The following is a 56,494-nucleotide window of genomic DNA, read 5'->3' as shown; positions in this document are numbered from 1 at the left end:
CCTGGCGGCGGGCAGGGAGAGCGACGGCGTGCCCACCACGTTGTTCAGCGGGGTGAAGGCCACGTACGCGGTGATCCGCTCGATGAGCGTGTCGTACGGGACGGCGGGGCTGAGCCTGCCGAGCCGGGGCGTGGTGTGGGCGAGGACGGGGCTCAGGATGAGGTCGAGGCCGCGGAACGCCGCCGCGTAGCCCTCCCGGGACCGCTTGAGGCGTCGCAGCACGGCCGGCGTCCGGTGCATGGCCCGGAGGTAGTCGGCGCGCAGGCCCCGGCTGAGCCCGTCCATGCGGCGGTGGTCGAAGCCGGTGCCGAGCCTGCGCCCGGTGACGGCGATGAGGAAGGCCAGCATGCCCCAGTAGGTCAGGAAGTCCTGCGTGAACCGCGGGTCCACGGCGACGCGCACCGGTTCGACGGTGTGTCCCAGCCTCTCCAGCGCGGCGGCCGTCTCCGTCACGGCTGCCCCGGTGGGGGCGTCGATCGGGACGCCGGTCGGCGACTCGGCGAGCAGCCCGATGCGCAGCCGCCGCTCGGAGGGCCCTTCGACCAGGCCGAGCGGCGGCAGCTTGGGGTTGCGCCAGTGCGTCTCGGCGGCGGCGAGGAACGCGGCGGTGTCGCGTACGGAACGGCTCACGATGCCGTCGTTGACGACGTCGATCGGCAGCGGCCTGCTCTGCTCGTTCGCCACGAGGCGGCCGCGGGTGGCCTTGAGCCCGACCAGTCCGCAGCAGGCGGCCGGGATGCGGATGGATCCGCCGCCGTCGTTGGCGTGCGCGACCGGCACCGCGCCGGCCGCGACCAGCGCCGCACTGCCGCCGGACGAGCCGCCCGCGGAGTAGGCGGTGTGCCAGGGGTTGCGGACGGGTTCCTCGTCCTCGAACTCGGTGGTCGCGTTGAAGCCGAACTCCGGCAGCCTGGTCTTGCCCAGCACCGTGACACCGGTGCTCAGGAACTGCTCGCCGAACGGCGCGTGCCGCCGTGCGATCCGCGGCACGAACGCCCCGCTGCCGTGCCCGGTCGGCAGCCCCAGGTAGTCGATGTTGTCCTTGACGAGGCTGGGCACCCCGGCGAACGCGCCGCCACCGCCGGGCGAGCGGGCCGGGACGTCGAGGTTCGCCTGGACGGCGTTCAGGGCGCGGGCGTCCCCGACCCGCGCCGCCGCGTCCCGCGCCACCTCGGCCGCGCCGACCTCGCCGCGCCGTATCGCCTGGGCGAGCCCGACGGCGTCGTGCTCGCCGAGGGCGTCGTCCCGGAACGTGTGCACCGTGGTCCGCTTCTCCGGAGCCGTCACCGCCGTCTCCCCCCCTGCCGCGTCCGTCGTCGGCCGCCATCATGACTTACCAGCGGGTAATAAGCGAGGGGTTCCCCGCACCGTCCCAGGGTGGGGTCGCGCACACTCCGACCGGTAGGCTGCCCTCCCCGATTCCCCTCCGGCCACCTGGAGCCGCACGTGCCGATCCTCGTCGCCCGGTTCGTCCAGGCCCTGCGCTCCCGCGTGCACGGGTGGCGGGCGGCGCTCGTGGTCGGCCTGTTCGTGTTCGGCACCAGCTGGCTGGCGATGTGGCTGGCCGAGCCCGGGTCGAACGCGATCACCGAGCCGCAGAACTACTGGTGGTACTTCCTGGTCACCGGCTCGACGGTCGGATACGGCGACTTCTTCCCGGAGACGGGCGCCGGTCACGTGGTCGGGGGCTATGTCATCGTCGGCGGAATCGCCACTCTCACCATCCTCTTCACCGAGCTGGCGAGCCACATCCAGTCCGTCAGGGGGAAGCGCATGAAGGGCGTCGTCGCTCTCGACCTCGCAGACCACATCGTCATCCTCGGCTACCACCCGGGCCGCAGCGAGCGGATCGTCCAGGAGCTGCTGCTGGAGGAACGCGTCCGTGAACTCGTGCTGTGCGCCTGGGACGACGTGCCGCAGCATCCGATGCCGGAGCAGGACGGCGTCCTGTTCGTGCGCGGCGACCTGCGCGACGCGGACGTGCTGAAACGGGCCTGCGTGGACCGTGCCGCGACGGTGGTGATCGACGCCCGGGAGGACAACGAGGCGCTCGCCCTGGCCGTCGCCGTCGACCACCTGCGTCCGGAGGTGCACATGGTGGCGGCGCTGCACGACATGAACCGCGCCGCGCACCTGCGGTACGTGAGCCCGACGGTCCAGTGCGTGCAGTGGCACGTGCCGAACCTGCTGACCGAGGAGGCCCTCGATCCGGGTATCACCGAGGTGTACGCGGACCTGATGAGCAGCCGCGGTGAGGGCAACACCTACTCGGTGCGGCTGCCGGAGGCCCTGGGCGGGCAGCAGTTCGGCGCCTGCCAGCAGCGGTTCGGCCGCGACTTCGGCGCCACGGTGATCGCCGTGCGGCAGGACGGCTCCATGAAGGTCAGCCCGCCGTGGGACGCCCCGCTGCGCGCCGGAGCGGTGCTGTACTACCTCGCCAAAGAGCGCATCGACGAGAGCCGCCTGGCCGCCAGGACCCGCTGACCGCCCGCGCGCCCCCGTCAGAGCTGGGCGGGGGCCTCGGTGGCGATGCGGGCGAACACGTCCGGGTCGGCCTCGAAGCGGGTGCCGGGGATCGGCCAGTGCAGCACGACCTCGTCGATGCCCGCCGCCGCGTGCCGCCCGGCGAAGTCCACGAAGGCGTCGACGGAGTCGAGCAGCGGGTCGGGAGTGAAGCCGACGAGCATGATCCGGTGCAGGTCGGCCGGGTCGCGTCCCTCCTCGGCGCAGGTCTCCCCGAGGCGTGCGACCTGCCGTTCGACGGCGGCGAGCGACGCCTGAGGGGTGGCGTCGGGGGCGGAGGCGACCTTGGGATCCCCGGTCGTCACCCACGCCTGTCCGTAACGGGCGGTGAGCCGCAGGCCGCGGGGCCCGGTGGCGGCGACGGCGAACGGCAGCCGGGGGCGCTGTACGCAGCCGGGAATGTTCCGCGCCTCGTGCGCGGAGTAGTACGTGCCGCGGTACGTGGTCGCGTCACCGGTCAGCAATTGGTCGAGCAGGGTGACGAACTCCGCGAACCGGTCGGCCCGTTCGCGCGGCGTCCACGGCTCCTGGCCGAGCGCGGTGGCGTCGAAGCCGGTGCCGCCGGCGCCGACGCCCAGCGTCACGCGGCCGCCGCTGACGTCGTCGAGGGACAGCAGCTCCTTGGCGAGGGTGACGGGGTGGCGGAAGTTCGGCGAGGTCACCAAAGTGCCGAGGCGCAGCCGGGAGGTGACACCGGCCGCGGCGGTCAGGGTGGGCATCGCCCCGAACCAGGGGCCGTCCCGGAAGGGGACCCGCCAGGACAGGTGGTCGTAGGTGTAGGCCGCGTGGAAGCCGAGTTCCTCGGCGCGCGTCCACCGTTCCCGGCCTCCCTCGTGCCAGCGGTGGACCGGGAGGATGCACGTGCTCAGTCGCATGTCACGACCCTACGGTGCCGGGTTCCGGCACCCGTGCGGCACGGCGCGGCGCCAGGCCGGGACCGCCCGGCCGGGGGCGGAGGACGGCGGTCCTCCGCCCCCGGAGGGCTGGTGCGTCGTCAGCCCCGGAGACGGTCCAGAACGGTCTCCGCCCGCTTCAGCAGTTCCGCCGGCACCTTCGCGGACGCCGCCCGGGCGCCGGCGTCCTGCCTGTCGTCGTCCTGCCCGTCGCGCAGACGCTCCAGCTCGGCCGCGAAGGACTCGACGCGTGCCACGGCCTCCTCGCCCCGGCCCAGTTCGAACGCGGCCCACGCCGCCCCGGCGCACACCTGGAACCGCTCCTCCAGCGCCTCCCCGCCGAGATCCGCGTAACCGGCCTCCGCAGCGGTGTACAGACCGAGCACCTCCTCACGCAGCCCCCGCACCGGCGCGGACTCCGCCCGGTCGTCCCCGTCCGGCGCACTTTCGGCCTCGCCGTCCCCGTCCGGGTGCGTCGCGAGGACCTCGTCGGCGTACTGGTCGATCAGGCGGGCGAGCTGCTGCGCGGTCTGCGCACGCTCGAAGCGCAGGGGCGGCGCGTCCGGGTGCGCGTCGAGCACCGCGGACGCCTCGCCCATCCGGGCGCGTGCCCGCTCCAGTGCGGCGGCGGCCCGCGCCGCGTACACCCCTTCCTGCTCCCCGTCCTCGTCGTACCAGTCGTGCGTCGCCAGCCAGGCCAGCGAACGGAGCACCCGCACCTCGGCCACCGGCTCGTCGCCCGCCTGCCGCCACAGGTCCAGCGAGCGGACGTAGGCCGCCTCGGCCTGGTCATCGAGCCCGGCACGGGTGAGCGCCTCGGCGGCCCCGTGCGCCAGCTGCGCCTGCCCTCGCGGGTCGTCCCATCCCTTGGCGACGTCGGCGGCCAGCAGGAACTGCTCGGCGGCGGCGCGCGGGTCGTTCAGGGCCAGGAGCAGCCCGCCGAGGGTCTCGCGGACCGCAACCTCCCGGCCCTCGCCGTGCTGCACCAGATCGGGCAGCGCCGACTGGAGCACCTCGGCCGCCTCGGCGGTACGCCCTGCCGTCGCGTAGGCCCGCGCCAGCAGTTGCCGGGCCTGCGCGCCGCCGGCCTCGGCCAGTCCGGCCTGGTCGAACCAGTGCGCGGCGTCGAGGGCGTGCCGCGCCGCCTCTTCGGGATCCCCGCCCCGTCGCAGCAGGATGTCGGCCAGGGTGAGACGTACGGCGCCCTGCTCCTCCGGGTCGGTCAGCTCGGCGGCGTGGTCCAGCGCGGTACGTGCGCAGGTTTCGGCTCCTGCCGCGTCCCCGTGCGCGAAGAGCAGGCCGGCCCGGGAGGTCAGCGGCTCCGTGGCCTCCCACGGCCGACCCGCGGCGACGGCGCGTTCCGCCGCGGAGGCGAACAGCCGCTCGGCGGCGGGGTCGCCGCGGTCCAGGGCGAGCCGGCCGAGCGTCGTCTCGGCCTCGGCCAGCAGGTGGGCCACACCCTCCTCCGTCGCGCACGCCGTACGGTCCGCCACGAAGGCGGCCACCTCCTCGGCGTAGCGCGCGTCGGCGTCGTGGGGATGGCCGTCGATGTGGTCGGACTCCCGCACCCGCAGGTACGCCTCGACCCGGATGCGCAGCCACTGTGCGGTGGCGATGCGCCGCGCCCGGTCGGGGTCGTCCGCGGCGAGCCCCGCCGCGGCACGGTCGGCGGTCTCCAGCAGCGCCCGTATCTCGTCGGGTTCCGCCCCGGAGGAGGCCGCGGCGCTGACCGCGCGGATCGCGGCGAAAGCGGCGCGGCCGGGCTGGCCGGCCGCGTGATGGGCACGCGCGCTCTCCGCGATCAGGTCCCGGGCCTCGGCGGCGCCGGCCAGGGCCGCGCACCGCGCGCGATGCTCGAGCAGGTCGGCCGCCAGGACGACGTCCGGCTCGGTGCCGTCGGCGGCGACCCGGGCCGCGACCCGGTCCCAGGCGGCGTGCGTGCCCGGGTGTCCCTCGGCTCGCAGCTCCCGCGCACGCACCAGCAGGTCGTCGAGCGGATCGGCCGGTGCGCGCCGCGGGGCGTGAGGTGCCGGCATCGGTGGGCGTGCGGCCGCGGGCTCGGGCAGCCGCGCGCTGCGCACGCCGAGCGGCAGAGCGTCGACCAGTGGCTGCGCGGTGATCCGGGCGGTGAACCGGTCGGAGACGACGGTGTTGCCGTTGCGCGCGTCGAACCGCGCGGCGATGGCCGCGGCCTCGGCGTGCAGCAGTCGGTGCAGGTCGGCTGCCGTCCGCATCTCGCCCTGGTGGGTGACGGTCGGCTGCTCGCCGTGCCCGAGGTCCACGAGGCGCCGCAGCAGCACGAGGACGCCGCCGGTCAGGCGCAGCCGGGCCTCCACGTCGGCGAGCGGACCGAGATGGGCGGCGTGCGCGGCCAGGATCTCCAGGCCGCGCGCCTCGTTGCCGGTCAGCGCGCAGAACTCGATGTGCTCGCCGGTCTCGCGCAGCAGACTCTCGTTTCCACGGGTCAGGCGGTAGCCGCGCAGGTGGTGCGTGCGGGCGTCGTCGAGCCGGCCGAGCCGGAGCAGGGGGAGCAGCGAGTGGGCGAGGACCCGGTGCGGCTCTTCCATGCAGGTGTCACGCCCGGCGAGGACCGGTCCCCACACCCGCAGCGCCTCCGGGTCGTCGTCGCGGCGCACCCGGTAGGTGCCCTGCTCGTTGAGTTCGCAGGCGTGGCAGTCGCTCATCGCGTCGCGCTCGGCCGCGGTCCATGCGGCGAGGGCCCGGTCGGCGCGGTCGGTGTCCGCGACGGCCTCGGCGAGGTAGTACTCGGCCTGCCGTACCGCGCGGACGCTGTAACCCGCCAGGCGGTAGCGCCGCTCCATGTCCTCGAGCCACTTCTCCACCGACGCGAGGGGCACGTCGGGGGAATCGAGGATGCTGCCGGTCACCCACTTGAAGCGCCAGAACAGGCCGCGCACCTCGTGCCTGCCGAACGCCGCCGGGTCGCGGTCGTACTCCTGGAGTACGCGGGCGAAGGGCACCGTCATCCGGGTGCGTTCGGCGCTGTACTCGTAGGCGTCGATCAGGGAGAACAGCGCGTGCCGGAAGACCTCGCGGTCGCCGCAGCGTTCGGCGGCGGCGACCAGTTCCTCCGCGCGGGCGTTGCGCACGGGGCCGTTGGGGGAGGCGTCGTTCTCGTACAACGCCGAGCGGATCTCCTCGGGGGTGGTCGTACTCATGCGCGGTCCTCCGGGGAGTCGTCGGCCGGCGTGGCGGTCGCCGGGTGGGTGGCCCACTCCAGAAGGCCGAGGAAGGCCCGGTTGAGCAGGTGGGTGTCGGCGGGCCGCAGCGGACGCTGCGACATCAACAGCGCCTGCCCGTACAGCGACTCGACGGCGGTGCCGGTGAGTTCGGCGTCCGGCAGCCCGGCGACGCGGCGGATCAGCGGGTTGTTGTGGTTGAGGACCACCCGGGCGCGGGGTGCGGAGCCGCGCAGCGAGCCGAGGATCTCGCTCCACAGACTGTCGGCGTTCTCCTGCGCGGTGGCGCGGTCGCGTTCGTGGCGCGCCTGGCGGTCGTCGAGGAACAGAGCGGGAACGCCTACCGGCTGGAAGGCGCGCAGGGCGACGTCGCAGCCGTGCGGGTCGAGCCGGGTGCGGGCGGTGGCCAGGAAGGCGGCGAGGGCCAGTTCGGCGTCGGCATCGACCGGGTCCAGCCGGTCGGTCACGGCACCGGCGTCGAGTTCGGCGACCTTCACGGCGGGCCGGACGGCCGGGACCTGTGCCAGCAGGTCGGCGTCGTAGGTGTAGCCGGCGTTGACGACGCCGAGGCCGTGCGCGGCGGCGATCGGCGCGATCTGCCGGAACTCCTCGACGGTGCGCGTGAAGTGGATCTCGCTGTGGACGGCCGCGAACTCCTCGATGTTCATCTGCCCGTCGCTGGTCTCGAAGGGCAGCCAGGGCAGCATCAGGTCCAGCAGCTCGGTGTCGTGCCGTGCGAGCGACTTCACTCCGAGGTGGTGCACGCTCAGGAACGCGGCCAGCCGGTCCGGTTCGCCGGCAGCCAGCTCGGTCAGCCAGTCCCGTACCCGGACACCGAGCGCGTCCCGCACGGCGGCGAGGGTGTCGTCGTCGTACAGGTTCTCCCGCGATGCGGTGGGACGCAGGGTGTCGGTGTCCAGGACGACGCGCACGAAGAACGCCCAGTCCGGCAGCAGGTTGTCGGCCCGGTCGGTCAGCAGCATGCCCTTGAGGTGTACGCGGTGCCCGGCGCGGTGCGCGGGGCTGGTCGGCTCGGGCAGCACGTACGCCACACCGCGTATCCCGGCGAGCGGCAGGTCGAGGTCGATCGAGTCGAGCGGGCTGAATCCGAACAGCTCGGTGCAGTGCCGTGCCAGGGCCACGCGCCGGGCCGCGGGAGAGGGATGGCCGCGGTCCCAGACGGCGGGCAGGTCGGTGACCGGCCGGGACTTGCCGTCGTCGCCCGTGAAGGTGATGTCGTAGGGCAGCAGGGAGCCGTAGTCGCGGGCGAGCTCCTCGACGCGGGCGGGTGTCGTCCACTCCTCGGCGCCGGGGCGCGGCTCCAGGTGGACCGTGGTGCCCGGCTCGGGGCGGGCGTCGTCGGGAAGCGTGCGGACGGTGTACGAGCCGTCGTCGGCGGCCAGCCATTCCACCGGCGGTGCCTGGGGGTCGCGGGCGGACCGGGTCACGACGCGGATGCGGCCGGCCACCACGAAGCAGGCGAGCAGACCGATGCCGAACTGGCCGAGGAACTCGCGGCGGGCGCTCTCCAGCCCGTGCTCGCCGCCCCGCTTGGAGCTGCGGCCGATGGTGGCGAGCAGGGTGTGCACCTCGTCGGCGGTCAGGCCGATGCCGGTGTCCTCGATCCGGACCGCGCCGTCGGCGGCGACCAGCCGGATCCGGATGCGCGCTTCGCCGTCGTGCGCGCGGCGTGCGGTGACGGCGTCCACGGCGTTCTGCAGCAGCTCGCGGACGTAGACCCGCGGGCTGGAGTAGAGGTGGTGGGAGAGCAGGTCGACGAGGCCCCGCAGATCGACCTGGAAACTGTTCACCGCCGGGACGTGTTCGCCGTCGACGGTGTGCTCGTCGGGAACGGGTGACGGCATGCTGCATCTCCTCGCGCACGGAAGGAACCGATCGCGAGGACCCCCCTCATCGATCGCGGACTGGACACCACAGTAGGCCCGCCCGCCGACAACGGGCTGCGGATTTTCTTCGCGGCGCACGCACGGCGGGCCCATGTTCCGTGCACGCGTCCCCCACATGTGCACCACCGGGAGTGGCTCATCCGTGCGCCTTACCGCACGCCTGTGCGGCGAAATAGGCGAAGATGTGTGCGTGATGCATCCTGCCGCGCACCGCGCGCCCGCCGACACCCTCAGGTCACGGCCCCGGCTCATCGCCACCGACCTGGACGGGACCCTGCTGCACGACGACAAGTCCGTCTCCGACCGCACGGTCGAGGCACTCGCCGCCGCCGAGCAGGCCGGCGTCGAGGTCTTCTTCGTGACCGGCCGCCCGGCACGCTGGATGGGGGTGGTCAGCGACCACGTGCACGGCCACGGGCTGGCCATCTGCGCCAACGGGGCGGCCGTGGTGGACCTGCACCGCGGCCGCCGGATCGTGCAGGTCCGGGAACTGGCGGAGCACGACGCGCGGAGAGTCGTGCACGCGCTGCGGGAGGCCGCTCCGGGAGTGACCTTCGCCGTGGAGCGCACCGGCGGCTTCCACTACGAGCCGTCGTATCCGCCCGTGCACCTCGATCCCAGCGCCGTGGTGGCGCCGGTGGAGAAGCTGCTGGCCGAGTCCGGCACCGACGGCTCGGGGAAACCTTTCACCAGCCAGCCGGTGCTGAAGCTGCTGGCGCAGCACCCCCGGCTGGATCCGGACGCCTTCCTCACCCTGGCACGGCTGAGCGCGGGACGGTACGCCGAGATCACCCGTTCCAGCCCCACGGCGCTGCTGGAGATCAGCGGCCTCGGCGTGAGCAAGGCCAGCACGCTGGCGCTGTGCTGCGCCCAGCGCGGCATCTCCGCCGACGAGGTGGTGGCCTTCGGCGACATGCCCAACGACCTGGAGATGCTCGGCTGGGCCGGCACCTCGTACGCGATGGCCAACGCACACCCGGACGTGCTGGCCGCGACCACCCACCGGACGGCGTCCAACCAGGACGACGGCGTGGCCGCGGTCATCGAACAGCTGCTGGCGGACGGCCGCTGACCGTCCGCACCGGACCGCCCGGCGCGCACGCCGTTCGGGCCGCTCGGGAGCGGCCGCGACCCCGCTCCGCCTACGGCGTCCGTCCGGCGGCGAGTTCCGCCGTGGCCGCCTCGCGGTCCAGCATGGCGCGGAAGCGGCCACCCTCCCGGGCGGCGAGTGCGGCGTACGTGCCGCGCTCCGCCGTGCGGCCGCCGTCGAGGACGATCACCTCGTCGACGGCCTCCAGCCCGTGCAGGCGGTGGGTGATCAGCACCGTGGTGCGGTTCTCGGTGACGGCCAGCAGGTCGGCGGTCAGCGCGTCCGCGGTGGGCAGGTCGAGGTGTTCGGCGGGCTCGTCCAGCACCAGCACCGGGAATCCGGCGAGCAGCGCCCGGGCCAGGGCGAGGCGCTGACGCTGTCCGCCGGAGAGGCGGGCACCGTGTTCGCCGACGCGGGTGTCCAGGCCGTCCGGCAGGCTGCGCACCCAGGCGTCGAGGCGGACGGCGGCCAACGCCCGGTGCAGCACGGCGTCGGTGCCCGCGCCCTCCGCCGGAACGGCGCCCCTCGAACCGTCCTCCGCCGGGGCGCCGTCCGCGGTGCGGGGCAGGGCGAGGCGAAGGTTCTCCCGCAGGGTGCTGTCGAAGAGGTGGGCGTCCTGGGCGCACAGTCCCACGAGGCGCCGTACGGCGTCGCCGTCCACCGACGTGGCGTCCACCTCGGGTCCGCCGCCGCTCGGCACACCACCGTCCGGCGCGCCGCCGTGCAGCAGATACGCGCCGGACTCCGGGTCCAGGAAGCGGAGCAGCACCTGCGCCAGCGTCGTCTTGCCGGAGCCGGACGGGCCGACCACGGCTACCCGGTGACCGGGTGTCAGGTCGAGGTCGAAGCCGGCGAGGGCGGGCCGCTCCTGGCCGGGGTGGCGGGCGGTGACCCCGCGCAGCGTGAGGCGCGGACCGGTCGCATCCGGGGGACGGTGGCCGGACCGCTCGTCGGCACGCCATGCCGCGGTGAGGGCTGCCAGTCGTTCCCGCCCGGCGCCCGGGTGCTCCCGTACGGGCGCGGGTGCGTCGAGCACGTCGTGGACGCGTTCCGCCGCCCGTCGCGTGCGCTGCCGGTACTGCACGGCGAGGGGCAGGCCCACGACCGCCTCGAAGGCGGCGAGCGGGGTGAGCACCACGACGGCGAGGAGCACCCCGTCCAGCCGTCCGCCGCCGACCGCGACCGCACCGGCCCAGGCCGCCGCGGTCACCGTCCAGCCGGTGACCAGCGCGGTCAGCCCGGCGCCGGCACCGGTACGGGCGGCGCTGCGGGCCGCGATGCGCGTCAGCTCGGCGTCGGCGGCCCGCACGGCGTCGGTGCGGGCGGGCAGGGCTCCGGCGACGGTCAGTTCGCCGGTACCGCCGAGGAGGTCGACGGTCCGGACGGCCAGGGTGCCGCGGGCGGGGGCGAGGCGCCGTTCGGTGCGCCGGGACAGCGCCGCGGCGAGCAGGGGAACGGCGGCGCCCGCGGTGACCAGGCCGACGGCGAGCACGGCACCCGCCTCCGGGAGCAGCGCGGCGGTGAAGCCGACCGCGCCGAGGGACACGGCGACGGCCGTTCCGGCGGGGAGCAGCCAGCGCAGGAAGTGGTCCTGGAGGGCGTCGACGTCGGAGACCAGCCGGGAGAGCAGGTCGCCTCGCCGGGTCTCCCGGAGGCCTGCGGGGGCCAGACGCTCCAGGCGGGTGTAGACGGCGACCCGGAGCCCGGCGAGCAGCCGGAGCACCGCGTCGTGGGAGACGAGGCGCTCGGCGTAGCGGAAGAAGGCGCGCCCGATGCCGAAGGCGCGGGTCGCGGTGACCGCGACCATCAGGTACAGCACGGGCGGCTGCTGGGAGGCGCGGGAGATGAGCCATCCGGAGGTGGCCATGAGGCCGACCGCGCTGCCGAGCGCGAGCGTGCCGAGCAGCAGGGCGAGGGCGAGGCGGGCGCGCAGCGGACGGGCTGCGCGGCGCACCCGGGCGAGCGGGCTGCGGCCCGGTCGGCCCGGGTCGCCGGCTCCGGCGGTGTCGGGCGCGGCGGGCTCGGGTCCGACGGCCACCGCCCCGGCGGCCTCCGGGGTGTCGCCGTGGGCGACCGCCTCCGCCCAGTGCGGGTGGGCCTCCCCGGCCGTCACCGGCCGGTCGTCGGGAGCGGGGAGGACGACGACCCGGTCGGCGAGCGGGAGCAGCGCGGGCCGGTGGGCCACCAGCAGCGTGGTGCGGCCGCGGGCCAGGCGTCCGATGGCGGCGGCCACGGACTCCTCGGTGGCCAGGTCCAGGGCGGCGGTGGGTTCGTCGAGCAGGAGGATCGGCCGGTCGGCGAGGAAGGCACGGGCCAGGGCGACGCGTTGGCGCTGTCCCGCCGAGAGCCCTGCGCCCGTTTCGCCCAGCAGGGCGTCGGGGTCGAGGTCGGGGGCCCCGGCCGCATCCAGCGCGTCCCGCACTTCGGAGTCGTCGGCCTGCGGACGGGCCAGGCGTACGTTCTCGGCCAGAGTGCCGGCGAACAGGTGCGGGTGCTGCGGCACCCAGGCGATCCGGGCGTGCCAGCTCGTCGGGTCGGTGCCGGCGAGGTCCTGGCCGTCCAGCAGGACGCGTCCCTCGGTGGGGCGGGTCAGGCCGAGGAGGGTGTGCAGCAGGGTCGACTTGCCCGCCCCGGACGGTCCGACGAGCGCGACGGTCTCTCCGGGCGCGAGGGTGAGGGTGGTCGGGGGCAGCGAGTCACCCGAACGGCCCTCGTGGCGGACGCGCACGCCCTCCAGGGTGACGACGGGCTGGGCGGGGGCCGGGCCGGTGCCCGGGACCGGTGCGGGGGTCTCCAGGACGCGGAACACCTGGTCGGCGGCGGAGAGCCCCTCGGCGGCCGCGTGGTACTGGGTGCCGACCTGACGCAGCGGCAGGTAGGCCTCGGGCGCCAGGATCAGCACCACCAGGCCGGTGGCGAGGTCCAGGTCGCCGTGCACCAGACGCATGCCCACGCCGACGGCGACCAGCGCGACGGAGAGGGTGGCGAGCAGTTCCAGGGCGAAGGAGGAGAGGAAGGCCAGGCGCAGGGTGCGCAGAGTGGCCCGCCGATAGTCGCCGGTCAGCGCGCGGATACTCTCCGCCTGCGCCTTCGCACGGCCGAAGACCTTGAGGGTGGGGAGCCCTGCGACGACGTCCAGGAAGTGGTGCGCGAGCCGGGACAGCAGAGCCCACTGGCGGTCCATGCGGGCTTGGGTGGCCCAGCCGATGAGCACCATGAAGACCGGGATGAGCGGCAGGGTGACCGCGATGGTGAGGGCGGAGATCCAGTCGGAGACCACGATCCGGGCCAGCACGGCGGCGGGTACGACGACGGCGAGCCCGAGTTGCGGCAGGTAGCGGGCGAAGTAGTCGTCGAGGGCGTCGATGCCGCGGGTGGCGAGGGTGGCCAGCTCACCGGTGCTCTGCACCCGGTCCGGGCCAAGCGCGGTGGCGTGGACGAGCAGCCGCATCCGCAGTTCGGACTTGACCGCCGCACCGGCCCGGTGCGCGGCGAGTTCGGTCAGCCAGGCGACGGCGGCGCGCCCGACGGCGGTGGCCGCGAGCAACGTCAGGGCGTCGGCGGCCAGGCGGTCCCGCTGGAACGCCTCGACGATCACCTCGGCGAGCAGCACCGCCTGGGCGACGACCAGGCCCGCCCCGGCCAGCCCCAGGGCCACGCTCGCGAACAGGAAGACGCGGGTGGCGCGGGCGTACCGGAGCAGGCGGGGGTCGACGGGTTTCACGTGAAACCTTCCCTGCGGTCGGACGGACGGGCGAAGGTTCGGACGGGTGTGCGCATGGCGAACGGGGGGCGGGAGGTCAGTGCGAGGTCTGCTGGAGGTGCCGGGTTCCGATGCGCTTGCGGAAGACCCAGTATGTCCAGCCCTGGTAGAGCAGGACGACCGGCGTGGCGAGGGCGGCGAGCCAGGTCATGATCTCCAGCGTGTACGGGCTGGAGGCGGTCTGAGCGACGGTGAGGCTCCATTCCGGGTCGAGCGTCGAGGGCATCACCGCCGGGAACAGGCTGAGGAAGAGCATCGCCGTGGTGGCGATGACGGTCAGCCCGGAGCAGGCGAACGCCCAGCCCTCCCGCCCCCGGTGGTTGGCGACCAGCGCGGCGGCCAGGGTGGCGACCGCCACGGCCAGGGCGACCAGCGCGACGCCGTCGCCGTGCCGAAGCTGCGTCCAGCCCAGGAAGAGCGTGAGGACGGTCAGCGCACCGGCCCCGACCCCGGCGGCCAGCCGGCGGGCGCGGCGGCGGATGTCGCCGAGGGTCTTGAGCGCCGCGAAGACGGCGCCGTGGAAGGTGAACAACGCCAGGGTGGCCAGCCCGCCGAGCAGCGTGTACGGCGAGAACAGGTCGAGCAGCCCGCCGGTGTGCTCCTTGTCCGGGCCGATGGGCAGCCCGCGCACCATGGCGGCGAAGAGCAGCCCCCACAGCAGCGCGGGCAGCAGGCTGCACCAGAAGATCGCCCGCTCCCAGTTGCGCTGCCAGCCCTCCTCGTTCCGCTTGGCGCGGTACTCGAAGGCGACTCCGCGCAGGATCAGGCAGACCAGGATCAGCAGCACCGGCAGGTAGAAGCCGGAGAGCAGGGTGGCGTACCAGTCGGGGAAGGCGGCGAAGGTGGCGCCGACGGCGGTCAGCAGCCACACCTCGTTGCCGTCCCAGACCGGGCCGATGGTGTTGATCAGGACGCGCCGCTCCGCACGGTCCCGGGCGAGCAGCCGGGTGAGGACGCCGATGCCGAAGTCGAAGCCCTCGAGGAAGAAGTAGCCGGTCCACAGGACGGCGATGAGGACGAACCAGAGGTCGTGGAGTGCCATCGTCTTCTCTCCTCGCTTCTCAGTAGGAGAAGGCCATGGGACGGTCGGCGTCGGCGGGGTCGCCGCCGACCCGGTCGGGCGGGTTGCGGTCGGAGTCGGTGAGTTCGGGCGGCCCGGCCTTGACGTATGTGGCGAGCAGCCGGACCTCGATCACCGCGAGGACGGCGTAGAGCAGGGTGAAGACGGTCATGGAGACCAGCACTTCGGCCTGGGACACGCCGGGGGAGACGGCGTCGCGGGTGCGGAGCACGCCGTAGACGACCCAGGGCTGGCGGCCCGTCTCGGTGAAGATCCAGCCCCAGGAGTTCGCGGCCAGGGGGAAGCCCAGGGTGAGGAAGGCCAGTTTCCAGTACCAGTCGCCGAGGGCCGGCCCGAGGGTGCGGTCCCGGGTGAGGGCCAGCCGGGGCACCTCGTCGGGCCCGGTGCGCAGCCGGGGCGCCAGCCACAGCCTGCGCCGGGTGAGCCAGAGACCGGCGGCGCCGAGGGCTGCGGAGGCCATGCCGAAGCCGATCATCCAGCGGAAGCTCCAGTAGGCCACGGGGATGTTGGGCCGGTAGTCACCGGGGCCGAAGCGTTCCTGCGACGCCTCGTTGACGTCGTTGATGCCGGGCACGGTCGTGGTGAAGTCGCTGTGGGCCAGGAAGGAGAGGGCCGCCGGGATCTCGACCGCCACCTCGTTGTGTCCCTCGTCCACGTCGCCGTAGGCGAACAGGGAGAAGGGAGCGGGCGCCTCGGAGTCCCAGAGCGCCTCCGCGGCGGCCATCTTCATGGGCTGCTGCTCGAACATCACCTTGGCGAGCTGGTCGCCGCTGACGGCCGTGAGGGCGCCGCCGGCGACGAGGGTGACCAGGCCCAGACGCAGCGAGGTGCGCATCACCGGGACGTGCCGGCCCCGCCGCAGGTGCCAGGCGGCGATGCCGGCCACGAAGGCGCCGCCGGTCAGGAAGGCCGCGGTCAGGGTGTGGAAGACGACGACCACGGTGGTGTTCTGGGTGAGGACGGCGAGGAAGTCGGTCAGCTCGGCGCGTCCGCTCTCGGGGTCGATCCGGTAACCGACGGGGTGCTGCATCCAGGAGTTGGCGGCGAGGATGAAGTACGAGGAGAGGAGGGTGCCGGCGGAGACCGTCCACATGCAGGCGGCGTGCAGCTTGGGCGGCAGCTTGTCCCACCCGAAGATCCACAGGCCGATGAAGGTCGACTCGAAGAAGAAGGCGATGAGCGCCTCGAACGCGAGCGGGGCGCCGAAGACGTCGCCGACGAAGCGCGAGTAGTCGGACCAGTTCATGCCGAACTGGAACTCCTGGACGATGCCGGTGACCACGCCCATGGCGATGTTGATCAGGAAGAGCTTGCCCCAGAACTTGGTCGCTCGCAGGTACTTCTCGTTCCGGGTGCGGACCCAGGCGGTCTCCAGGCCGGCGGTGAGGGCGGCGAGCGAGATCGTCAGCGGGACGAAGAGGAAGTGGTAGACGGTGGTGATCCCGAACTGCCATCGGGCCAGCGTCTCCGGTGCCAGCGCGAGGTCCATCTCGCCGCCTCCTTCGGTCGCACGGCACGGCGGGGTGCCTGCCGGTGTGCGGGATGCGCACACGCAGCTTGTGAATGCGTTCACATTCACAAGTAATTATCACCCCATACCTCCGGCGCTCTCGCACCGGGGGTGGGTGAGGACGGACACATCCGCCACCAGGGCCTCGGCCCGCGCGGAAACGGGTGAGCCCCGGCCCTCGAAGGGGCCGGGGCTCACCCGGTGAGCGGCTCGGACGACATCGCGTGCGTGCCGTGCGGTGCCGTGCGGTGCCGTGCGGTGCCGTGCGGCTGCCTACAGCTCCTTGCGGAACGCGGCGGCCGCCTGGAGGAAGAGGTCGTTCGCCTCGGTCTCGCCGATCGTCACCCGCACGCCCTCGCCCGGGAAGGGCCGGACCACCACGCCGGCCTCCCCGCAGGCGGCCGCGAAGTCCGTCGTACGGTCCCCCAGCCGCAGCCACACGAAGTTGGCCTGCGACTCCGGCACCGTCCAGCCCTGGGTGACCAGCTCGCGGGAGACCCGGGCGCGCTCGGCCACCAGGCCCTCGACCCGCTCCAGCAGGGCGTCCTCGCTCTTCAGCGACTTCACCGCGGCGTCCTGGGCGAGCTGCGTGACGCCGAACGGGACGGCGGTCTTGCGCAGCGCCGCGGCCACCTCGGGGTGCGCCACCGCGAACCCGACCCGCAGGCCGGCCAGGCCGTACGCCTTGGAGAAGGTGCGCAGCACGCAGACGTTCGCGCGCTCCCGGTACAGCTCCAGGCCGTCCACCACGTTCTCGTCGCGGACGAACTCGCGGTACGCCTCGTCCAGCACCACCAGCACGTCGCCCGGCACGCGGTCCAGGAAGCGCTCCAGCTCGGCGCGGGGAATGGCGACACCGGTCGGGTTGTTCGGGTTGCAGACGAAGATCAGCCGGGTGCGCTCGGTGATCGCGTCCGCCATCGCGTCGAGGTCGTGCTCCTCGTCCGCGGTCAGCGGCACCTGCACCGGCTTCGCGCCGGAGATCTGCGTGATGATCGGGTACGCCTCGAAGGACCGCCAGGCGTAGATCACCTCGTCGCCCGGGTCGACGGTCGACTGGAGCAGCTGCTGGGCGACGCCGACCGAGCCGGTGCCCGTGGCCAGGTGGTCGACCGGGACGCCGAAGCGCTCGGAGAGCGTCTCCATGAGCTCGGTGCAGGCCATGTCCGGGTAGCGGTTGAACGAGGCCGCCGCCGAGGTCACCGACTCCATCACACCGGGCAGCGGCGAGTGCGGGTTCTCGTTGGAGGAGAGCTTGTAGCTCACCGTTCCGCCCCCGGCGCCGGGCTTGCCGGGCTTGTACGTCGGAACGCCGTCGAGCGCTGCGCGCAGCCTCGGGGTCTTCTCGGTCACCGCAGGTCCTCCTTGACCCTCGCAGGAAAAGCTCCGCCGCCGCCGGCGGCCGCGCAGGATCACTGGACGTCGGCCGGGGCGCGGCCCGGACCCCACCCTATGCGGCGCCCCCCGGAGGGTGCACGGGCCGTAGGTCACAGTCCGCCCGGTCCTTTCTCGCACACCCTCTCCGCACACCCCGCGCGCGTCCGCGACCCCACGCCCGCGCACACCCGTGTCCGCGCGCCCTGGCGTGCGCGGTGGCGCGCGTCACTCGTGAAGGTGAGTTGCAACCTCATCGCAACCTTGGGGATTGTGCGGGGACAACGCGGCCGGAAATGCACGATCCACTTGGCTACCCCGTCAACTACCGTCTATTCCAAGGCTGTTCACGAGTTTTCGTCGTGCAGAATCGTGCCTTCCGCCCCTTGTCCTCTCGTCCCCGCCCACACACCTTCGCGGGCCTACGATCGGGTCGCCATGACAGCAGCAGAGAAGCATCAGGTGAGCCGGAGCTCCACCTCCCACGCTGGACGCCGGCGCCAGGGCCGTGCAGGGATCCGTGATGTCGCGGCCGCCGCCGGTGTCTCCATCACGACTGTCTCCGACGCGCTCAACGGCAAGGGCCGCCTGCCGGACGCCACCCGCAGCCACGTGCGCGCCGTGGCCGACCGCCTCGGCTACCGCCCCTCGGCGGCCGCCCGGACGCTGCGCACCGGGAAGTCCGGCCTCATCGGGCTCACGGTCACCACCTACGGCGAAGAACCGTTCACCTTCACCGAGTTCGCCTACTTCGCCGAGATGGCGCGGGCCGCCACCTCCGCCGCGCTGGCCCGCGGCTACGCCCTGGTCATCCTGCCCGCGACCTCGCGCCACAGCGCCTTCGACATCTGGTCGAACGTCGCCCTCGACGGCACCGTGGTCATCGACCCGTCCGACCGCGACCCGCTGGTCACCGAACTCGTCCGCTCCGGCGTCCCCGTCGTCTCCGACGGCCGCCCGGCCGGCAACCTGCCCGTCACCGCCTGGGTCGACAACGACCACGAGGCCGCCGTACGCGGACTGCTCGACCACCTCGCGGAGTCCGGCGCCCGCCGCATCGGCCTGCTCACCGGCACCAGCACCGACACCTACACCCGCCTGTCCACCAGCGCCTACCTCGACTGGTGCGAGCGCGTGGGCCAGGAGCCGGTGGTGGAGGCCTACCCGGCGCACGACCCGGCCGCCGGGGCCGTCGCCGCCGACCGCCTGCTGGCCCGGCCCGACCGCCCCGACGCCGTCTACGGCCTCTTCGACCCCAACGGGACCGACCTGCTGGCCGCCGCGCGGCGCTACGGGCTGCGCGTACCCGAGGACCTGCTCCTGGTCTGCTGCAGCGAGTCGAGCGTGTACGCGGGCACCGAACCGCCCATCACCACCCTCTCGCTCAAGCCGGGCCGCATCGGCAACATGGTGATCCAGCTCCTCATCGACGCCATCGAAGGAGAGGGCTCGCCGCGCCCGGTGGAACAGGTCATGCCCACCGACCTGATCGTCCGCACCAGTTCACGCCGCCGCCCGCCCCGCACGACCGTCAGCGCCCCCCGGGGACCCTCGTCCGAGTGACGCCGGCACGACGGCGGACCGCGCGGCACGCAGCGTTCAGAGCTCCGGGACGGCGACGTCCGGGAGCAGCGAGCCGGGAACGCCCCGGGGCCGTACGGCGGGAAAACGGGAGGAAAGGACCCGCCGGAACGCACGCGTGACGATCCGCCGGGCAAATGCCGACCCAGGTATGTCACAAGGGGCGACCGTCGTTCCTATGATGGGCTCTCCACGCACCGGGACCGGCGCGCGACCTGGGGAGACCACTCCGGGACGTCGGCCAGGGCAGGAGTCCGGCAGGGGATGAGGCGCGCGAAGGTGGAGGGGTCGATGATCCAGGGGGCAGGGCACGTACCGGGCGGGTGGCCGGGCACGTCAGGATCCGTGCCGGGTGGCGCCGCGCCGCACGCGCACCCGCACTCCTCGCGCAGCGGACCGGTGACGCCGCAGGCTCCGCCCGCGACGCTCCCCGCCCAGCCCGCCGACTACACCCCGACCCAGCGCGATCTGCCCGTCATCGGCGCCGCCACGCACCAGCCCGGACACGAACCGACTGTGATCGACATGCCCTCCCCCGCACCCGCCCCCGAAGGCCCCTCGCCGCTCTACGTCGTCGGCGACGTGCACGGCTACCTCGACGAACTCCGCGACGAGCTGCGGAAAGCAGGGCTCGTGGACGCCGACGACCAGTGGACCGGCGGCAACGCCCGACTGTGGTTCCTCGGCGACTTCACCGACCGCGGCCCGGACGGCATCGGCGTCGTCGACCTCGTCATGCGGCTCTCCGCGGAGGCCGCAGCCGCGGGCGGCTACTGCAAGGCCCTGCTCGGCAACCACGAACTGCTGCTCATCGGCGCCAAGCGGTTCGGCGACACCCCCGTCGAGTCCGGGGCGGGCACCGCGTCCTTCCAGGCCGCCTGGCTGCTCAACGGCGGCCAGCAGGCCGACATGGAGCGGCTGGAGGACCACCACATCCAGTGGATGTCCCGGCTGCACGCCATGGCCGTCGAGGACGACCACCTGCTCCTGCACTCCGACGCCACCTGCTACCTCGAGTTCGGCGACACCGTGTCCGAGGTCAACGAGGCGGTCACGCAGGCCGTGCAACGCTCCGACGCCGACGAGACGTGGGACCTCTTCCGCCGCTTCACCAAGCGCTTCGCCTTCCGCGACGAGGGCTCCGGCACGGCCGCGGCCCGCGAACTCCTCGACGCCTTCGGCGGCAGCCGCGTCGTGCACGGCCACAGCCCCATCCCGTACCTGACGGGCGACACCGGCGACGACTCCGGCGAGACCCCGCCGGTCACCGGCCCGCACGTGTACGCCGACGGGCTGGCCGTCGCGATGGACGGCGGCGTCACCATGGACGGCAGGCTGCTCGTCACCCGCCTCCCGGTGACCGAGGCGTCCGTGAACGGCCGCCGGTAGCGGTGCCGTAGCGCGCCGCCGCGGCCCTCTCGACGGCCCCGCGGACGGGTCCGCAGCGGTCTCCCGGCCGGGTGCGCGGCGTCCCCGGGCGCAGGGGGCGCGCGTACGGATTCGGTGAACTCCCTGTCACCGGCCGCCATGAGCGCTCTACCATCTACTCCTGCCGTAGCAGCTCTCCTCCGTCGTCCGCGCCGAGAACCGACGCCGCGGAACCATCCGCGACGTCGCCGCGGCGACCCGCGGAACCACGGAGCATCGGGGGGATGCACATGAACAGCGCTCCGCAACTGCTCAGGGAGGACCGCCCCGAATTCGAGCGGCTCCTCGACGAGACGCTGCGCACCGCCGACCGCTACCCCGGCCTGTCCCGGGTCGGTGACCGGCTCGGCCGGGCGCAGCTGCACAGCATGGCCGTCAGCGCCGCCCTGCCGATAGCCGCGTGCGCCGACGCCGAGTACCGCCGGTTCGTCGCGCTGCGCCGGGAACTGCGCGAGCGCGCCAACGACGCGACGGCCACGGTGGCCGGCCGCGACGGCGCGGGCCTCCTCGCGATCGTCTCCGTCCTCGCCCCGCTGCTGGCCGGCACGGCCGCACTGATCTTCCTCCTGGTGGGCTACGGGCTGCACCTGCTCGACCCGGAGCCGTCCCTCGCCGCCCCGATGCGCAACGCCGGCTGGACGTTCGCCGTCCTGGCCGCCGGAACCGCCCTGCTCGGCATGGGCGGAGTGCTGCTGACCGCGCTGCGCAACGGTCCCAGCGCCGTCGCCGCCCCCGGCAGACCGCGCCGCAGACGCGGCCCGGCGCCCGAACCCGCCTCCGTGCCCGGAGACCTCGCCCAGGAGGTCGCCGCGGCCCGGTCCGCCTGGCAGACGGCGCTGCGGGACCGCGGCATCGTGCCGTTCCTGCGCGAGGCGCTGGCCGACCCGGCGGGGGCCGAGAAGTCGCCCGAGGCACTGGCCCGCGAACTGCCGCAACAGCCCCGCACGCCGCGGCTGGGGTACTCCCACCCCGGCTTCTCCAGCCCCGCGACGGGTTCCGGCAGCGACTCGGCGTCCACGCGCCCCCGGTTCTCCAGCCCGGAGTTCGCCGCACCCGACTACGACGGCCCGGCCTACGGCGGCCCCGAGACGCAGCCGGAGTGACGCTCCGGGCGCGGCACCGCCGGACAGGTCCTACCGCACCGAACCGGGGTCGTTCAGCCCGTCGGTGTCGTGGGTGGTCAGGTACTCCGTGACGCGGTCCTCCCGGATCGCCTCCCACAGCGGCGCGGCCCCCTTCCGGTCCAGCAGCACCACGGACTGTCCCCGGCGGGTGCCGAAGCCGTCCACGGGCGCGTTGAGGAACCGCACGTCGGAGGTACGCAGCCCGCGCATGCCCCACGCCAGGTCGTACAGGCCGCTGTTGGACAGGCCGTCGTCCACCCCGACCACGTCGCCGACCGAGTCCAGCAGGCCGCTGACCCGCGAAGGGCTGGACAGCGTCTCACCGCTGAGCACCCGGCCCATCAGCGCCCGCAGGAAGTTCTGCTGCCGCGCCGTACGGTCCAGGTCGCCGCGGGGCAGACCCTTGCGTTCGCGGACGTAGGCCAGCGCCTCCTCGCCGTTCATGCGGTGGGTGCCGGCCCGGTAAGCGGGGGCGTCGCCGCGGCCGGGTATGTCGCGCGGCACGGTGATGTCCACACCGCCCACGGCATCGGTCAGCTCTCGGAATCCGTTCCAGTCCACGACCGCCAGGTGGTCGACGCGGACACCGGTGAGGTCCTGCACGGTCCGCACGGCGAGGGCCGGACCGCCCCAGGAGTAGGCGGCGTTGAGCTTGGCCTCACCGTGCCCCGGTATCTCCACCCACGTGTCGCGGGCCAGTGAGACCACCGCAGCATCCTCGCGGTCCGCCGACAGGTGGAACAGCATCATCGTGTCGCTGCGCGAGGCCCCGGCCCTCCACGCGGGCGCCTGCGCGTCGTCACCGGTGGTCGGCACCCCGGACCTGGTGTCGAGCCCGACGAGCAGGAACGTCACGCCGTCCCCGGGCGGCGGCTGCCGCGGCTCGGGCACGTCCGGCAGAGCGTCCGGGATGCGTGGGATCGAGTCGGCGGCGCTCTCCGCCCGCCACCACCCGTACCCGGCGGGACCGCCGACCAGCAGCAGCACACCGGCGAGGCACCAGAGCAGCACCCTCCGCCCACGGCGGCGCTTCGGCCCTGACGGCGTCGCCGCACCGCCTTCTCCGCTGCCTCCGCCACCGCTCCCGTCCCTCCCGGGGCGGGCGGCGGGGACGTCCGCGCGCTCTTCGACAGTGCTTTCGGGGTGCGTCATGCGGGCATTCTTCCGCCGCTGACGCCCTTGCGCCGTCGAACAGCGATATCCACCGAAAGGCCCGACTCGTCAGCCCTGTTGCGCGGCCGCGTGCTCCACCGCGTGCCGGAGGTCGGCGACCAGGTCCTCCGGGTCCTCCACTCCGACGGACATCCGCACGAAACCCTCCGGCACGGCGTCGCCGCCCCAGCGGCCACGCCGCTCCGCGGTACTGCGCACGCCGCCGAAGCTGGTGGCGTCGTCGACCAGCCGCAGCGCGGCCAGGAAGCGTTCGGCGAAGCCCTTGTCCGGCAGCGTGAACGACACCACGCAGCCGTAGCGGCGCATCTGACGGGCCGCCACCGGGTGCGACGGGTCCTCGGGCAGCCCGGGGTGGCGTACGTCCGTCACCCCGGGCAGCGCACGCAGCGCCCGCGCGACGGCCAGAGCGCCGGCCGCCTGCTGCCGGGTGCGCAGCTCCAGAGTGGCCAGCGAACGGTGCGCCAGCCACGCCTCCATCGGACCGGGGACGGCGCCGACGGTCTTGCGCCACAGCCGCACCGCGTCGGCGAGGGCGGCGTCCCGGCAGGCGACGTAGCCGAGCAGCAGGTCGCCGTGGCCGGTGAGCGCCTTGGTGCCGGAGGCGACGGAGAAGTCCGCGCCGAGTTCCAGCGGGCGCTGCCCCAGCGGGGTGGCGAGGGTGTTGTCGACGGCCACCAGCGCGCCGCGTGCGTGGGCCTCGTCCGTCAGGGCCCGGATGTCGCACACGTCCAGCCCCGGGTTCGACGGCGACTCGATCCACAGCAGCCGGGCGCCGTCGAGGAGTTCGCGCTGCGCGTCGCCGCCGGTCGGCGCCGTGCGCACCTCGACGCCCAGCGACTCCAGGCGTTCCCGGGTCGGCACCAGCAGGTTGTATCCGTCGGACGGCAGCACCACCGCCTCGCCGGGCCGCACCTGGGAGAACAGCACGGCGGAGATCGCGGCCATGCCGGAGGCGAAGGCGAGCGCGTGCACCTGCTCGCCGGGCACCCCGGTCGGCGCCTCCAGTGCACCGACGGCGCGCTCCAGCGCCGTCCAGGTCGGGTTGGCGTCCCGGCCGTAGGCGTACGGGGCGTCGTGCGGGTCGCCGGGGAGGTGGTAATGCGCGGCGAACACCGGCCCGGGCAGCGGCGGCGCGTACGGCTCCTCCGGCGGCAGCCCCGCCCGCACCACCCGGGTCGCGTCGCGGTCGTCCCTGCTCATGTCGCTGCGCCTGCCTCTCACTCCGGTCACTCCGGCCACTCCGGCCACTCCGGTCACTCCGGCCAGGCCCGTTCGCCGCGGCCTCCGCAGGTCCGCCGGTGTCACCGGTCCCGCGGGTCACGCCAGGGCGGCGCGCGCCACCTGCCCGCAGCGGGCACCGTACCCGCCGCCGAAGAGCACCGCGTGCACGAGGAGGTGCTGCAGCTGATGCAGCCCCGTCCGCGCGGCGCGGCCGGGAACGGGCCGCACCTCCTCGTACGCGGCCAGCACGCGGTCCAGGTGCGGGCAGCCGAACAGCTCCAGCATCGCCAGGTCGGTCTCCGGATGACCGCCCTGCGCCGCGGGGTCGATGAGCGAGGCCCGGCCGGTCGCGGACCAGTGCACGTTGCCGGACCACAGGTCGCCGTGGATCACGGCCGGCCGCTGCGGCGGCCCGGCCACCTCGTCGAGACGTGCGCACAGCCGCTCCACGGCCCGTACGTCGCCGTCGGCCATCGCGCCGGCGTCGGCGGCCCGCCGCAGGAAGGGGAGCAGCCGGTACGCGGCGTGGACGGCGGGCCAGTCGTCCGGGTCGGTCAGGCGTGCTTCGGGCGAGGGCAGCGGCAGCGGCCCGAGGAAGGCGGGCCGGCCGGGCGTGCCCCACGCCCCGGCCGGGCTGTCGTGCAGCGCGGCCAGATCGCGGCCCAGCCGCTCCGCCGCCCCGGGCGACGGCCGGCCGGGCTCGATCCAGTCCAGCACCAGCACGTCCCGCGCCGCCGCCACGACCGCGGGCACCGCGACCACGCCCGTTCCGGCGAGCAGCGCCAGGCCGTCCGCCTCGGCGCGGAAGAAGCCCTCCGGAGCGTCGGCGAGGGTCTTGGCGAAGAGCGTCCGGCGGCCGGCGTCGAGCCGGTAGGCGGCGCAGACGTCGCCGCCGCCCACCGGCCGCGCCTCCCCGACCGGCACGCCGGTCACCTCGCGCACCCGGTCCGCGATCACGGTCCGCCGCTCCCCGCAGGGCCGCTCCCGGTGCGGCCCTCCCGGTTCTCCACCACCGCGGCGACCTCGGCGAGCAGACCGGGCATGGCCGCCTCGACGAGATCCAGGCACTCCCGGAAGCCCTCGTCACCGCCGTAGTACGGGTCGGGGACGTCCAGCTCGCCGCGCTCGGCCGACACCGGGTCGTAGGACCTCAGCAGCCGGACCTTCCCGGCCTCCGCGGCATCCGGCGCGAGCCGTCGCAGCTCGCTGCGGTGCCCCTCGTCCAGCGCGATCACCAGGTCGATGTCCTGGAACCAGTCCGGTTCGAACCGGCGCGCGGCGTGCAGCAGCGCGTAGTCGGCCGTCCCCAGCACCGCGGCGGTACGGGGGTCTGCGGGGTCGCCGACGTGCCAGCCGCCGGTACCGGCGCTGTCCGTACGGACCCGGTCGTCCAGCCCCGCATCCTCCAGCCGGGCCCGGAACACCGCCTCGGCCATGGGGGAGCGGCAGATGTTGCCCGTGCACACGAAGCACACCCGGTAGCGGCGGTCGGGGTCGTGCACCGGCATCAGTCGTCATCCGGAAGGATCATGTTCAGGGCCCAGGAGACGATCGAGATGATCAGGCCGCCGAGCAGTGCCGCCCAGAAGCCGTCGACGTGGAAGCTGAGGTCGACCACGTCCGCCAGCCACGACGTCAGCAGAAGCATCAGCGCGTTGATCACCAGGGTGAACAGGCCGAGCGTGAGGATGAGCACCGGCAGCGAGAGCAGCTTCACGACCGGCTTGACCACGAAGTTGACCAGGCCGAAGATCAGGGCGACGAGCACGAGCGTGAGCGCCTGCCGGCCGGTGTCCTCGCCGGTGAGCGTGATGCCGGCGATCAGCCACACGGCGACGAGCAGGGCCGCCGCGTTGGCGACGGTCTTGATGAGGAAGTTCGTCATACGCTGATGGTTCCATCCGTACCGGTGGATCGAACACAGAAGGTGGGGGGCCGGTGTGAAGGCGTTCCGGCTGGAAGAGCTGGAAGCGGAGCGCGCCGCGAACGACGGCGCCTATCTGCAGTTCCTGCGCGAGCGTCACATGTCGGTCGGCCTGTACGCCGTGGACCGGGGCGGGGCGGACCCGCAGCAGCCGCACACGCAGGACGAGGTGTACTTCGTGGTCAGCGGCCGTGCGGCGCTCACCGTGGGGGACGAGACGACGCCGGTGGCGCGCGGCAGCGTGGTGTACGTGCCGGCCGGGGTACCGCACCGATTCCACCACGTCAGCGAGGACCTGCGGGTCATGGTGGTGTTCTCTCCTCCGGAGAGCTGACGTGCGGCCGCCGGTGCCGTAGGGGTCGATTCAGGGTCGCGCCGGGGTCGGTGCCACTCCCGCAGCGCCGCCGCTCGCCTTAGCATCGAGGGCAGACGGTGCGTTCGTCCCGGGCGCACCGCCGTCCTCGAGTCCTTCACGGAGAGTTGTCATGGCTGTCAAGGAAGTGCTCGCCACCTTGCCGTGGTGGGTGAAGTGGGTCGCCATACCGGTGATCGCGCTCGTCGTGTTCGGCGGGCTGATCGCCAGCGTGGTCGGCTTCCTGGTCGGCCTGCTCTTCAAGGTGCTGCTCTTCGCGGCCCTGGTGGGCGGTCTGATCTACCTGGTGCGGCAGTTCACCTCTTCTTCCTCCTCCTCCCGCGACGACTGGTGACCGTCGCGCCGGGCGCCGCCCCGGCGGGCACCGGAGCGCCGGGGACCTCGGCGGTGCCGGGGGTCGTCCCCGGCCGGCGGTCCGCGGAGACCACCAGCGCCGCCAGGAGCGTGGTGACGGGCACGGACGCGACCAGCCCGATGGACCCGATGAGGGTCCGCACGATCTCCTCCGCCACCAGCTCCGAACCGGCGACCGTGGCCACGCTGCTCTCCGCGATGGAGAAGAGCAGGAGCAGCGGCAGGGCCGCGCCGGCGTAGGCGAGCACCAGGGTGTTGACCACGGACGCGATGTGGTCGCGGCCGATGCGCATCGCGGCGCTGTACAGCTGCCGCCAACCCGCCGACGGGTCGGCGTCCCTCAGCTCCCACACGGCCGAGGTCTGGGTGACCGTGACGTCGTCCAGCACGCCGAGCGAACCGATGAGCACACCGGCGAGCAGCAGGCCCTGGATCTTGATGTCGGGGTAGAGCCCGTGCACCAGCCCCGTCTGGTCGTCGGTGTTGCCCGTGAGTTCCGCCCAGCCGATGAACAGCGAGCCCAGCACGCCGATCAGCAGCAGCGACACCAGCGTGCCGAGCGCCGCGACGGAGGTGCGTGCGGACAGGCCGTGGCAGAGGTAGAGCGTGGCCAGCATGATCGCGCTGCCGCCCACCACGGCGACCAGCAGCGGGTTGGAGCCCTGGAGGATCGCCGGGAGGATGAACAGCGTCAGCACGGCGAAACTCACCCCCAGCCCGACCAGCGCCAGCATCCCGCGCAGCCGTCCCACCAGCACCACCACCACGGCGAAGATCGCGGCGAGCAGCGCCATCGGCAGGTCGCGGTCCACGTCGATCACCGCGTACTGGAGGTCACGCGGCGCGTTCTCCGCGTAGGCGACGACGACGTCCTGCCCGGCGGACAGGGTGCGGGTGGCGTCCGGGGTGATGACGTGGGGGAAGGTACGTCCGGTGCCGGGTCCGCTGGTGACCTCGACGGTCGCCAGGCGGCACGCCTGGTCGCCGCCGGCGCCGGCGCCGCCCGTGCCGGATTCGGGCTGCTGCCCGATCCCGCCCGACGGGCGGGCGTTGACGTCGGCGCAGTCCACGGTGCGCACGGCCGTGACGCGCGCGTCGTAGGTGGGCCGGTCGAAGCCGACGCCGCTGCGTCCGTCCTCCTGCCCGCCCGGCGTCCCGCCGGGCCAGAGCAGCACCAGCCCCGCGACGACGGCGGCGGCGAAGGGGATGAGCACGGAGGCGACGACCTTCCGCAGGTGGCGGGAGACGGGCGTCGCCGGGCCATGGGCGTGCGCGTGTCCGCCGTGGCCGTGCCCGCCGCCGTGGCCGTGCCCGCCCTGCCCGCCGCCGTGGGCGGGCGGGTGACCGTACTCGGGGCGCCGGCCGTGCTGGTGGGCACGGCCGGATCGGGGTCCGTCCCCCCACCCGGAGGACGGCGGCTGCGGCTGCTGCGGTGGCGTCGTCACGCACCGATCATCGCAAGAAGCCGGGGGCCCTCTGGCCACCCCGCCCGGTGAGCCGTTAGCGTGGAGCCGCTTTGCACATCGCGGGAGCTCCGAGCACGGGGCTGAGAGGGCGCTGAACGGCTGCGTCGACCGCCGAACCTGTTACCGGGTAATGCCGGCGTAGGGAGTAGGTCTCATGACCATGCAGGATGCACGCATGCCCGAAAACCCGTCCGGCGCCGCCGAAGCGCAGCGGAGGCCGGGCTGGCACAAGGGCTACGTCGGGGGATCGCGCCCGGACATCCGGGTCCCGGTCCGCCGGGTGCACCTCACCAACGGCCAGGACGTGACGCTGTACGACACGTCCGGCCCGTACACCGACCCCACCATCGACACCGACGTCCGCCGCGGCCTGCCGCCGCTGCGAGAGAACTGGATCATCTCCCGGGGAGACACCGAGGAGTACGCGGGCCGTGAACTGCGGCCCGAGGACGACGGGATCAAGCACACCACACCGCGCGGCGGTCTGAAGAACCTGGACGCGGTCTTCCCCGGCCGTCCGCGCCAGCCCCGGCGGGCACGCGGCGACGTGGCCGTCACGCAGCTCGCGTACGCCCGGCGCGGCGACGTCACCCCGGAGATGGAGTACGTCGCCGTCCGGGAGAACGTCTCCCCCGAGTTCGTGCGCGACGAGATCGCCGCGGGACGCGCCGTCCTCCCGGCCAACGTCAACCACCCGGAGATCGAGCCGATGATCATCGGCAAGAACTTCCTGGTGAAGGTCAACGCCAACATCGGCAACTCCGCCGTCACCTCCTCCATCGAGGAGGAGGTGGAGAAGATGACCTGGGCGAGCCGCTGGGGCGCCGACACGGTCATGGACCTCTCCACGGGCCGCAACATCCACACCACCCGCGAGTGGGTGCTGCGCAACTCCCCCGTGCCCATCGGCACGGTGCCGCTCTACCAGGCGCTGGAGAAGGTCGACGGCAAGGCCGAGGAGCTGAGCTGGGAGGTCTACAAGGACACCGTCCTGGAGCAGTGCGAGCAGGGCGTCGACTACATGACCGTCCACGCCGGCGTGCTGCTGCGCTACGTGCCGCTCACCGCGCGGCGCAAGACCGGCATCGTCTCGCGCGGCGGCTCCATCATGGCCGCCTGGTGCCTGGCGCACCACCAGGAGAGCTTCCTCTACACCCACTTCGAGGAACTCTGCGACATCCTGCGCGCGTACGACGTGACGTTCTCGCTCGGCGACGGCCTCCGGCCCGGATCGATCGCCGACGCCAACGACGAGGCGCAGTTCGCCGAACTGCGCACGCTCGGCGAACTGAACCGGATCGCCAAGGCGCGCGGCGTGCAGACGATGATCGAGGGCCCCGGGCACGTCCCGATGCACAAGATCAAGGAGAACATCGACCTCCAGCAGGAGATCTGCGAGGAGGCGCCCTTCTACACCCTGGGCCCGCTCACCACCGACATCGCCCCGGCGTACGACCACATCACCTCGGGCATCGGCGCCGCGATGATCGGCTGGTGGGGCACGGCGATGCTCTGCTACGTCACGCCGAAGGAGCACCTGGGCCTGCCGGACCGGGACGACGTCAAGACCGGCGTGATCACGTACAAGATCGCGGCGCACGCGGCGGACCTGGCCAAGGGCCACCCGGGCGCGCAGGACTGGGACGACGCGCTGTCCGACGCGCGCTTCGAGTTCCGCTGGGAGGACCAGTTCAACCTGGCCCTCGACCCGGACACCGCCCGCGAGTTCCACGACGCGACCCTCCCCGCCGAACCGGCCAAGACGGCGCACTTCTGCTCGATGTGCGGGCCGAAGTTCTGCTCGATGAAGATCAGCCAGGACATCCGCCGGGAGCACGCCGGCGAGATGGCCGGAGGCGGAGCAGCGAACGGCGGCGACCCCGGCGCACTCGACGTGCAGGAGATCGAGGCGGGCATGGCGGAGAAGTCGCGGGAGTTCGCCGAGGCGGGCAACCGGGTCTACCTGCCGCTGGCGGACTGACCGGGCGCACCGCCGCCCGCCGCCCGCCGTCCCCGCAGCGGTGCGCGCCGGGTGGCGGGCGGCGGTGCGTTCCACGGACGGCGGTGCGCTCACGGCGGGGCTGCTTCCGGTCAGCCGCCGTCCACGCCCGCCGCACCCACCGGGCCTGTCGGTGACGCCGAACGGTGGCGGCGCTGCCACTCCCGCGGCGCGACCCCGTGCGCCGCGCGGAACCGCCGGGCGAAGTGGCTGGGGTCGGTGAAGCCCCACGCGGCGGCGACGGAGGCGATGGTCCGGGAGCTGCCCGGCGGGACGGCGAGCGCCAGGCTCGCCCCGTCGAGCCGTCGCGCGATGATCCACTGCTCCAGACTGACGCCCGCCTCGTGGCACAGGCGATAGAGGTGGCGCACCGAGACGTGGTGCGCGTCGGCGATCCGGCCGGGGCTGAGTTCCCGGTCGGTGAGGTGGGCTCGCGTGTAGTCCAGGACGTCCTCGATGCGGGGCGCGCCCGGGGTCTCCGGGTCCTGCGGCCCGCTTCTGCCGGCGGCCGACGCGATGAGCGCCCGGAGCAGTTCGGCCGTGGCCGCTCCCACGGCCGCCCGCCCGGGGTCGTCCACGATGCCGCCCGCTTCCCGGGACATCTCGGCGAGGTGGTGCCCGACCAGGTCGTGCAGCGGACTGTCCTGAAGGGCGCCGCCGCCGCTGCGTACCGTCTCCGAGGGAAGGCCCAGGGTCTCCCGGTCCACCAGCAGGGCCCGGCCCGCGCCCTCGCCGTGCCAGGTGAGCTCGCTCGGCGCGGCCAGGTCGTCCAGCACGAGAGCGCCCTCGGTGAGTGCCTGCCGTCGCCCGTGCTGCGCGAACCGCCCGGACCCGCGCGTGCTCTGCATCAGCAGCACCCCCGACGTGCCGTCCTCCCGGCGGTGACGGCCCCGGCGCATCCGCAGCCCGCTGGCGACCGTACTGAGCAGGGTGACCGGCCCCAGCCGCCAGTACTCGATCCGGGCGTGCACGGCCGCGCCCTCCGGCACGTCGTGGGTGACCGCGCACGGCGCCCCCACGACCTGCGCCAGGGCACGGTCCACCGCACGGATGCGCCGGTGAGCGGGGATCTGCCGGGTGTCGATGAGCAGCATGTGCGTCACCGCCCTGCTCGACGGGTCGGGTCGGTCAGTGTGGGCCTCTCACGGTGCACTCAGGGCCGCACCGCGCGCCACGCGTCGGGTATGCCCGAAACGTACCGGTCTACTCGTCCTGCGGAGAGGTGCCGACATGACGACCGTCCCGAAGCCGACGATGCGGCGCGACCTCGAGCGGATCGAGGAGGTGAACGCCGGGACGCGCACCCCCGTCGTCTTCGTGCACGGGCTGTGGATGCTCGCCGGGAGCTGGGAACCGTGGGCGAGGTACTTCGAGGAGCACGGCTACGCCCCCCTGTCCCTGTCCTGGCCCGACGACCCGGAGTCCGTCGCCGAAGCGCACGAGCACCCCGACGCCTTCGCCGGGAAGGCGGTGGGCCCGGTGGCCGACCACCTCGAGTCGCTGATCGACCGGATCGACCGCAAACCCGTGGTCGTCGGACACTCCTTCGGCGGACTGCTGACCCAGATCCTCGCCGGCCGGGGGCTGGCGGCCGCCTCCGTGGCGATCGACCCGGCGCCGTTCCGCGGCGTGCTGCCGCTGCCTCTCTCCGCCCTGCGCGGCTCCCGGCCGGTGCTGGGCAACCCGGCCAACCGGCGCCGGGCGGTGGCGCTGACCTTCGACGAATTCCGCTACGCCTTCGCCAACGCGGTCGACGAGGACGAGGCCCGCACGCTGTACGAGCGGCACGCGGTCGCCGCCTCCGGCATCCCCCTCTTCCAGGCCGCGTCCGCGAACGTCAACCCCCGCACGGAGGAGCGGGCGGACACCCGCAATCCCGACCGCGGGCCGCTCCTGATCGTCTCGGGCGAGAAGGACCACCTGGTGACCTGGTCGATGGCGCACGCCGCCTACCGCAAGCAGCTCAGGAACCCCGGCGTGACCGAGATCGTCGAGATGCCGGGCCGTGGCCACGCCCTGGTCATCGACTCCGGCTGGCGCGAGGTGGCGGACACCGCGCTCCGCTTCGTCCGGCGCTTCGCATGACCCACCCCGCCGCCGTACCCGACCGCCGCACCCCGCCGCCGTACTCCGCGCGGGACGCAACGAGGCAAGGAGGACCGCAGATGCCGCACGTGACCACGACCGACGGAACCCACATCCACTACAAGGACTGGGGTGCCGGGCGTCCCGTGGTGTTCAGCCACGGCTGGCCCCTGAACGCCGACGTCTGGGACCCCGAACTGCTCGCCGTCGCCGAGCACGGCCACCGCGTCGTCGCGCACGACCGGCGCGGGCACGGCCGGTCGTCGCAGCCCTGGCACGGCAACGACATGGACACCTACGCCGACGACCTCGCCGCCCTCATCGAGGCCCTGGACCTCACCGACCTCACGCTCGTCGGCCACTCGACGGGAGGCGGCGAGGTCACCCGCTACCTCGGACGGCACGGCACGGCACGGACCCGGTCGCTGGTACTGCTCGGCGCCGTACCGCCGCTGATGCTGCGCACCGACCACAATCCGGAGGGCCGGCCGATCGAGGTGTTCGACGATCTGCGCGCCTCGGTCCGCGCCGACAGGTCCCAGTTCTACCGCGACCTGTCCGGCCCGTTCTACGGTGCGAACCGGCCCGGCGCCACCGTCTCGCAGGGCGTCCGGGACGCCTTCTGGCTGATGAGCATGCAGGTGGGGCTCAAGGGCGCGCTCGGCTGCATCGCCCAGTTCTCCGAGACCGACTTCGAGGAGGACCTGCTCCGCATCGACGTTCCCACGCTCGTGGCCCACGGCGACGACGACCAGATCGTGCCTCTGCAGGCTTCCGCGCCCAAGTCCGCGGAACGTCTGAAGGACGCCACGCTCCGCATCTATCCGGGAGCACCGCACGGGCTGGTCGGCGACTACCGGACGCGGTTCCACCGGGATCTGCTCGACTTCCTCGCCGGGTGAGCCGGGACGGTCTCCCGGCAGGGCAGCGCCCACGCGCCGACGACCGGGGGCCGCACCGATCGGTGCGGCCCCCGGTCGCGGTGTGCCCCCGTACATCCCCCCGGCGCCCCTGTACGTCCCCCGGGGCGTGCGGCCGAAGCGGTCGGTGAACGACGTTTCGAGACTCCCCCCTCCTGTCTCGAACGCGCCGTTTTTCAACGCGCGAAGAACCGCACCCCAAGGCTAGTTGACTCAGCGTCAGTGTCCAATCACCGTAGTGACACTTGCCTATCGATATATTTATCGTTGCGATACCCACCGTGACGACAAGGAAGGGAACGGGGACGCACAGCGACCCCCCGCCCCCTCTTCCTCGCGCGCCCCGGCGCGCGTTCCGCACGTTCGCACCCCCGCACACGAGTGGAGGACCGATGGACCTGGCGCTGCTGCGCACGTTCCTGGCGGTGCACCGCGCCGGTTCCTTCACCCGCGGCGCGGTACTCCTCGGTCTCTCCCAGCCGGCCGTCACCGGGCAGATCCGCACCCTGGAGAGCCAGATCGGCCGTCCGCTCTTCCACCGGATGGCCCGCGGCGTCACCGCCACCGCCGTCGGCGAGGAGCTCGCCCGCAAGGTCGCCCCCCACCTCGACGCCCTCACCGAGATCACCGAAAGAGGCCTCGACGAGGAGAGCGCCGGCCGCACCGTGCACCTCGCCGGCCCGCCCGAGTTCACCGCGCTGCGAGCCGTGCCCGCACTCACCGCCCTGGTCGACCAGGGCCTCTCCCTGCGCGCCGCGTTCGGCAGCACCGAGGAGGTCCTCGAAGGGCTCGCCGCCGGCCACAGCGACCTCGCCCTCACCACCGGCCGCCCCCGCGGCCGCCTCCTGGCCACCACCCCGCTGTGCGACGAGGAGCTGGTCCTGGTCGCCGCGCCGCGCTGGGCCGCGCGGCTCGGCGGAGCGGCCGTGGTGCGCGCCAGGGGACCCGCCGCGCTGGAGGACGTACCGGCGCTGTCGGTCCACGAGAGCATGCCGCTGATGACCCGCTACTGGGCCGCCGTCTTCGACCAGCCGCTGCTCCAGTCCGGCACGGTCATCGCCCCGGACCTGCGCGCGGTGCTCCAGTGCGTGCTGCACGGCGCGGGCATGGCCGTGCTGCCCCGCTACCTGTGCGCCGACCACCTGGCGAGCGGGGCGCTGGCCGCCCTGCTGGAGCCACCCGTACCCCCGCTGCGCACCTACTTCCTCACCGTGCGGGCGGGCACCCTGGCCCTGCCGCACATCGCCCGCACCCACGAGTGGCTGTTGCGCGCGTCCGCCGACTGGTGACCTCCGGCGGCTCCGCCGGACCACCGGCGCGCACGCCGCGCCACCGGGCCGGCCGCGCGGCAGCCGGGTTTCAGCCGCCGCGCCACGGGCCAGACCTCCTGCATGACCCCCGAACGTCCCGTGGTCAAACGCACCGCCCGCGCCATCCTGCTCGACGGCGACCACATGATCGTCATCAAGCGGACGAAGCCCGGCCTGGCCCCGTACTGGATCACCCCGGGCGGGGGCGTGGAACCCGACGTGGACGAAAGCGTCGTACGGGCCCTGCACCGCGAGGTCGACGAGGAACTCGGCGCCGAGGTGGGCGACGTCGTCCCCGCCTTCGTCGACACCGTCCCGCACACCACGGACGACGGCCGGGAGGGCGTGAAGGTGCAGTTCTTCTTCGCCTGCCGGCTGCAGAGCATGGACCTCTCCCGGCGGCACGGGCCCGAGGTCGAGGAACCCTGCGGCGAATACGAGGTCGTGCGCCTCCCCTTCACCCGCGAGGGCATCGCCTCCGTCGACGTCGTCCCGCCGACGCTGCGCGGCTACCTCGACCGCAACCTGGAGGGCGTCCGGGCCCTGCTGGACCCCGGCCTCGGCTGAACCACGACCGCACCGCCGTGCCCGCCGGGTCCCCGACGCCCGAGCGGCCGCGGCTCCCCGGAACCGGTCTCAGCCGAACCAGCCCTGGAACGAGGAGGACTCCTCGTCCGCCGCCCGTTGCTGCGCGTCCTCCAGCGCCCGTTCCGCCTCCAGTCGCCAGGACTCCGCGTCCTCGCCCGTCGGCACCGTGCCGCGCGCCGCGATCACCGCGGACGCCCCGGCCGCCGCACCCGTACCGGGCGGCACCCGGGCGGCGCCGTTCTCGCCGAACGCGTCACCACCGCCGAACGTCTCACCACCGCCGTACGCGTCACCACCACCGTACGACCCGGCGCCGAGGGTGGATGCGTGGACCTCACCGGGCCGGTACCGCCACGGCGCGTCGTCCCGCGCGGGGGCCTGCGGCGGCACCCCGGGCAGCGGCGGCACCTGCCGCCCCGAAGCACCCGGCAAGGCCCGCCACTGCGCGACCGGCGTCTGGTGCTCCGGGTACCTGCGGGCGTGCCGCGGCCCGCCGTACGCGGGTATCCGCTCGAAGCTCTGCGTGGGGGCGTCCTCGGGAACCTGCTCCCTCGACGCGACGGGTTCCAGGGCCGGTTCGGCCGCCGGCACACCCGCCGGTTCCGCGGCCGGTTCCGCCGCCGGCTCGGCGCCCGGCTCGGCGCCCGGCTCCGCGACGGACGGCAGCGCGGGCCGGGGCGGCAGGTCCTCCGGCTGCGCCAGCGGCCGCTGCCCGGGCAACGGCGGCGGCTCGTGCTCCCGCGGCTCCCACTCGGCCGGTCCGCGCTCCCGCGCCTCCCGCGCACTGCCGAAGAAGTCGCCGCCCTTGCGCTTGTGGTCGTCGGTGCCCCAGTCGCGCCCCGCGCCCTTCGGGACCTTCTGCAGGTGCGGGATGTGCTTCGCACAGTGGATGTACGCCTCGTCCACCCACACCTTCACCCACATCCGCGCCCGGCGGCCCGGCACCGGGTCCTCCGGCAGGTCGGGGTGCTCGGTGCGCACCGCCGCATCCTCGAGGACCTCCGCGCGCCCGTTGACGTGCAGACCGATCCGCGCCCGGAGGAAGTCCATCAGCAGGATGCCCACGTGCGGGTTCTCCTGCAGGTTGCCGAGCGAGGCGTGCACGCCGTTGCCCCGGTACTCGGGGAAGAGCAGGGTGCGTTCGTCCAGTACCCGCAGGAAGCCGGGCGGCCCGGCCCGGAAGGTGTTGTCGCACTCGCCGTGCCGGTCCGCGGTGGCCAGGAAGAACATCTCCTGGCCCTGCACGAACTCCCGCATCCGCTCGTTGAGGTGGTCCAGCACCTGCTGGTCGTAGAACCGGTCCGCGCGCTCCGCCGTGCCCATGCGCTGCTGCAGCGCGTGCTCGCCGTCGCTGCCCGGCCGGCGCAGCGGGACGGCCGTCGCCGCACCGTGCTCGTCGGATCTCCCGTCCGCCCCGGCCCCGTGGGCCCTCTCGGCGTCTGCCACCTCAGCTGTCTCCTTCTCCGACTTCCCCTGGACCCGGCCGCCGACCGCCGGCCCCGAACGTGTTCCGCGCGTAGAGCGGCGGCGTCACTCCGCCGCGGCGACCAGTTCCTCCAGGGAGTCGTGCCGTATCCGGTGCGCCGGTATCCCGACCCCCCGGAGCGCGTCGACACCGCTGCGGATCAGCCCCGGCGGACCGGAGAGATAACCGGTGTACGCACTCCACGGCCCGTACTGCTGCACCACCTCGGGCAGGTCGCCGGCCAGCAGCGCGGCCCCCGCCGCGTCCGCGTTCACCGACGGGCGCCGGAGCGCCGGATCGCCGTCCGAGACCACCGGCCGCACCGACAGCCACCGGTGCCGCTCCTCCATGCGCAACATGGTCCGCAGGTCGTACAGGTCGTGGTCGTTGCGCGCACCGTAGAACACCTCGACCGGACGGGCCCGGCCGTGCTCCGCCACGTCCTCGATCAGCGCCTTGATCGGCGCGATGCCCGTACCGCCCCCCAGACAGAGCAGACCGCTGTCCGTCGCGTGGTCGACCGTCATCGACCCGGCCGGCGGGCCCAGCCGGATCACGTCGCCCTGCCGCGCCCGGTTGACCAGCGCGCTGGAGACCCAGCCGGCGGGCACGCACTTCACGTGAAAGGTGAGCAGCCCGTCCGAACGCGGCGCCGACGCGAAGGAGTAGTGCCGCCACACCCGCGGCCACCACGGCGTCTCCACGCTCGTGTACTGCCCGGCCAGAAAGGGATACGGCTGGTCCGGACGCACCGTGATCACCGCGATGTCCCGGGTGCGCATCTCGTGCGCCACGATCTCCGCGTTCCACCACGCGGGCGCGTGCTTCTCGTCCTCCGCCGCCGCGTCGATCATCGTCTGCGAGATCGCGGTGTACGCCCGCACCCAGGCGGCCTCCGCCTCGTCGCTCCAGGTGGTGCGGCAGTACTGGGTGAGCGCGCCCAGCAGGCACTCGCCGACCGCCGGATAGTGCTCCGGCGCGGTGCCGTACTTGCGGTGGCCGCGGCCGAGCCCGGACAGGTACTTGCCCAGGGTCTCCGGCTCGTCGATCAGCCGGGCCGCCGTCAGCAGCGCCCGGAACAGGCGGTCGCGCTGCGCGTCCATCGAGGCCGGGAACAGCTCCCGCAGATGCGGATGCTGCACGAACAGCATCGCGTAGAAGTAGGCGGTGGCCGCATCGGCGACCGGCTCGATCTCCGCCATCGTGCGCCGGATCAGCACGGCGTCGGGAGACGCCTCCGGCACCGCCGGGTCCTGCGCGGGCAGCTGATCGTGGACGCCGAACAGGTCGTGGGCCGCGGGGACCCGGGCCTCCGGCGGACGTCCCGCCGGCTCGTGCGACGGCGGGCCCGCGGGCCCGCCGGACATCCGGTCCCCGGGCCCGAACCCCTGGTACGGACCCTCCGGCTCGACGCGCTGGTGCTCCTCACCGCCCGGACCGTGCTGCGGCACCGGCCCCGGCCGCCCGGGGTGCGGGGGAGAGCCGTACGGAGACGGCCCGCCGTAAGCGCCGGCCGCGCCCGGATTCCCGTACGGCGCCGCGCCCGGACCGGGCCCGCCCGGCTCCGGGGCCTCCGCACGCGGCCGGGGCACAGCGCCCTCGCCACCGGGATACGGGGACCCGCCCGGGGTGGAGGCACGTCGCTCGGCACCCGACCCCACCGGACGTATCGGTGTCACCGGCCGGCTGGGCGTCCCGCCCGCTTCCGGCTCACGCTCCTGCCCGTCGCCCTCCGGCCCGGATGCGGCACCCTTACGGGCCGGGGCGAACCAGCTCCAGTCGCCGCCGCCACCGCTGTCACCCGCAGATGTGCCGTCACCAGCCGACGTGGTGGTCATGATCTGCCTCGCCTCGAACGTCTTCCTTCGGTCCACGCACACCCGGAGCCGGAAAGTGCCTGCATTTGAGACCCCCTGAGGCATCGGCCGTGGAATCACCAACCCGGCGATGCGGAGTCGACCATACCGTTATGGCATCGATCCACAAGCCCCGCTCTCCGTTCCGCCCAATTCCTGGATTCTGCCCATCATGGGGAATTGGTGACGGTACTGTACGACCTCGTACGCCTCGCGCGGATCGCCCTCCTCGCCCTGCGGGGACACGGCACCCCACAGCCCGGAACACCCCTTCACACACCCCTCGGCGAGCCCGACCGGGAAGTCGGCAGGAACCACCGGATACCGCACCGAGCCGTCCGAACAGCGCTGGTGGACACGGAATTCGAGGGAAATTCGCCACGACCCCCGATTCCGCACCCCGTTCACGCCCTGACACACCGTTCACCCCCGCTCACCCGTCACACCCGGCCCTTCCGCGACACCGACGACACCGCGCAGTCGGGTGCCACGGTTTCAGCATCTCCACAACCTGGTCCGGCGCGGTGAGACGCAGATCACCTTCCCCGCTCCCGCCGGTCCCGGCGGTCCCGGCGGTCCCGGCGGTCCCGGCGGTCCCTCGGTCCGCCCGTACTCGCGGGCGAGTAGGCGCGGATACTCCACCGGACAGACGCGCACCCCGTACCCCACCGGGGACCGTGCACACATGGCCTCCACACCCGCCTCCCCCGGAGCGCGAACCGCCCTCCCTCGCCCGCTGCGCCGCGCCCTGCTCGTCGTCCACGTCGCCGCCTCCGCCGCCTGGCTCGGTCTCACGCTCTGTCTCCTGACCCTCGCCCTCACCGGAGCCGCCGCGGCGTCCCCCGCCACGGACGAGTTCGCCTACCGGGCGATGGACGTCTTCGGGGATCTGCTCGTCGCCCCGCTCGCCCTCCTCACCTTCACCACCGGGCTCGTCCTCTCCCTCGGCACCCACTGGGGCCTGGCGCGGTACCGCTGGGTGTGGACGAAGTTCTGGCTCACCCTCGTCGCCGGCACCGCCTCACTCCTCGCCCTCCGCCCCGCCCTCGACCACGCGGCCGCCGCCGTGACGGCCGGCGACAGGGTCGACGCGTACGCACTGCTCTTCCCGCCGGGCGTCTCCCTCGCCCTCTACCTCTTCATGACCGCCCTCTCCGTGCTCAAGCCCTGGGGCCGCACCCGCCGCGGCCGCCGCCCCCACGCGCAAACCCACCGTCGCGGCGAGCCGTACGCAAGCCCGCAGGAAAGAAAGAGCAGGCCAGAGCGGAAAAGACCTGGCCACCCCGACACCCCGTCAGGCACGCTGGGCACGTGACGACTTCCTCACCCACCGCGTCCACCGAGCTGCTGCGGCCCCACGTCCGCCGGCTCACCCTCGACGACCTCGCCGCCTGCGGCGACCTCGCCGAATCCCGCGGCTGGGGACGGGAGGCCCACAAGTGGCGCCTGCTCCTCACCGCGGGCCGCGGCTACGGCACCGACGCACCCGACCGGCCCGGGGCCCTCGCGGGCGCCTTCGTCCTCACCCCTTACCCCGCACTCCCCGGCGGGCGTGCCTACACCTGCGTCAGCATGGTCCTCGTCGCCGAACGCTTCGCCCGCCGCGGGCTCGGCCGCCACCTCATGCGCCATGCACTCTCCGAGTCCGGCGACCGCGCCGCGTTCCTCTCCGCCACCCCCAACGGCCGCCCGCTCTACGAGGAGCTCGGCTTCAGACCGGTCGGCACCTCCTGCATGCTGCGCGGCCCGTTCACCCCCGCCGACGGCGACGACGTCCGGCCCGCCGCCGTCCGGCCCGCGCGGGCCGCGGACCTGACCGCCGTACGCGCCCTGGACGCCCGGGCGTTCGGCGCCGACCGCACCGAACTCCTCGCCCGGCTCCCGGCCTTCGCCGACCGCTTCGTCGTCGCTCACGATCCCGACGACCCCCACGGCACCCTCACGGGCTTCGCCGCCTCCTGGCCCAACGACGGCACCACCGTCCTCGGCCCGGTCGTCGCCCACGACACCGCGACCGCCCAGAAGCTGATCACCGACCTCGCCCTCCACGCACCGGGACCCGTCCGCTTCGACCTCGGCGGACATCACCCCGAACTCGGCGACTGGCTCCGTGCTCGCGGCCTGACCGGCGACTTCAGCTGCACCCTGATGGTCCGCACCGCCGGCGACATCCCCGGTGACCCCGCCCTCCGCTTCGCTCCCTACTCGGTCGCCCTCGGCTGACCGCCGCGGCGCCAGCCGCCCGAACACCCGTGCGTAAGCTGCCGGGATGACCTCAGCATCCGTCGACTTCACCATGCGACGCGCCACTCGCGACGACCTCGGGGCCCTCGTCGCCATGCTCGCCGACGACGCCCTCGGCGCCCGGCGCGAGAGCCCCGACGACCTCACGCCGTACGAGACGGCCTACGCCCGCATCGCCGAGGACCCCAACCAGCACCTGATGGTCGCCGAGCACGAGGGCCGGATCATCGGCACCCTGCAGCTCACCCTCATCCCCGGCCTCTCCCGCAAGGGCTCCACCCGCGCCCTGATCGAGGCCGTGCGCGTCCACAGCTCGGCCCGCGGCACGGGACTGGGCACCCGCCTCATCGAGTGGGCGATCGAGGAGTCCCGCCGCCAGGACTGCGCCCTGGTCCAGCTCACCTCCGACGCCACCCGCACCGACGCGCACCGCTTCTACGAGCGCCTCGGCTTCGAGGCCTCCCACGTGGGCTTCAAGTTGTCGCTCCACAGGGTGAGTTGACACAGAAGCGGATCAGTCGCAAGAACGCTCGTATGTCGCTCGTGTCTTCATACGTTCGCAGTCGTTACTCCATTCGAGGGCTCGCCGCGAGGGCGAGCCCCTGACATGGGCGAAGAGCCCGAAGGGAGTGATGGCGCATGGTGCACGAAGGCGTACTTCTCGAGTCGCAGACCCTGCGCGCGAGCGTCGCGGAACGCACGGACGTCCTCGACAGAGTCAGGGCCCTGTCCCTGCTGCCGGACGGTCTGCACGTGACGACCCGGATGGTGGCCGACTACTTCGAGGTGGGCGAGCGCGTCGTCAACCGACTGATGCAGCGCCATCGCGAAGAGCTCACAGAGAACGGAATGCGGGTTCTGCGAGGCTCTGAGCTGGACGTCTTTAAGAGAGACACCCTGTCTCTCTATGAGCAGAGTCGTCCACAGCCTCGCTCCAACCTGACTCTGTACACGCGCCGAGCCGTCCTTAACGTGGCGATGCTCTTGCGAGACAGCGAAGTCGCACGGGCGATTCGCAGGTACCTGCTCGACGCCGAGGAGGCCTCACGCGCTCCGCGGCCGGGCGAGGCTGTGGACGACTCGGTTCTCCACAGCCTCGTGACGTGGCTGGACGAGCGCATCGAGCGGACCGTCACCGACCGGCTCGCACAGCAGGACGCGCGGATGGCGCGCGTGGCGGAGGACGCGGTCCGGACGGTCATCGGCCAGACCGTCGTGCCGCTCCTCAACCACATGATCGAGGTCTGCGGCGAGAACCGGCGGGAGATTTCCGGGATGCGCGGGGAGATCACCCGCATCGACCGGGCTCTGCGGGCGCGGATGCCCGACGGCGGCATGGCGGCGATGGACGCCATGAACTGGCGGGAGTTCGAGGACCACGTCGCCGGCCTGTGCCGCCGCGACGGTTGCCCGAGCGTCGCCAACACCAGCAGCAACAGCGACCTGAGCGCCGACCTCGTCGGGCGTACGGCCGACGGCCGCACCCTCGTCGTGCAGTGCAAGCACTTCGCACCGTTCCGCCGCGTGGAGAGCGGCGAGATGCAGAAGTTCATCGGCATGGCGCGGGTGGAGTACGACGCGGACGTCGCTCTCTTCGTGACGACGGCGACCTTCACGCCTGCCGCGAGGGACCTCGCCGTCCGCCACGGCGTCACCGCCGTCCACCGGCGGCTGCTGGAGCGGTGGAGCGCGGGGACACGCCTTCAGGTGCTGCGGCAGCCGTAAGGACCCGGCCGATGGGCCCGAAGCCGCAAGAAAGAGTTGCGGCTTCGGGCTCGCGCAGTCTAGTCGGCGGCGCCGGGCCGCCGCAGGGGAAACGCCATCAGGGACAGCCCCACCGGCATCGTGCCCTCCGTGCGGGGCGGGCGAGCGGCGGCGTGCAGGGCGTCGGTGGCCTCGACGAGCGCCCGCCGGGCGTCCTCCCACACCTGCGGGTCCACCCACAGTTCCGCGTCCGAGGTGACGCCGTCGCCCTCCGGGTCGCGGCGGGCGATCCGCTCCCGCAGGGTGTGCGCCAACGTCTCGGCCAACAGCACCGCACCCTCCCGCTGTTCGGACAGCCGCCGTCCCCGTAAGGCGGCGTAGCGGCGCTCCCGGCCCCCGACCGTCCCCCGGCCGGACGCGGGCAGATCCCCCGAGGACGGGGGATCTGCCCGCGGTACCCGTGCCGACGGGCCGCGTTCAGGCTCCGGCGGGCACCTTGTCGAGGAAACCGCGGACGTCGAGGATGCGGCCGTCGCCGTCCAGGACCAGGACGTCGAAGCCGATCACCGAGGGCTCGGCGCCCTCGGGCCCCAGGCCCCACCGGAAGCGCAACTGGCTGTGGTGGGCGTCCACGTCGCCGACGCGTGTGAACACACAGCCCGGGAACTGCTGCTGCACTCCCTCGATCAGTTCGGCGAGTGCCACGTGGCCGGAGACCTCGGCCAGCGGATCGGTGTAGGCCACCTCGGGCGCCCAGTGCTCGTCGATGAGCTTCGCCCGGTGCTCGCCCCCGGAGTTCCACGTGGACAGGTAGGCCTCGACGACGCCGTTCGCGTTCATGGTCACTCCTCCGGATGGTTCGCTGCGTTGACGAGTCCACAGTGGACGCAGCACGGCAGCCGCACCATGACCTGTGAGGTCATGACGAGCCTGCCGGAGCGCTCTACGCTGGCGCCATGAGCACCGCCACGGACACCCGCGAGGTCGGCCCCCTGCTGCGCGACTGGCGGGAACGCCGGCGCCTCAGCCAGCAGGAGCTGTCGAACCGCTCCTCGGTGTCTGCGCGGCACGTCAGCCGGGTGGAGACCGGCAGGGCACACCCGACGCCGGAGATGATCCTGCACCTGGCGGACTCCCTCGACGTCCCCCTGCGCGACCGGAACCGACTCCTGCTGGCGGGCGGCTACGCGCCGCAGTACCGGGACCGCGGCCTGGACGACGCCTCGGTCGCCGTCGTCATGGACGGCCTGCGCAACCTGCTGGACGCGCACCTGCCCTACCCGGCGCTGCTCCTGGACGACTACTGGGACGTCGTCGACTCCAACGCCGCCGTCGACGCACTGCTGAAGGGGTGCGCACCGGAGTTGCTGGAACCCCCGGTCAATGTCATCAGGTTGTGCCTGCACCCGAGCGGACTGGCGCCGCGGATCGGCAACTTCGCCGAGTGGGCCTCCCACCTGCACCACCAGATCGTCCACCGCGCCGAGTGCACCCACGACCCGCGCCACCTCGCCCTGGCCGCGGAGGCCGGGTCACACCTCGCGGGCACCCCCCGGACCGCGCCGACCGGCAGCCCGGTCCTCGCCCTCGAACTCACCGCGGACGACGGCGACCGGCTCCGCTTCTTCAGCACCTCGGCGCAGCTCACCACCCCCACCGACGCCACCCTGGAGGGCCTCCACATGGAGACCTTCCTGCCGGCCGACGAACCGACCCGGCAACGCTTCACCTGACCGACCCGCCCGGCCCCGCCGCAGCGCCCACCCACGGGCCCGCAGCCACGCTGTTCCGCCGACGGTGAAGACCGGCCCGACCGGGCCCGACGGTCGCTACCGTCCAGTTTCATGACGACTGTGACCACGCGGACGGTCGAGTACCCGGCCGACGGCTTGACGATGATCGGGCACCTCGCGCTCCCGGCCGGTGTCGGCCGTCGGCCCGCGGTCCTGGTCGGGCCCGAGGGAACGGGGCTGAACGACTTCCAGCGCCGCCGGGCCGACGCCTTGGCCGAACTGGGGTATGTGGCGCTGGCCTTCGACATCCACGGCGGGCGCTGGTTCACCGACCCCGAGGAGATGCTGGCGCGCTGCATGCCGCTGCTCGCCGACCCCGACCGGATGCGGGACATCGGCCATGCGGCACTCGACGTGCTGCGGGCCGAACCGCGGACCGACCCCGGCCGGGTCGCCGCCGTCGGCTACGGCACCGGGGGCGCGATCGTGCTGGAACTCGGGCGCGACGGCGTCGGCCTGCGGGCGATCGGGACGGTCAACGCACTGACCACCGGTCGGCCGGGCGAGGCGGCGCGCATCGGTTGCCCGGTGTGGGCCGGGGTCGGATCGGAGGACCCGATCATGCCCGCTGGGCAACGGGACGCCTTCGCCGCCGAGATGCAGGCTGCGGGCGTCGACTGGCGCCTCGTGGTCTACGGGGGCGCCCTGCACGCCTTCCACCACCCCACGGTCGACCAGACCGTGCTCCCCGGCGTCGGTCACCACCCGCAGCACGCCCAGCGAGCCTGGCGCGACATCGTCGGCCTGCTCGCCGAGTGCCTGCCCGTGGCGGAGTGAGCCGGAGGAACGTCAGGACTGCCATCGTCAGGACACGACAGGGCAGTAGCCGACACGGGACCGGCGGAACCTGCCGCAGGTCTCACATGCCGCCGGCCATGTCGACGAAGCGGGAGTAGTGGCCCTGGAAGGCCACGGTGATGGTCGCGGTCGGGCCGTTGCGGTGCTTGGCGACGATGAGATCGGCCTCGCCGGCGCGGGGGGACTCCTTCTCGTAGGCGTCCTCGCGGTGCAGCAGGATCACCATGTCGGCGTCCTGCTCGATGCTTCCCGACTCACGCAGGTCGGAGACCATCGGCTTCTTGTCCGTGCGCTGTTCGGGGCCACGGTTCAGCTGGGACAGCGCGATGACGGGCACCTCCAGTTCCTTGGCGAGGAGCTTGAGGTTCCGGGACATCTCCGAGACCTCCTGCTGGCGGCTCTCGGGGCGCCGGGAACCGCCGGTCTGCATCAGCTGGAGGTAGTCGATGACGATGAGCTGGAGGTCGTTGCGCTGCTTCAGGCGGCGGCACTTGGCCCGGATCTCCATCATCGACAGGTTCGGCGAGTCGTCGATGTACAGCGGAGCGTCGGTCACCGACGGCATCTGGCGGGCCAGGCGGGTCCAGTCCTCGTCCGTCATCGACCCGGACCGCATGTGGTGCAGCGCCACCCGCGCCTCGGCGGACAGCAGGCGCATCGCGATCTCGTTCCGTCCCATCTCGAGCGAGAAGATCACGCTCGGCAGGTTGTTCTTGATGGAGCACGCCCGGGCGAAGTCCAGGGCCAGGGTGGACTTACCCATGGCGGGGCGGGCCGCGATGACGATCATCTGGCCGGGGTGGAGGCCGTTGGTGAGGGAGTCGAGGTCGGTGAAGCCGGTGGGGACGCCCGTCATCTGGCCGCTGCGGGAGCCGATGGCCTCGATCTCGTCGAGGGCGCCTTCCATGATGTCGGCCAGCGGCAGGTAGTCCTCGCTGGTGCGTTCCTCGGTGACGGCGTAGATCTCGGCCTGGGCGGAGTTGACGATCTCGTCGACGTCGCCGTCGGCCGCGTAGCCCATCTGGGTGATGCGGGTGCCGGCCTCGACGAGGCGGCGCAGCACGGCTCGTTCGTGGACGATCTCGGCGTAGTACTCGGCGTTCGCGGCGGTGGGGACGGACTGTACGAGGGAGTGCAGGTAGCCCGGTCCGCCGACGCGGCCGATCTCGCCGCGCTTGGTGAGTTCGGCGGCGACGGTGATGGGGTCGGCGGGCTCGCCCTTGGCGTAGAGGTCGAGGATCGCCTGGTAGACCGTCTCGTGCGCGGGGCGGTAGAAGTCGTGGCCCTTGAGGACCTCGACGACGTCCGCGATGGCGTCCTTGGAGAGCAGCATGCCGCCCAGGACGGACTGTTCGGCCTCCAGGTCCTGCGGCGGCACCCGCTCGAAGGGGGTGCCGGACCAGACGCCGCCGTCGGAGCCGCGGTCGTGCTGTTCCGCTCCGGGGCCGCCGGAGCCCCCGGAGCCGTTGCGGCCCGCGCGACCGCGGCGCTGCTGGGAGACGGACGGCAGCCGGTCGCCGGGGGCGGAGTCCGCGGCCCAGGGATCCTCGACGTGTTCCGGCTGCTGGGTCACGCCGCACCTCCTCCCGTCCGCCCGTCGCCTCCGGTCCGGACCTCGCCGCAGTGCCCCCTCTTCCTACGGCACGGCTCTGACAATTTCGCGGCGCCGGCCCGTCGTGTCGGCGCCCTGAGGACGCGGTGAAGAAGAGGGGAACGGAAGGCAGGCGCCGGACTACGTTAGGCGGGTCACGGGGGCCTCCTCCACTCTGTTATCCACAGGCTCTGTGGACAGTGCGGAGGTTCCTGTGGAGAAGTCGGCCGAAGCTGTGCACGGAACGGTGGACAGGGCTGTGGAGTAGTCGGCCGAGCCCCTCTCGTATGCCTCCTGACCTGCGCGAACGACATCCACTGCCTGTGCGCGGAAAAAACCTGGCGCCGGGTCGCGAGATCACGACGAACGGCGCAGCGGACGTCACCCTTCGCAGTCATCGGTAAGAGATGAAAGCGCCTTGCAGCTATTACCTGTGGATGCTTGAATCGAACCCATGACCAGCCCCGCCCGCGGCTCCGCCGGCATGCGCCGCCACGACCGCGAGATCCTCGCGCTCGCCCTCCCCGCCTTCGGAGCACTCGTCGCGGAGCCGCTGTTCCTTCTGGTCGACAGCGCGATCGTTGGCCACCTCGGGACGCCGCAGCTCGCCGGGCTCGGCGTCGCCGCGACGCTCCTGCAGACCGCGGTGCACGTCTTCGTGTTCCTGGCCTACGCCACGACCGCCGCGGTCGCCCGCCGGGTCGGAGCGGGCGACCTGCCGGCCGCGATCCGGCAGGGCATGGACGGCGTGTGGCTGTCCCTGCTGCTCAGCGCCCTGCTGGTGGCCGCGGTGCTGCCCGGCGCCCCGGCGCTGGTGGAGCTGTTCGGCGCCTCGCCGACGGCCGCGCCGTACGCCACCACCTACCTGCGCGTCAGCGCGCTCGGCATCCCCGCGATGCTGGTGGTCCTGGCCGCGACCGGTGTCCTGCGCGGCCTCCAGGACACCCGGACCCCGCTGTACGTGGCCATCGGCGGCTTCTCGGCGAACGCGCTGCTCAATCTGCTGCTGGTGTACGGATACGGCTGGGGCATCGCCGGTTCGGCGTGGGGCACGGTCCTGGCCCAGTGGGGCATGGCCGCCGTCTACCTGGCCGTGGTGGTGCGCGGGGCGCGACGGCACGGCGCGTCGCTGCGACCGGACCTGGCCGGCATCCGGGCCTGCGCCCAGGCCGGGGCGCCGCTGCTGATCCGCACGCTCTCGCTGCGCGCCATCCTGGTGCTGGCCACGGCGGTGGCCGCCCGCCTGGGGAACGCCGAAGTGGCGGCGCACCAGATCACGCTGACCATCTGGTCGCTGATGGCCTTCGCACTGGACGCGATCGCCATCGCGGGGCAGGCGATCATCGGCCGGTACCTGGGCGCGGGGGACGAGGCGGGTGCCCGGGCCGCATGCCGGCGGATGGTGCAGTGGGGCGTCGTGTCCGGCCTGGTGCTGGGCACGGCCGTGGTGCTGGCACGTCCGCTGCTGATGCCGCTGTTCTCCTCCGACCCCGACGTGCACGCCCGGCTGGCCGCCGCGCTGCTGGTGGTGGCGGTGACCCAGCCGATCGCGGGCGTGGTGTTCGTCCTCGACGGCGTGCTGATGGGCGCGGGCGACGGCCCGTACCTTGCGGGGGCGATGCTGGCGACGCTCGCGGTGTACGCGCCGGTGGTCCTGCTGGTGCCGACGCTCGGCGGCGGTCTGACGGCACTGTGGTGGACGATCGCCGGCCTGATGATGGGCATGCGCCTGGCGACCTTGTGGGCGCGGGCGCGCTCCGGGCGCTGGGTCGTCACGGGGGCGGTGCGCGCGTAGCGCGGCGGGTTCCCCGCACGGGCGGCGCCGGCCGCCGTGTACCGGTCGGCCGGCCGGTCGGTCGACGCTCTGCGTGCCGGTGCGCCGTGGGCCCGGGTCCCCCGTGCCGGGGGCATGCGCGAGGGCCGCACCCCGCGATGCGGGGTGCGGCCCTCGGTCGTCGGCCACCGCGAGTGCAGCGGTCAGGCCGGCTGGACCTCGATGTCGAAGGAGGCGAGGACCTCCGGGTGCAGGCGCACGGACACCTTGTGGGTGCCGAGCGTCTTCACCGGGGCGCCCAGCTCGACGCGCCGCTTGTCGACGTCCGGGCCGCCCGCGGTCTTCACCGCCGTGGCGATGTCGGCCGGGGTGACGGAGCCGAAGAGGCGGCCGCCGTCGCCGGCGCGGACCTTCATGCGGACCTTCACGCCCTCGATCTGGGCCTTCACGTCGTTGGCCTGCTCGATCGTGGCGATCTCGCGGATCTTGCGGCCGCGGCGGATCTGCTCGACGTCCTTCTCGCCGCCCTTGGTCCAGCGGATGGCGAAGCCGCGCGGGACCAGGTAGTTGCGGGCGTAGCCGTCCCGCACCTCGACGACCTCGCCGGCGGTGCCGAGGCCGGAGACCTCGTTGGTAAGGATGATCTTCATGTCGTGGTCACCCTTTCCTTAGCGAGCGGTCGAGGTGTAGGGGAGCAGCGCCATCTCACGGCTGTTCTTCACGGCCGTGGCGACGTCACGCTGGTGCTGGGTGCAGTTGCCGGTGACCCGGCGGGCACGGATCTTGCCGCGGTCGGAGATGAACTTCCGCAGCAGGTTCGTGTCCTTGTAGTCGACGTACTTGATCTTTTCCTTGCAGAAGACGCAAACCTTCTTCTTCGGCTTGCGAGCAGGCGGCTTCGCCATGGTCTCTCTCCAGTGAGTTCAAGAAGTGTGCAGCGTGAGCTGCGCCTTCCTCGGGCCCCGCGGGGCCGTCAGAAGGGCGGCTCGTCCGAGTAGCCGCCGCCGCTGGGGCCGCCGCCCCAGCCACCGCCACCGCCCTGCTGGCCGCCGCCAGCCGGTGCGCCGGTCGCCCACGGGTCGCCCGCGGGTCCGCCGCCGCCCTGCTGGCCGCCGCCACCGGGGCCGCCCTGGCCGCCGCCCCAGCCACCGCCACCCTGGCCACCGCGCCCGGTGGTCTTGGTGATCTTCGCGGTGGCGTTGCGCAGACTGGCGCCGACCTCGTCGACGTCCAGGTCGATGACCGTGCGCTTGATGCCCTCGCGGTCCTCGTAGGACCGCTGCTTCAGCCGGCCCGTCACGACGACGCGGGTGCCCTTGGTGAGGGACTCGGCGACGTTCTCCGCCGCCTGCCGCCAGACCGAGCAGGTGAGGAACAGGCTGTCGCCGTCCTTCCACTCGTTGGTCTGCCGGTCGAAGGTGCGGGGCGTGGACGCGACGCGGAACTTCGCGACCGCCGCACCGGAGGGGGTGAAGCGCAGCTCGGGGTCGTCGACGAGATTGCCGACGACCGTGATGACGGTCTCGCCTGCCATGGGTGAACCTCTCGGCGGTGCTGCTGGCTGCTTGGTGCTACTCGTTCGGCCCCCGTGCGGGGACCGGCGGGTCAGTGGGTCTCGGGACGCAGAACCTTGGTCCGGAGCACGGACTCGTTCAGGTTCATCTGCCGGTCGAGCTCCTTGACGAGCGCGGGCTCGGCCTGCAGGTCGATGACCGAGTAGATGCCCTCGGGCTTCTTGTTGATCTCGTAGGAGAGACGACGACGGCCCCAGGTGTCGACCTTCTCGACCTTGCCCTTGCCCTCGCGGACAACGGAAAGGAAGTTCTCGATCAGCGGGGAGACAGAACGCTCATCGAGATCGGGGTCGAGGATGACCATCACCTCGTAGTGACGCATGTGTGAACCCACCTCCTCTGGACTCGGCGGCCACGGTCGTTCCGTGGCAGGAGGTTCGTATGCGTTTCCGCACCGTGGTCCCGTGGGACGCGCCTTCGCGGGGCGTCTCCGGCGTGGGCCGGCGGACCTCGGGTGCAGACCGTACAGAGTACCCGCACTGCGGCGTCCGGTTGAAATCCGGCCACGTATCGCCGCAAGCTGTACACCACGGGTGTGACCGGCGTCATACTGCGCGGCCCCGGAGGGCGGCGCAGTGCGGGTCCGAGGAGCCGCCGCGGGCGGGGTCCTTCGGGCCCCGGCGCCGGCTCGCGTCCGGGATGGCCCGGAGTTTCCGGGTGTCCGGTGTTTCCCGGCGACGGAGGTGCCCCATGGCACAGGCAGCACGGACGCAGCAGGCTTCGCACGGTCACCGCCTTCTCGGCCTCCTCAACACCGACGGCAGGACGCATCCCGTCGAGAACACCCTCGCCGCGGCGGCGCTGGTGCTCGGCGCGGTGGCGCTGCTGACCGGCCTGCTCACCCAGTTCGAGGTGGCGGACCTGCACCTGGTCGCCTCGTGGGTGGGGATCGTGGGCGTGGTCGCGGCGGGCTGGGGACAGTACGTCTCGGCGACGCTGGGGGAGCGCTTCCTCCTGATCATCGGCCTGGGTGCTTCGGCGTTCGGTCTGCTGCTGGGCTTCGCGTACGGCGGCCCGTTCGGCGGCGTGCTGGGCTGACGCCTGCCGCGCCGGGTCGGTGCGGGACGTCGTGGGCGGTGCGGGACGTTTCGGGGCGTGAGCGTGGCGTGCGCCTGGTACGGCGCGGGGCGCCGCGCAGTAGGCTTCCGGCGAGCCTCCGCCGCAGTAGGGCCGGGGGTGTTTCCACGTTGTGCCTACAGGAGCGTCCCCCATGAGCCTGACCCTGAGGACCATCAGCCGAGAGCAGCACCTGGCGTACGTGCAGAGTCTGCCCTCGGCGAGTCACATGCAGGTGCCGGCCTGGGCCGAGGTGAAGAACGAGTGGCGCTCGGAGAACCTGGGCTGGTTCGACCGCGACGGGCAGCTCGTCGGGGCCGGGCTGGTGCTGTACCGGCAGCTCCCGAAGGTGAAGCGCTACCTCGCCTACCTGCCCGAGGGCCCGGTCATCAACTGGTACGCGACGAACCTGGAGGACTGGCTCAGGCCGATGCTGGCGCATCTGAAGCAGGCCGGCGCCTTCTCGGTGAAGATGGGTCCGCCCGTGGTGATCCGGCGCTGGGACGCCCCCGCGATCAAGAAGGGCATCCAGGACCCGGACGTGAAGCGGCTCCGCGACGTCGAGGCCACGCACATCGAGCCGCGTGCCTTCGAGGTCGCGGACCGGCTGCGCCGGATGGGCTGGCAGCAGGGCGAGGACGGCGGCGCCGGCTTCGGCGACGTCCAGCCGCGGTACGTCTTCCAGGTGCCGCTGGAGGGGCGGACGCTGGAGGAGGTGCACAAGGGCTTCAACCAGCTCTGGCGGCGCAACATCAAGAAGGCGGACAAGGCCGGCGTCGAGGTGGTGCAGGGCGGATACGACGACCTGGCCGAGTGGCAGCGGCTGTACGAGGTCACCGCGGAGCGGGACCGCTTCCGGCCGCGCCCGCTGGCGTACTTCCAGCGCATGTGGAAGGTCCTGAACGGCGAGGACCCGAACCGGATGCGGCTGTACTTCGCCACGCACGAGGGGGAGGCCGTGGCGGCGGCGACGATGCTCGTCGTGGGCGGCCACGTCTGGTACTCGTACGGTGCGTCCGCGAACCACAAGCGGGAGGTGCGCCCGTCCAACGCGATGCAGTGGCGCATGCTGCAGGACGCGTACGCACTCGGGGCGAGCGTGTACGACCTGCGCGGCATCGGCGACGTCCTCGACGAGTCGGACCACCTTTTCGGGCTGGTTCAGTTCAAGGTGGGCACGGGCGGGCAGGCTGCCGAGTACCTGGGCGAGTGGGACTTCCCGCTCAACAAGCTGCTGCACAAGGCGCTGGACATCTACATGTCCCGGCGCTGACGCCCCGACGACCTACCCCGAGCCGTCGCTCCGGCCCCCTGGCCCGACGTCGGCCGCCCGACGACCTGACGAGAAGAAAGGCCCCGCACCAGCCATGGCGCTCACCCTCTACGTCGACACCGAACGCTGGCGGGCGCACCAGCAGTCGGTGCTCCAGCAGTTCCCCGGGATCGTCCCGGTCTGCAAGGGCAACGGCTACGGCTTCGGACACGAACGGCTCGCCGAGGAGGCCACCCGCTTCGGCTCGGACGTCCTCGCGGTCGGCACCACCTACGAGGCCGCCCGTACGAAGGACTTCTTCAGCGGCGACCTGCTCGTCCTCACCCCCTACCGGCGGAACGAGGAGCCGGTGCCGCTGCCCGACCGGGTGATCCGGTCGGTGTCCTCGGTGGAGGGGGTCGGGCTGATGCGCGGGGCGCGCGTCGTCATCGAGGTCATGAGCAGCATGAAGCGGCACGGCGTCACGCCGGAGGACCTGGGCAAGCTGCACGCCGCCATAGACGAGGTGCGGCTGGAGGGCTTCGCGATCCACCTGCCGCTGGACCGTACCGACGGGTCGGACGCGGTGGACGAGGTCATCGGCTGGATGGACCGGCTGCGGGCGGCACGGCTGCCGCTGCACACCATGTTCGTCTCCCACCTGCACGCGGAGGAGTTCGCGCGCCTCCAGCAGCAGTTCCCGCAGACCCGGTTCCGGGCGCGGATCGGCACGCGCCTGTGGCTGGGCGACCACGCGGCGACGGAGTACCGGGGAGCGGTGCTGGACGTGACGACGGTGGCGAAGGGCGACCGGTTCGGCTATCGGCAGCAGCGGGCCCCGGGCGACGGCTGGCTCGCGGTGGTGGCCGGCGGTACGTCGCACGGCGTCGGCCTGGAGTCCCCGAAGGCGCTCCAGGGCATGACGTCGAGGGCCAAGGGGGTCGCGCGGGCCGGGCTGGCCACGGTCAACCGCAACCTGTCGCCGTTCCTGTGGGGTGGGAAGCAGCGGTGGTTCGCGGAACCTCCGCACATGCAGGTGTCGATCCTGTTCGTGCCGGACGACGCGCCGGAGCCCAAGGTGGGCGAGGAGCTGGTGGCGCAGTTGCGGCACACGACGACGGCGGTGGACCGGACGGTGGACCGCTGACGCGGGACTCGTCGTCCGGCGTCCGGCGAACGATGCGAGGGGCCGGTGCCTGTGGCACCGGCCCCTCGCATCGTGGGCGGTCAGCGGGTCAGCGCTCGACCTCGCCGCGGATGAACTTCTCGACGTTCTCGCGGGCCTCGTCGTCGAAGTACTGCACCGGAGGCGACTTCATGAAGTAGGAGGACGCGGAGAGGATCGGGCCGCCGATGCCCCGGTCCTTGGCGATCTTCGCGGCGCGCAGGGCGTCGATGATCACACCGGCGGAGTTCGGGGAGTCCCAGACCTCCAGCTTGTACTCCAGGTTGAGCGGCACGTCGCCGAAGGCGCGGCCCTCGAGCCGGACGTACGCCCACTTGCGGTCGTCGAGCCAGGCGACGTAGTCGGACGGGCCGATGTGGACGTTGTTCTCACCCAGTTCGCGGTCGCGGATCTGGGAGGTGACGGCCTGGGTCTTGGAGATCTTCTTGGACTCCAGGCGCTCACGCTCGAGCATGTTCTTGAAGTCCATGTTGCCGCCGACGTTGAGCTGCATCGTGCGGTCCAGGATGACGCCGCGGTCCTCGAAGAGCTTGGCCATGACCCGGTGCGTGATGGTGGCGCCCACCTGGGACTTGATGTCGTCGCCGACGATCGGGACGCCCGCCTCCGTGAACCTGTCGGCCCACTCCTTGGTGCCGGCGATGAAGACCGGCAGCGCGTTGACGAAGGCGACCCCGGCGTCGAGGGCGACCTGGGCGTAGTACTCGACGGCGGACTGGGAGCCGACCGGCAGGTAGCAGATCAGCACGTCGGCGCGGGTGTCCTTGAGCGCCTTGACGACGTCGACCGGGGTTTCGTCGGACTCCTCGATGGTCTCCCGGTAGTAGCGGCCCAGACCGTCGTGGGTCTCCGCCCGCTGGACGGCGACGCCGGTGGAGGGCACGTCGCAGATCTTGATGGTGTTGTTCTCGCTGGCGCCGATGGCGTCGGCGAGGTCGAGGCCGACCTTCTTCGCGTCGACGTCGAAAGCCGCCACGAACTCGATGTCGGAGACGTGGTAGTCCCCGAACTGGACGTGCATCAGGCCGGGGACCTTGCTGTCCCGGTCGGCGTCCTTGTAGTACTCGACGCCCTGCACCAGCGAGGCGGCGCAGTTGCCGACGCCGGCGATGGCTACGCGAACCGAACCCATTCCGGTTGCTCCTTGTTCGAATCTCGTCTCGGGTCGTGCAGGGTGCACGGCCCTCAATCGGTGTCCTCGGACGGATCCGGCGGGGTTCCACCCCGGTGCCGGGGCAGACCGCCCTTGTCCTGCGTTCTGCGCTCCTCCGGTGCCGTTTCGCGCCGGGAGGTGCGCCCGGTCCGCTCGCTCTCGATGAGCTCGTTGAGCCAGCGGACCTCGCGCTCCACGGACTCGAGTCCGTGTCGCTGAAGTTCGAGGGTGTAGTCGTCCAGGCGCTCGCGGGTGCGGGCGAGCGAGGCGCGCATGCGGTCCAGCCGCTCCTCGAGGCGGCTGCGCCGGCCTTCCAGGACGCGCATCCGCACGTCGCGGGACGTCTGGCCGAAGAAGGCGAAGCGGATGCCGAAGTGCTCGTCCTCCCAGGCGTCGGGGCCGGTCTGGGCGAGCAGGTCCTCGAAGTGCTCCTTCCCCTCGGCCGTCAGCCGGTAGACGATCTTGCCCCGTCTGCCGGTGAGGGGCGCCGCGAGGGGGTCCTCCGGCGGCGTCCCCGGCTCCTCTGTCAACCAGCCCTGCTGGACCAGCGTCTTCAGGCACGGGTACAGCGAGCCGTAGCTGAAGGCGCGGAACAGCCCGAGCGAGGTGTTGAGCCGCTTGCGCAGCTCGTATCCGTGCATCGGGGACTCGCGGAGCAGACCGAGGACGGCGAACTCGAGGATGCCGGAGCGTCTGCTCATGGCCCGCCGTCACCTCCTCCCGGCGTTCGCCGGACGATGTAGCACCGTGATGTATCGAGTCGATACATCACGACGATAGAACGACCGAGGCACCTTCGGCAAGGGCGGAACGGGGGATGCGTGCGTGACGGGACGCACATCACGTATTCACAGCAGGCGAGTTGCACTGGATGGGGTGAATGTCGACAGAAGGGGGTTTTGGGGCTGCGTAGTCTGTCCGCGTGCAGACCAGACCGGGAACCGAGAGCCCCCGCCGGGCGTCCTCGTCCTGGGTGCAGTGCGGCCCCGAGCCGGATCGATCCGGTTCCACGGCCGCACTGATGGGGGGACCAACGTGAACTGCCGCCTTCAGGCGCGAGTGTCGCCTGCCCGAGGAGTAGCTGTTTCCCATGAGCGAGCACCGTCGTAAGCCGCCGCAGGGGCGCGGTCGACGCGCGCAGCAGCCGCCCCAGGCCCCGCAGGGCCGGCGCGCCGCACCACCGAACCAGGCGACCTCGCGCGCCTACGGAGCGGGCCCGGACCGCATGACCCCCGGGCCCCCCGGCGGGTACGCCGGACACCGGAGCGGAGGCGGCGACGAGACCCTCGTGGGCGCCCCCCGCCCGGGCGGCCGGGCCGAGGCCCGCCGCGCGGCGCAGCGCGGCGGCAGACGACGCGCCGCGAGCGCCGCCGCGGGAGCGGCGGTCGGCGGGCGCGCAGCGGCCCGCCAGCGGGCGCGCACGATGCAGCACGAGGACAAGAAGCGCTTCATCGACTACCCGCGCTCCGGCAAGTACGGCTGGCGCCGCTGGACGCCCTCCTGGAAGCAGTGGCTGGGCACGTTCGTCGGCTTCTGCGCGCTGATGCTGGGGCTGGCCGGCGTCGCCTACGCGATGGTCGAGGTGCCGGACGTGAAGAACGTCGACGCCACCTCCGAGTCCAACGTGTACTACTGGTCCAACGGCTCCCGCATGGTGGACCACGGCACGGGCAAGAACCGGCAGGTCATCACCTTCGAAGAGATCCCGGAGACGATGAAGGACGCCGTCATCTCCGCGGAGAACGAGACGTTCTACGAGGACTCGGGCATCTCCCCCGTGGGCATCGCACGCGCCGCCTTCCGGATGGCGACCGGTGGAGAGACCCAGTCCGGTTCCACCATCACCCAGCAGTACGTGAAGAACACCTACCTGACGCAGGATCAGACGCTCACCCGCAAGGCGAAGGAGCTGCTGATCTCCATCAAGGTGGACGCCCAGCTGGAGAAGCAGGCGATCCTGGCCGGCTACCTGAACACCGCCTACTACGGCCGCGGCGCCTACGGCATCCAGGCCGCGTCCCAGGCCTACTACGGCAAGAACGCCGAAGAGCTGGACCGCAGCGAGGCCGCCTTCATGGCGTCCCTGCTGAACGGGCCCAACCTGCACGACCCGGCCGGCGGCGAGGCGCAGGCCATCAGCCCCGCACAGGCTCCGGAGAAG

The 56,494-nt window shown here is 72.9% G+C and carries 49 protein-coding genes (2 of these 49 running past the window's edge); 23 read left to right on the top strand and 26 right to left on the bottom strand.

All coding sequences use genetic code 11. The features are described from left to right. Positions 1–1,287, bottom strand: the 5' portion of a protein-coding gene (locus K304_RS0122445; RefSeq protein WP_027765547.1) for an amidase. It extends 138 nt beyond the left edge of the window; 1,287 of the gene's 1,425 nt are visible here — the first part of the coding sequence; the start codon lies at positions 1,285–1,287; its stop codon lies off the left edge, out of view. A 159-nt stretch (positions 1,288–1,446) separates the two neighbouring features. Between K304_RS0122445 and K304_RS0122440 the strand changes: the two genes are divergently transcribed. Continuing rightward, positions 1,447–2,484, top strand: a complete 1,038-nt coding sequence (locus tag K304_RS0122440) for an ion channel (RefSeq protein ID WP_027765546.1) — start codon at positions 1,447–1,449, stop codon at positions 2,482–2,484. Positions 2,485–2,501: 17 nt separating this feature from the next. Here the strand turns inward: K304_RS0122440 and K304_RS0122435 are convergent, their stop codons facing one another. The 3 genes from K304_RS0122435 to K304_RS0122425 all read right to left on the bottom strand — a co-directional run bounded on the left by K304_RS0122435 (position 2,502) and on the right by K304_RS0122425 (position 8,481). Continuing rightward, entirely contained in the window at positions 2,502–3,398 is an 897-nt protein-coding gene (locus K304_RS0122435) for an LLM class flavin-dependent oxidoreductase (protein WP_027765545.1), read from the bottom strand. A gap of 119 nt (positions 3,399–3,517) precedes the next feature. Next, positions 3,518–6,595, bottom strand: coding sequence for a hypothetical protein (locus tag K304_RS30705; protein WP_037791480.1), 3,078 nt, complete (start codon positions 6,593–6,595; stop codon positions 3,518–3,520). Beyond that, positions 6,592–8,481 carry an HSP90 family protein gene (locus K304_RS0122425; protein ID WP_027765544.1) on the bottom strand — a complete coding sequence of 630 codons (1,890 nt, stop codon included), beginning with the start codon at positions 8,479–8,481 and terminating at the stop codon, positions 6,592–6,594. The genes K304_RS30705 and K304_RS0122425 overlap by 4 nt, the downstream gene beginning before the upstream one ends. Positions 8,482–8,716: 235 nt before the next feature. Between K304_RS0122425 and K304_RS0122420 the strand changes: the two genes are divergently transcribed. Next, positions 8,717–9,595, top strand: coding sequence for a Cof-type HAD-IIB family hydrolase (locus K304_RS0122420; RefSeq protein ID WP_027765543.1), 879 nt, complete (start codon positions 8,717–8,719; stop codon positions 9,593–9,595). A gap of 70 nt (positions 9,596–9,665) precedes the next feature. Here the strand turns inward: K304_RS0122420 and cydD are convergent, their stop codons facing one another. The 4 genes from cydD to hisC form a co-directional block, all read right to left on the bottom strand. Continuing rightward, positions 9,666–13,337, bottom strand: a complete 3,672-nt coding sequence (cydD, locus tag K304_RS0122415; protein ID WP_027765542.1) for a thiol reductant ABC exporter subunit CydD — start codon at positions 13,335–13,337, stop codon at positions 9,666–9,668. 76 nt (positions 13,338–13,413) lie between these two features. Beyond that, entirely contained in the window at positions 13,414–14,418 is a 1,005-nt protein-coding gene (gene cydB / locus K304_RS0122410; protein WP_027765541.1) for a cytochrome d ubiquinol oxidase subunit II, read from the bottom strand. A 19-nt stretch (positions 14,419–14,437) separates the two neighbouring features. After that, positions 14,438–15,946 carry a cytochrome ubiquinol oxidase subunit I gene (locus tag K304_RS0122405; RefSeq protein WP_027765540.1) on the bottom strand — a complete coding sequence of 503 codons (1,509 nt, stop codon included), beginning with the start codon at positions 15,944–15,946 and terminating at the stop codon, positions 14,438–14,440. Positions 15,947–16,240: 294 nt separating this feature from the next. Then, complete coding sequence (gene hisC, locus K304_RS0122400; RefSeq protein ID WP_027765539.1) at positions 16,241–17,320, bottom strand: histidinol-phosphate transaminase; 1,080 nt, start codon at positions 17,318–17,320, stop codon at positions 16,241–16,243. Positions 17,321–17,779: 459 nt separating this feature from the next. On the opposite strand from hisC, the gene K304_RS0122395 reads away from it, so the two are divergent. From K304_RS0122395 to K304_RS0122385, 3 genes are all read left to right on the top strand, one after another. Next, positions 17,780–18,904, top strand: coding sequence for a LacI family DNA-binding transcriptional regulator (locus K304_RS0122395; RefSeq protein WP_027765538.1), 1,125 nt, complete (start codon positions 17,780–17,782; stop codon positions 18,902–18,904). A 282-nt stretch (positions 18,905–19,186) separates the two neighbouring features. Beyond that, positions 19,187–20,311, top strand: coding sequence for a metallophosphoesterase (locus K304_RS30700; protein WP_037791477.1), 1,125 nt, complete (start codon positions 19,187–19,189; stop codon positions 20,309–20,311). Positions 20,312–20,574: 263 nt separating this feature from the next. After that, on the top strand, positions 20,575–21,453 hold the full coding sequence (locus tag K304_RS0122385) for a hypothetical protein (RefSeq protein WP_027765537.1): 879 nt from the start codon (positions 20,575–20,577) through the stop codon (positions 21,451–21,453). 30 nt (positions 21,454–21,483) lie between these two features. Here K304_RS0122385 and K304_RS30695 read toward each other — a convergent pair whose 3' ends face one another. The 5 genes from K304_RS30695 to K304_RS0122360 form a co-directional block, all read right to left on the bottom strand. Continuing rightward, positions 21,484–22,626, bottom strand: coding sequence for an LCP family protein (locus K304_RS30695; protein ID WP_078529529.1), 1,143 nt, complete (start codon positions 22,624–22,626; stop codon positions 21,484–21,486). A gap of 69 nt (positions 22,627–22,695) precedes the next feature. Beyond that, positions 22,696–23,847, bottom strand: a complete 1,152-nt coding sequence (locus K304_RS0122375) for a cystathionine gamma-lyase (RefSeq protein ID WP_051308719.1) — start codon at positions 23,845–23,847, stop codon at positions 22,696–22,698. A 117-nt stretch (positions 23,848–23,964) separates the two neighbouring features. Beyond that, positions 23,965–24,825: a fructosamine kinase family protein gene (locus K304_RS0122370; RefSeq protein WP_199779657.1), complete on the bottom strand. Its 861-nt coding sequence runs from the start codon at positions 24,823–24,825 to the stop codon at positions 23,965–23,967. Then, positions 24,822–25,376 carry a low molecular weight protein-tyrosine-phosphatase gene (locus K304_RS30690; RefSeq protein ID WP_037791475.1) on the bottom strand — a complete coding sequence of 185 codons (555 nt, stop codon included), beginning with the start codon at positions 25,374–25,376 and terminating at the stop codon, positions 24,822–24,824. Before K304_RS30690 ends, K304_RS0122370 begins: the two co-directional genes overlap by 4 nt. Then, a complete protein-coding gene (locus K304_RS0122360) occupies positions 25,376–25,753 on the bottom strand; it encodes a phage holin family protein (protein WP_027765534.1) in 378 nt (125 codons plus the stop codon). Before K304_RS0122360 ends, K304_RS30690 begins: the two co-directional genes overlap by 1 nt. Before the next feature lie 55 nt (positions 25,754–25,808). Between K304_RS0122360 and K304_RS0122355 the strand changes: the two genes are divergently transcribed. Continuing rightward, positions 25,809–26,126 (top strand): cupin domain-containing protein, encoded by a 318-nt coding sequence (locus K304_RS0122355; protein WP_027765533.1) that lies wholly within the window; start codon positions 25,809–25,811, stop codon positions 26,124–26,126. A gap of 151 nt (positions 26,127–26,277) precedes the next feature. Next, positions 26,278–26,499, top strand: coding sequence for a DUF5326 family protein (locus tag K304_RS0122350; RefSeq protein WP_027765532.1), 222 nt, complete (start codon positions 26,278–26,280; stop codon positions 26,497–26,499). Here K304_RS0122350 and K304_RS0122345 read toward each other — a convergent pair. Next, complete coding sequence (locus K304_RS0122345) at positions 26,462–27,964, bottom strand: YibE/F family protein (protein ID WP_027765531.1); 1,503 nt, start codon at positions 27,962–27,964, stop codon at positions 26,462–26,464. The two genes, K304_RS0122350 and K304_RS0122345, sit on opposite strands and share 38 nt — an antisense overlap. Before the next feature lie 175 nt (positions 27,965–28,139). Between K304_RS0122345 and thiC the strand changes: the two genes are divergently transcribed. Continuing rightward, positions 28,140–29,966, top strand: coding sequence for a phosphomethylpyrimidine synthase ThiC (gene thiC, locus K304_RS0122340; RefSeq protein WP_027765530.1), 1,827 nt, complete (start codon positions 28,140–28,142; stop codon positions 29,964–29,966). Between the two features lie 110 nt (positions 29,967–30,076). Here the strand turns inward: thiC and K304_RS0122335 are convergent, their stop codons facing one another. Next, positions 30,077–31,078, bottom strand: a complete 1,002-nt coding sequence (locus K304_RS0122335; RefSeq protein WP_027765529.1) for a helix-turn-helix domain-containing protein — start codon at positions 31,076–31,078, stop codon at positions 30,077–30,079. 136 nt (positions 31,079–31,214) lie between these two features. Here K304_RS0122335 and K304_RS0122330 point away from each other — a divergent pair, with 136 nt between their 5' ends. The 4 genes from K304_RS0122330 (at position 31,215) to K304_RS0122315 (ending at position 34,866) form a co-directional block, all read left to right on the top strand. Next, a complete protein-coding gene (locus K304_RS0122330; RefSeq protein ID WP_027765528.1) occupies positions 31,215–32,069 on the top strand; it encodes an alpha/beta fold hydrolase in 855 nt (284 codons plus the stop codon). 80 nt (positions 32,070–32,149) lie between these two features. After that, positions 32,150–32,971, top strand: a complete 822-nt coding sequence (locus K304_RS0122325; RefSeq protein WP_027765527.1) for an alpha/beta fold hydrolase — start codon at positions 32,150–32,152, stop codon at positions 32,969–32,971. 410 nt (positions 32,972–33,381) lie between these two features. Beyond that, a complete protein-coding gene (locus tag K304_RS0122320) occupies positions 33,382–34,278 on the top strand; it encodes a LysR family transcriptional regulator (RefSeq protein ID WP_027765526.1) in 897 nt (298 codons plus the stop codon). A gap of 102 nt (positions 34,279–34,380) precedes the next feature. Continuing rightward, positions 34,381–34,866 carry an NUDIX hydrolase gene (locus K304_RS0122315; protein ID WP_027765525.1) on the top strand — a complete coding sequence of 162 codons (486 nt, stop codon included), beginning with the start codon at positions 34,381–34,383 and terminating at the stop codon, positions 34,864–34,866. Positions 34,867–34,935: 69 nt separating this feature from the next. Here K304_RS0122315 and K304_RS32590 read toward each other — a convergent pair whose 3' ends face one another. Next, the gene (locus K304_RS32590) at positions 34,936–36,333 is read right to left on the bottom strand and encodes a pyridoxamine 5'-phosphate oxidase family protein (RefSeq protein WP_486591776.1); all 1,398 of its coding nucleotides are present in this window, start codon (positions 36,331–36,333) and stop codon (positions 34,936–34,938) included. Between the two features lie 84 nt (positions 36,334–36,417). Further along, positions 36,418–38,190: a globin domain-containing protein gene (locus K304_RS32585; RefSeq protein WP_078529527.1), complete on the bottom strand. Its 1,773-nt coding sequence runs from the start codon at positions 38,188–38,190 to the stop codon at positions 36,418–36,420. A gap of 703 nt (positions 38,191–38,893) precedes the next feature. Here K304_RS32585 and K304_RS30675 point away from each other — a divergent pair. The 4 genes from K304_RS30675 (at position 38,894) to K304_RS0122280 (ending at position 42,177) form a co-directional block, all read left to right on the top strand. Next, positions 38,894–39,523: a DUF2269 domain-containing protein gene (locus K304_RS30675; RefSeq protein ID WP_486591775.1), complete on the top strand. Its 630-nt coding sequence runs from the start codon at positions 38,894–38,896 to the stop codon at positions 39,521–39,523. After that, entirely contained in the window at positions 39,520–40,431 is a 912-nt protein-coding gene (locus K304_RS0122290) for a GNAT family N-acetyltransferase (RefSeq protein WP_037791474.1), read from the top strand. Before K304_RS30675 ends, K304_RS0122290 begins: the two co-directional genes overlap by 4 nt. A 46-nt stretch (positions 40,432–40,477) precedes the next feature. After that, entirely contained in the window at positions 40,478–40,954 is a 477-nt protein-coding gene (locus K304_RS0122285) for a GNAT family N-acetyltransferase (RefSeq protein ID WP_027765521.1), read from the top strand. Between the two features lie 251 nt (positions 40,955–41,205). Further along, positions 41,206–42,177: a restriction endonuclease gene (locus K304_RS0122280; RefSeq protein ID WP_486591774.1), complete on the top strand. Its 972-nt coding sequence runs from the start codon at positions 41,206–41,208 to the stop codon at positions 42,175–42,177. A gap of 59 nt (positions 42,178–42,236) precedes the next feature. Here K304_RS0122280 and K304_RS30670 read toward each other — a convergent pair whose 3' ends face one another. Continuing rightward, positions 42,237–42,482: a hypothetical protein gene (locus tag K304_RS30670; protein ID WP_158687410.1), complete on the bottom strand. Its 246-nt coding sequence runs from the start codon at positions 42,480–42,482 to the stop codon at positions 42,237–42,239. Positions 42,483–42,633: 151 nt separating this feature from the next. Next, on the bottom strand, positions 42,634–42,996 hold the full coding sequence (locus K304_RS0122270) for a nuclear transport factor 2 family protein (RefSeq protein WP_027765519.1): 363 nt from the start codon (positions 42,994–42,996) through the stop codon (positions 42,634–42,636). A gap of 116 nt (positions 42,997–43,112) precedes the next feature. Between K304_RS0122270 and K304_RS0122265 the strand changes: the two genes are divergently transcribed. Then, on the top strand, positions 43,113–43,889 hold the full coding sequence (locus K304_RS0122265; RefSeq protein ID WP_027765518.1) for a helix-turn-helix transcriptional regulator: 777 nt from the start codon (positions 43,113–43,115) through the stop codon (positions 43,887–43,889). A gap of 111 nt (positions 43,890–44,000) precedes the next feature. Continuing rightward, complete coding sequence (locus K304_RS0122260) at positions 44,001–44,726, top strand: dienelactone hydrolase family protein (protein WP_027765517.1); 726 nt, start codon at positions 44,001–44,003, stop codon at positions 44,724–44,726. An 82-nt stretch (positions 44,727–44,808) separates the two neighbouring features. On the opposite strand, the gene dnaB is transcribed toward K304_RS0122260, so the two are convergent. Beyond that, complete coding sequence (gene dnaB / locus K304_RS0122255; RefSeq protein WP_027765516.1) at positions 44,809–46,320, bottom strand: replicative DNA helicase; 1,512 nt, start codon at positions 46,318–46,320, stop codon at positions 44,809–44,811. A gap of 472 nt (positions 46,321–46,792) precedes the next feature. Here dnaB and K304_RS0122250 point away from each other — a divergent pair, with 472 nt between their 5' ends. Continuing rightward, entirely contained in the window at positions 46,793–48,133 is a 1,341-nt protein-coding gene (locus K304_RS0122250) for an MATE family efflux transporter (RefSeq protein WP_027765515.1), read from the top strand. Positions 48,134–48,315: 182 nt separating this feature from the next. Here the strand turns inward: K304_RS0122250 and rplI are convergent, their stop codons facing one another. The 4 genes from rplI to rpsF form a co-directional block, all read right to left on the bottom strand. After that, the gene (gene rplI, locus K304_RS0122245) at positions 48,316–48,762 is read right to left on the bottom strand and encodes a 50S ribosomal protein L9 (RefSeq protein WP_027765514.1); all 447 of its coding nucleotides are present in this window, start codon (positions 48,760–48,762) and stop codon (positions 48,316–48,318) included. Between the two features lie 18 nt (positions 48,763–48,780). Next, positions 48,781–49,017 carry a 30S ribosomal protein S18 gene (rpsR, locus tag K304_RS0122240; protein ID WP_027765513.1) on the bottom strand — a complete coding sequence of 79 codons (237 nt, stop codon included), beginning with the start codon at positions 49,015–49,017 and terminating at the stop codon, positions 48,781–48,783. Between the two features lie 68 nt (positions 49,018–49,085). Continuing rightward, entirely contained in the window at positions 49,086–49,646 is a 561-nt protein-coding gene (locus tag K304_RS0122235) for a single-stranded DNA-binding protein (RefSeq protein ID WP_027765512.1), read from the bottom strand. 71 nt (positions 49,647–49,717) lie between these two features. Next, positions 49,718–50,008, bottom strand: a complete 291-nt coding sequence (gene rpsF / locus K304_RS0122230) for a 30S ribosomal protein S6 (protein WP_027765511.1) — start codon at positions 50,006–50,008, stop codon at positions 49,718–49,720. Positions 50,009–50,376: 368 nt separating this feature from the next. On the opposite strand from rpsF, the gene K304_RS0122225 reads away from it, so the two are divergent. From K304_RS0122225 to K304_RS0122215, 3 genes are all read left to right on the top strand, one after another. Next, positions 50,377–50,724, top strand: coding sequence for a hypothetical protein (locus tag K304_RS0122225; protein ID WP_027765510.1), 348 nt, complete (start codon positions 50,377–50,379; stop codon positions 50,722–50,724). Between the two features lie 172 nt (positions 50,725–50,896). Beyond that, positions 50,897–52,015 (top strand): peptidoglycan bridge formation glycyltransferase FemA/FemB family protein, encoded by a 1,119-nt coding sequence (locus K304_RS0122220; protein ID WP_027765509.1) that lies wholly within the window; start codon positions 50,897–50,899, stop codon positions 52,013–52,015. 94 nt (positions 52,016–52,109) lie between these two features. After that, positions 52,110–53,141 carry an alanine racemase gene (locus K304_RS0122215; protein ID WP_027765508.1) on the top strand — a complete coding sequence of 344 codons (1,032 nt, stop codon included), beginning with the start codon at positions 52,110–52,112 and terminating at the stop codon, positions 53,139–53,141. Positions 53,142–53,229: 88 nt separating this feature from the next. On the opposite strand, the gene K304_RS0122210 is transcribed toward K304_RS0122215, so the two are convergent. Beyond that, positions 53,230–54,312 carry an inositol-3-phosphate synthase gene (locus K304_RS0122210; protein WP_027765507.1) on the bottom strand — a complete coding sequence of 361 codons (1,083 nt, stop codon included), beginning with the start codon at positions 54,310–54,312 and terminating at the stop codon, positions 53,230–53,232. Between the two features lie 53 nt (positions 54,313–54,365). Next, on the bottom strand, positions 54,366–55,034 hold the full coding sequence (locus K304_RS0122205) for a helix-turn-helix transcriptional regulator (RefSeq protein ID WP_027765506.1): 669 nt from the start codon (positions 55,032–55,034) through the stop codon (positions 54,366–54,368). 389 nt (positions 55,035–55,423) lie between these two features. Between K304_RS0122205 and K304_RS0122200 the strand changes: the two genes are divergently transcribed. Further along, on the top strand, positions 55,424–56,494 hold the 5' portion of the coding sequence (locus K304_RS0122200) for a transglycosylase domain-containing protein (protein WP_027765505.1). The gene runs 1,692 nt beyond the window's last position; 1,071 of the gene's 2,763 nt are visible here — the first part of the coding sequence; its start codon is at positions 55,424–55,426; its stop codon lies beyond the right edge, outside the window.

This window comes from Streptomyces sp. CNS606, assembly GCF_000426325.1.
The sequence above is the reverse complement of the archived record's forward strand: the minus strand, read 5'-3'. Positions and strand labels throughout refer to the sequence as shown.

What these genes read in the sequence shown, in the direction of transcription:
- K304_RS0122435 (WP_027765545.1), bottom strand. Translation starts at nt 3,398, where the DNA reads ATGCGACTGAGCACGTGCATCCTCCCGGTCCACCGCTGGCACGAGGGA.
- K304_RS30705 (WP_037791480.1), bottom strand. Translation starts at nt 6,595, where the DNA reads ATGAGTACGACCACCCCCGAGGAGATCCGCTCGGCGTTGTACGAGAAC.
- K304_RS0122425 (WP_027765544.1), bottom strand. Translation starts at nt 8,481, where the DNA reads ATGCCGTCACCCGTTCCCGACGAGCACACCGTCGACGGCGAACACGTC.
- K304_RS0122420 (WP_027765543.1), top strand. Translation starts at nt 8,717, where the DNA reads ATGCATCCTGCCGCGCACCGCGCGCCCGCCGACACCCTCAGGTCACGG.
- cydB (WP_027765541.1), bottom strand. Translation starts at nt 14,418, where the DNA reads ATGGCACTCCACGACCTCTGGTTCGTCCTCATCGCCGTCCTGTGGACC.
- K304_RS0122405 (WP_027765540.1), bottom strand. Translation starts at nt 15,946, where the DNA reads ATGGACCTCGCGCTGGCACCGGAGACGCTGGCCCGATGGCAGTTCGGG.
- K304_RS0122395 (WP_027765538.1), top strand. Translation starts at nt 17,780, where the DNA reads ATGACAGCAGCAGAGAAGCATCAGGTGAGCCGGAGCTCCACCTCCCAC.
- K304_RS30700 (WP_037791477.1), top strand. Translation starts at nt 19,187, where the DNA reads ATGAGGCGCGCGAAGGTGGAGGGGTCGATGATCCAGGGGGCAGGGCAC.
- K304_RS0122385 (WP_027765537.1), top strand. Translation starts at nt 20,575, where the DNA reads ATGCACATGAACAGCGCTCCGCAACTGCTCAGGGAGGACCGCCCCGAA.
- K304_RS30695 (WP_078529529.1), bottom strand. Translation starts at nt 22,626, where the DNA reads ATGACGCACCCCGAAAGCACTGTCGAAGAGCGCGCGGACGTCCCCGCC.
- K304_RS0122375 (WP_051308719.1), bottom strand. Translation starts at nt 23,847, where the DNA reads ATGAGCAGGGACGACCGCGACGCGACCCGGGTGGTGCGGGCGGGGCTG.
- K304_RS30690 (WP_037791475.1), bottom strand. Translation starts at nt 25,376, where the DNA reads ATGCCGGTGCACGACCCCGACCGCCGCTACCGGGTGTGCTTCGTGTGC.
- K304_RS0122360 (WP_027765534.1), bottom strand. Translation starts at nt 25,753, where the DNA reads ATGACGAACTTCCTCATCAAGACCGTCGCCAACGCGGCGGCCCTGCTC.
- K304_RS0122350 (WP_027765532.1), top strand. Translation starts at nt 26,278, where the DNA reads ATGGCTGTCAAGGAAGTGCTCGCCACCTTGCCGTGGTGGGTGAAGTGG.
- thiC (WP_027765530.1), top strand. Translation starts at nt 28,140, where the DNA reads ATGACCATGCAGGATGCACGCATGCCCGAAAACCCGTCCGGCGCCGCC.
- K304_RS0122335 (WP_027765529.1), bottom strand. Translation starts at nt 31,078, where the DNA reads ATGCTGCTCATCGACACCCGGCAGATCCCCGCTCACCGGCGCATCCGT.
- K304_RS0122330 (WP_027765528.1), top strand. Translation starts at nt 31,215, where the DNA reads ATGACGACCGTCCCGAAGCCGACGATGCGGCGCGACCTCGAGCGGATC.
- K304_RS0122325 (WP_027765527.1), top strand. Translation starts at nt 32,150, where the DNA reads ATGCCGCACGTGACCACGACCGACGGAACCCACATCCACTACAAGGAC.
- K304_RS0122320 (WP_027765526.1), top strand. Translation starts at nt 33,382, where the DNA reads ATGGACCTGGCGCTGCTGCGCACGTTCCTGGCGGTGCACCGCGCCGGT.
- K304_RS0122315 (WP_027765525.1), top strand. Translation starts at nt 34,381, where the DNA reads ATGACCCCCGAACGTCCCGTGGTCAAACGCACCGCCCGCGCCATCCTG.
- K304_RS32585 (WP_078529527.1), bottom strand. Translation starts at nt 38,190, where the DNA reads ATGACCACCACGTCGGCTGGTGACGGCACATCTGCGGGTGACAGCGGT.
- K304_RS30675 (WP_486591775.1), top strand. Translation starts at nt 38,894, where the DNA reads ATGGCCTCCACACCCGCCTCCCCCGGAGCGCGAACCGCCCTCCCTCGC.
- K304_RS0122285 (WP_027765521.1), top strand. Translation starts at nt 40,478, where the DNA reads ATGACCTCAGCATCCGTCGACTTCACCATGCGACGCGCCACTCGCGAC.
- K304_RS0122270 (WP_027765519.1), bottom strand. Translation starts at nt 42,996, where the DNA reads ATGAACGCGAACGGCGTCGTCGAGGCCTACCTGTCCACGTGGAACTCC.
- K304_RS0122265 (WP_027765518.1), top strand. Translation starts at nt 43,113, where the DNA reads ATGAGCACCGCCACGGACACCCGCGAGGTCGGCCCCCTGCTGCGCGAC.
- K304_RS0122260 (WP_027765517.1), top strand. Translation starts at nt 44,001, where the DNA reads ATGACGACTGTGACCACGCGGACGGTCGAGTACCCGGCCGACGGCTTG.
- K304_RS0122250 (WP_027765515.1), top strand. Translation starts at nt 46,793, where the DNA reads ATGACCAGCCCCGCCCGCGGCTCCGCCGGCATGCGCCGCCACGACCGC.
- rplI (WP_027765514.1), bottom strand. Translation starts at nt 48,762, where the DNA reads ATGAAGATCATCCTTACCAACGAGGTCTCCGGCCTCGGCACCGCCGGC.
- rpsR (WP_027765513.1), bottom strand. Translation starts at nt 49,017, where the DNA reads ATGGCGAAGCCGCCTGCTCGCAAGCCGAAGAAGAAGGTTTGCGTCTTC.
- K304_RS0122235 (WP_027765512.1), bottom strand. Translation starts at nt 49,646, where the DNA reads ATGGCAGGCGAGACCGTCATCACGGTCGTCGGCAATCTCGTCGACGAC.
- rpsF (WP_027765511.1), bottom strand. Translation starts at nt 50,008, where the DNA reads ATGCGTCACTACGAGGTGATGGTCATCCTCGACCCCGATCTCGATGAG.
- K304_RS0122225 (WP_027765510.1), top strand. Translation starts at nt 50,377, where the DNA reads ATGGCACAGGCAGCACGGACGCAGCAGGCTTCGCACGGTCACCGCCTT.
- K304_RS0122220 (WP_027765509.1), top strand. Translation starts at nt 50,897, where the DNA reads ATGAGCCTGACCCTGAGGACCATCAGCCGAGAGCAGCACCTGGCGTAC.
- K304_RS0122215 (WP_027765508.1), top strand. Translation starts at nt 52,110, where the DNA reads ATGGCGCTCACCCTCTACGTCGACACCGAACGCTGGCGGGCGCACCAG.
- K304_RS0122210 (WP_027765507.1), bottom strand. Translation starts at nt 54,312, where the DNA reads ATGGGTTCGGTTCGCGTAGCCATCGCCGGCGTCGGCAACTGCGCCGCC.
- K304_RS0122205 (WP_027765506.1), bottom strand. Translation starts at nt 55,034, where the DNA reads ATGAGCAGACGCTCCGGCATCCTCGAGTTCGCCGTCCTCGGTCTGCTC.